Here is a 54,498-nt window from a genome sequence, read left to right on the forward strand (position 1 = left end):
GCCCCCGACCTCGGCCCCCGTCCCGACCCCTACTCCGACCCGGACCCCAAGCCCACCCCCACCCCCGCCCGTGGCTTCGACGCCGTGGCCGAGGCCGTGCTCGGGGACGCGCCGCTCACCGCGCCGGGCGATGCCACCACCCCGGCACTGCTCGCGGAGCCGACGGCCCGTATCAACGAGGCCGTCAAGGAGGGGCGTACGCAGGACGCGGCTCGGCTCGCGGAGCAGACGGCGGCGGAGGCCTCGGACACGCTGGGGCCGGAACACCCCGAGGTGCTCCGGCTCCGGGAACTCACCGCGTACATCGCCTACTTGTCGGGCGATCCGGACCGTGCCTTCCGGCTGTCCATGGACCTGGTCCGGATACACCGGCGTTCGGGCGACGCCGAGGCCGCGTACGGCAACGTGCAGAGCGCGGCGACCGCCTGGCGCGGTGTGCGCGACCCCGCACGGGGCCTGGAACTGGGACACGACCTGGTCGGCCTGTGGGGCGAACTCGCCGCCGACGGCGGCCCGGCCGCGGAGGAGGCCGAGGAGCTGGAGTCCGTCCGCGCCCGCATGGGCCGCCTCACCGCACGCGCCCGCGTCGAGGCGGGCTGACCCGCGCCCCGGGCGGTCCGCCGCCGGTTCCTACTTCGACAGTTCCCAGACCGCGTAGGCGATCGCGTCGCTGTTGCGGTCCAGGGCCGTGTCGTTGATGTTGGCGGTCGTGTCGCAGGACGAGTGGTAGCAGCGGTCGAACGGCTGGCCCACGGTGCCGCCCCACTTGGCCGCCTGTGCGGACGTCTTGCGGTAGTCCGCGCCGCTGAAGAGGCCGCCCACGGGGACGCCCGCGCTCTTGAAGGGCGCGTGGTCGGAGCGGCCGTCGCCCTCGGTCTCGATCTCCGTGGCGATGCCGAGGCCGGCGAAGTAGTCCTTGAACGTCTTCTCGATCGTGGGATCGTCGTCGTAGACGAAGTAGCCGGGGTTCGGGGACCCGATCATGTCGAAGTTCAGGTAGCCGCTGATCTTCGCGCGTTCGGCCGAGCCGAGGCTGTTGACGTAGGCACGGGAGCCGACGAGCCCCAGTTCCTCCGCGCCCCACCAGGCGAAGCGCAGGTGCTTGGCGGGCTGGTAGCCGGACCGGGCGACGGCGAGCGCGGTCTCCAGGACGGCGGAGGAGCCGGAGCCGTTGTCGTTGATACCGGGCCCGGAGGTGACGCTGTCCAGATGTGACCCGGCCATGACAACCTGATTGGCGTCGCCGCCGGGCCAGTCGGCTATCAGGTTGTACCCGGTGCGGCCGGAGGCGGAGAACTGCTGGAGCCGGGTGGTGAACCCGGCCGCGTCCAGCTTGGCCTTCACGTAGTCGAGCGAGGCCTGGTAGCCGGCGCGGCCGTGGGCGCGGTTGCCGCCGTTCGCCGTGGCGATCGACTGCAACTGCGCCAGGTGGGCCTTGACGTTGGCTATGGGTATGTCGGGCGCGGCGGCGGCCGCCGGGTGCGCGGGGGCGGGGGCCGCGCCGGCGACGGAACCGGCGGTCACCAGTGCGGCGACGGCGACGGCGGCGGCCGTCAGTGCGCGTCCGGAAGGCAGGAGCTTCATGTGGGGGGCTCCGAATTCCAAGGGGGCCCCGGTGAAGGGACCCCGCAGTGAATGGGGTGCCTGGATGGTGCGGGCGGGGCTGACCGCCCGTCAAGACCGTTATTCGGCCACCGCGTCGCACATACCGGAAGCCTCCGCTCCCGGCCTCGGGCCGGTCAGTCCCCTAGTGGACGCAGAACTCGTTCCCCTCCGGGTCCGTCATCACCACCCACTCCCCGCCCGGTTCCTTCACCTGGCGCTGCACGCTCGCCCCCAGCGACTGGAGCCGGGCGACCTCCTCCTCGCGCCGTCCCTCCGTCGCGTGCACGTCGAGGTGGAGCCGGTTCTTGCCGGTCTTGGCCTCCGGGACGCGCTGGAACAGCAGCCGGCGCCCGAGCCCGGTGCCGCTCTCCTCCTGGAACGGGTCGTCGGGGTGCCGTACGGCGGCCAGGTCGCGCCAGGCGCGGCGCCCGTGCGCCTCGACGGTCAACTCCGCGGGTACCGCCCCGAAGCCCAGCAGTTTCTCGATGAGGGCGCTGTTGTCCTCCACCTCGTAGTGGAGGGCCGCGGCCCAGAACTCCGCCTGAGCGTGCGGTGCGGTCGCGTCGATGACGACTTTGAAGTGCAGCGGGGCCGGCTGTGAGGTCGAGGTCGATGTCATGTAACCACTTATACTGGTTTCATGAGCGAACGGGCAGGGGAATCGCGGAAAAGGCGGGCGGAGGGGCGGGAGGCGGCGCAGCGGTCGTCCCCGGGGCGGCCCCCCGGACTGACGCTGGTGTCCCGCGAGGGGAGGCCCTACCGCTTCGACCCGGGTGCGCTCTGCCTCGAACTGCTGCCGACCGGGGGCCCCGGCGCCTTCGCGCGCTGGGAGGTGCTGCACGAGCCCGCCGACCTGGTGACCTGGGCGGAGCGCAGCCGTCTGCCGGACGGCCTAGACCTGACCGTGGACCGTGCGGACGTGGCGCGGGCCAGGACCCTGCGCGACGCCCTCTTCCTCCTGACCGCCGACCGGGCCCACGGACGTGCGCTCCACCCCGGCCATCTGGACGCCGTCAACGCCGCGGCGGCCGAACCCCCGCTGGTCACCCGCCTCGAACCGGACGGCAGCCGTGGCTGGGCCCCCGGGGCCACGGGCGCCGGCCTGCTGTCCACGGTGGCGCGCGACGCGATCGACCTGTTCACCGGCCCGTACGCGGACCGCATCCGTGAGTGCGGCGCCCACAACTGCCGTCTGCTGTTCGTCGACACCTCACGCCCCGGCCGCCGCCGCTGGTGCGCGATGGAGCACTGCGGCAACCGGGAGAAGGTGCGGGCACACCGCGCACGGCAGACACCGGACAAGCGCTGACCCGGCGCCCCGCGCGGGGCTACGGCTTGGCCGCCCCGACGTCACGCTGCCCGGGCGTACCAGGCGTGCCGGGCGTACCGGGTGTGTCGGCTGCGTCGGGCGCGCCGGGCGCATCGAGCGACGAGGTGGAGGCGGCGGAGGCGGCGGAGGAGACGGAAGGGGCAGCGGCCGGCCTGCCGGAGGCCACGATCCCCTGCTCCCGGGCGGCAGCGTCCCCCTTGACCGGCGGTACGCCCGCGCCCGCCCGGTCCAGTTGCTCCCGCAGGGCCCGCGCCGTCCGGCGGGCCGTGCGCAGCGCGTCCCAGGTGAGCAGCGTCAGCGCCAGCCAGACCAGCGCGAAGCCGGCCCAGCGCTCGGGCGGCATGGCCTCCCCGAAGTACAGGACGCCGAGCACGAACTGGAAGACCGGCGCCAGGTACTGCAACAGCCCCAGCGTGGACAGCGGCACCCGGATCGCCGCCGCGCCGAAGCAGACCAGCGGGATCGCGGTGACGACGCCGGTCGCGGCGAGCAGGGTCGAGTGGCCGGGGCCCTCCGTGGTGAAGGTGGACTCGCCCTGCGCGCCGAGCCACAGCAGGTAGCCGAGGGCCGGCAGGAACTGGATGGCCGTCTCGGCGGCGAGCGACTCGACGCCGCCGAGGTTGACCTTCTTCTTCACCAGGCCGTACGTGGCGAAGGAGAAGGCGAGGCAGAGGGAGATCCACGGCGGCTGCCCGTAGCCGACGGTGAGGACGAGCACGGCGGCGAAGCCGGTGCCGACCGCCGCCCACTGTGCGGGCCGCAGCCGCTCCTTGAGCAGCAGCACGCCCATCGCGATGGTGACCAGCGGGTTGATGAAGTAGCCGAGCGAGGCCTCGACGACGTGGCCGCTGTTCACGGCCCAGATGTAGACGCCCCAGTTCACGGTGATGACGGCGGTGGCCACCGCCACCAGGACGAGCCTGCGCGGCTGCCGCAGCAACTCGCCGGCCCAGGCCCAGCGCCGTACGAAGAGCAGGGCGACGGCGACGAAGACGAGGGACCAGACCATCCGGTGGGCGAGGATCTCACCGGCCCCGGCGGGCTTGAGCAGCGGCCAGAAGAGGGGGACGAGCCCCCACATCCCGTACGCCGCGATGCCGTTCAGCAGACCTATGCGCTGCTCACTCCTGGACGACCCGGCCACGGGCACCTCCTTGTCGCACACGGCATGCCGGGGACGGGGGAGGCATGCCAGGACGAAGGTAGCGCCGCACCCGGCCGCCTGTCATGCCCGTATCGCAATACGGTCATGACAGGCGAGGCGGGCGGGAAAGGCGGAGGTCAGCCCTTGAGCGCGGCGGCGACGGCCTCCGAGAGCGGTGTCGTCGGGCGGCCGGCCAGCCGGGACAGGTCGCCGGTGGAGACGACCAGCTCGCCCTTGGCGATGGAGGCGTCCACGCCCGCGAAGACGTCCGCGAGCGGTCCGGGCACCCCGGCGCCGGTCAGGATGCCGGTGTAGGCCTCGACGGAGACGGGGTTGTAGACGATCTCCCGGCCCGTCTGCCGGCTCAGCTCGGCGGCGTACTCGGCGAAGCTCCACGCCTCGTCGCCGCCCAGCTCGTACGCCTTGTTCTCGTGACCCTCGCCGGTCAGGACGGCGACGGCGGCGGCCGCGTAGTCGGCGCGGGAGGCGGAGGAGATCCGGCCCTCGCCGGCCGCCTGGACGACGGCACCGTGCTCCAGGACCGGGGCGAGCTGCTCGGTGTAGTTCTCGTGGTACCAGCCGTTGCGCAGCAGCACGTACGGCACGCCCGAGCCGGTCAGCACCGCCTCGGTGGCGCGGTGGTCGTCGGCGAGCGTCGCCTTGAGGGTCTCGGGTGCGCTGGTGTAGGCGAGCAGCGCGACACCGGCCTTCTTCGCCGCGTCGATCACGACCGTGTGCTGCCGGACGCGGCCCTTGTCGAACTCGTTGCCGGAGACCAGCAGGACCCGGTCGCCGGCGGTGAACAGGCCGTCGAAGGTCTCGGGGGCGTTGTAGTCGGCGACCGCGATCCGTACTCCGAGGGCGGCGAGGTCGGCGGCCCGGTCGCGGTCCCGGACGACCGCGGTGACCTGGTCGGCCGGCACCTTCTCCAACAGTTGCCGCACGACGTGGCGGCCGAGGTGTCCGGTGGCTCCGGTGACGACGATGCTCATGGTTTCAGTGCTCCTGGTGGGGGTTCGTTGTCACTAACCCTACGGGCCGCGCTAACTAACGGAAAGTGCCCACTTTCAAGTAAGGTACTTACCCGGACGTAAGCCGGGAGCAGGAAGTCGGTAGCCAGGAGTCAGGACCTGTGCCGGAGGGGCCCGGACGGAAGTCGTCCGGGCCCCTCCGGCACAGCGGTGGACGGCGCTCTCGTCAGCCGACGACCGTCCAGGTGTCGTTGCCGGCGAGCAGCGCCGCGAGGTCCCCCTTGCCGTTCTGCTCGACGGCGGTGTCGAGCTGCTCGGACATGAGCGTGTCGTAGACCGGCCGCTCGACCGACCGCAGGACGCCGATCGGCGTGTGGTGCAGGGTGTCCGGGTCGGCGAGCCGGGAGAGCGCGAAGGCCGTGGTCGGGGACGCGGCATGCGCGTCGTGGACCAGGACGTCCGACTCGTTGTCCGCGGTCACGGTGACGACTTCCAGGTCCCCGCTGCGCGGATCCCGTACGACACCCTTGGCGCCGTCGGCGCCGAAACGGATCGGCTGCCCGTGCTCCAGGCGGATCACCGCCTCCTCGGCGCGCTGGTTGTCCTTGAGGGCGTCGAAGGCGCCGTCGTTGAAGATGTTGCAGTTCTGGTGGATCTCGATCAGGGCGGTGCCCGGGTGCTCGGCGGCCTGCCGCAGCACCTCCGTGAGGTGCTTGCGGTCCGAGTCGACGGTCCGGGCGACGAAGGACGCCTCCGCGCCGAGGGCCAGCGAGACCGGGTTGAACGGCGCGTCCAGCGAGCCCATCGGGGTCGACTTGGTGATCTTGCCGACTTCTGAGGTCGGCGAGTACTGGCCCTTCGTCAGGCCGTAGATCCGGTTGTTGAACAGCAGGATCTTGAGGTTGACGTTGCGGCGCAGGGCGTGGACGAGGTGGTTGCCGCCGATGGAGAGGGCGTCGCCGTCGCCGGTGACGACCCACACGCTCAGGTCCCGGCGCGAGGCGGCGAGCCCGGTGGCGATGGCGGGGGCGCGGCCGTGGATGGAGTGCATCCCGTAGGTGTTCATGTAGTACGGGAAGCGGGAGGAGCAGCCGATGCCGGAGACGAAGACGATGTTCTCCTTCGCCAGCCCGAGCTGGGGCATGAAGCCCTGCACGGCGGCGAGGATCGCGTAGTCGCCGCAGCCGGGGCACCAGCGCACTTCCTGGTCGGACTTGAAGTCCTTCATGGACTGCTTGCCCTCGGCCTTCGGCACGAGCTGGAGCAGTGCGTTGGTGTCAGCCATCGATGGCCTCCTTCAGGACCGTGGCGAGCTGTTCCGCCTTGAACGGCATGCCGTTGACCTGGTTGTACGACTGGGCGTCGACCAGGTACCTCGCCCGGATCAGGGTGGCGAGCTGGCCCAGGTTCATCTCCGGGACCACGACCCTGTCGAACCGCGCGAGCACCGCGCCGAGGTTGGCCGGGAAGGGGTTGAGGTGCCGCAGGTGGGCCTGGGCGATCTCCTCGCCGGCGGTGCGCAGCCGGCGCACGGCCGCGGTGATCGGGCCGTACGTCGAGCCCCAGCCCAGCACCAGCGTCCGCGCGCCGTCCGGGTCGTCGACCTCCAGGTCGGGGACGTCGATGCCGTCGACCTTCGCCTGCCGGGTGCGGACCATGAAGTCGTGGTTGGCCGGGTCGTAGGAGATGTTCCCGGTGCCGTCCTGCTTCTCGATGCCGCCGATCCGGTGTTCGAGCCCCGGCGTGCCCGGCACCGCCCAGGGCCGCGCGAGGGTCTGCGGGTCGCGCTTGTACGGCCAGAACACCTCGGTGCCGTCGTCCAGGGTGTGGTTCGGCCCCTGCGCGAACCGCACCGTCAGATCCGGCAGCTCGTCCGGCTCGGGGATCCGCCACGGCTCGGAGCCGTTGGCGAGGTAGCCGTCGGAGAGCAGGAAGACCGGCGTGCGGTACGTCAGCGCGATCCGCGCGGCCTCCAGTGCGGCGTCGAAGCAGTCGGCCGGGGTGCGGGGGGCGACGACCGGGACCGGCGCCTCGCCGTTGCGCCCGTACATCGCCTGCAGCAGGTCGGCCTGCTCGGTCTTGGTCGGCAGGCCGGTGGAGGGGCCGCCGCGCTGGATGTCCACCACCAGCAGGGGCAGTTCCAGACTCACCGCCAGCCCGATCGTCTCGCTCTTGAGCGCCACGCCGGGGCCGCTCGTCGTCGTCACGGCCAGCGAACCGCCGAAGGCCGCGCCGAGCGCCGCGCCGATCCCGGCGATCTCGTCCTCGGCCTGGAAGGTGCGCACGCCGAAGTTCTTGTGCCGGCTCAGCTCGTGCAGGATGTCGGACGCCGGGGTGATCGGGTACGAGCCCAGGAACAGCGGCAGGTCCGCCTGCCGGGACGCGGCGATCAGACCGTAGGCCAGGGAGAGGTTCCCGGAGATGTTGCGGTAGGTGCCGGGCGGGAACGCCGTCGCCGCCGGCGCCACCTCGTAGGAGACCGCGAAGTCCTCCGTGGTCTCGCCGAAGTTCCAGCCCGCCCGGTAGGCCGCGATGTTGGCGGCGGCGATGTCGGGCTTCTTGGCGAACTTCGACTTCAGGAACTTCTCCGTGCCCTCGGTGGGCCGGTGGTACATCCAGCTCAGCAGCCCGAGCGCGAACATGTTCTTGGAGCGCTCGGCCTCCTTGCGGCTGAGGTCGAACTCCGTGAGCGCCTCGACGGTCAGCGTCGTCAGCGGCACCGGATGCAGCCGGTAGCCGTCGAGGGAGCCGTCCTCCAGCGGGGAGGTGTCGTAGCCGACCTTCTGCATCGCCCGCTTGGTGAACTCGTCCGTGTTGACGATGATCTCCGCGCCCCGCGGCAGGTCGCCGACGTTCGCCTTCAGCGCGGCCGGGTTCATCGCCACCAGCACGTTGGGCGCGTCGCCCGGGGTCAGGATGTCGTGGTCGGCGAAGTGGAGCTGGAAGGACGAGACGCCGGGCAGGGTGCCGGCGGGCGCCCGGATCTCGGCCGGGAAGTTCGGGAGCGTCGACAGGTCGTTGCCGAAGGACGCCGTCTCCGACGTGAATCGGTCGCCGGTGAGCTGCATCCCGTCGCCCGAGTCACCCGCGAACCTGATGATCACCCGGTCGAGCCGGCGGACGTCCTTCGCCCCGACCGGTTTGCGCTGCGCTCCCACGACGGTCTCGTCGGTACCGTCGGCCTGCTCCGCTGGGCTGCTGACCTGGCTGGTCACTTACTGGACCTCCCTCGGGACGGCTGTCCGGGGACTGGTCTCCCACCGACCGGTCCCGGGATCAACACTACGTCCGCACACCATGACTTCAGGTGGACATTCGGATGATGGACACGACGTCGAGACGGAGCGCGGCCCCGGAATTCCGGGGCCGCGAGGCGTGGGCCGCCCGTGTCAGGAATTGAGATAGGTGAGCACGGCGAGCACCCTTCGGTGGTCACCGTCGCTCGGGGACAGGCCCAGCTTCATGAAGATGTTGCTCACGTGCTTCTCGACGGCGCCGTCGCTGACGACGAGCTGCCGGGCGATCGCCGAGTTGGTCCGGCCCTCGGCCATGAGGCCCAGCACCTCCCGCTCCCGGGGGGTGAGCCCCGCCAGCACGTCCTGCTTGCGGCTGCGCCCGAGCAACTGCGCGACCACCTCCGGGTCCAGCGCCGTACCGCCCTGTGCCACGCGCACCACCGCGTCCACGAACTCCCGCACCTCGGCCACGCGGTCCTTGAGCAGATAGCCGACGCCCCGGCTGGAACCGGCCAGCAGTTCCGTCGCGTACCGCTCCTCCACGTACTGCGACAGCACCAGCACGCCGAGCCCGGGATGCGCCTTGCGCAGCCGCACCGAGGCCCGCACCCCCTCGTCGGTGTGCGTCGGCGGCATCCGTACGTCCGCCACCACGACGTCGGGCAGCTCGCCCTGCGCGTCCAGCTCGGTGATGGTCTTGATCAGTGCCTCGGCGTCGCCGACACCGGCCACGACGTCGTGCCCGCGGTCGGTCAGCAACCGGGTCAGCCCCTCTCGGAGCAGCACTGAATCCTCGGCGATGACCACCCGCACCCTGTCCTCCACGATCTCGGCCCCCCACAGCCCGTGCACCTCACGGTCCGCGCGGCCCGCGCCGCGTCCACGAACCGTCCGTGCGACGGGTCCAGCATCCCAGCATCCGGGGCCGGACGCCCTCAGGGCGCGGGAACTCCGGGAGACCGGCCCCGATCAGGCCGCCCGATGGCCGGTTTCCCGACGGGTTCCCGAGCACTTCCCGACCACGCCGTTCCGACCCCCACGGCCGGGGGAAGGGGCCGGGGGCGCAGGCCGGCGCCTGGGCCCTGGAATGAGCCCCGTGCTGAGGCGGGCGCCGGAGTCGGGGCCGCCGCCGGGCCGGGTGCGCCCGGGCGCCAGGGCCGACGCCGGGGCTCAGGGCTCAGGCCGGGGGCGGCGCCGGGGCGATGAGGCGCCGGGCGGGCAGGACACGGGGGGCGACACGACACGGGCCCAGGGATGGTGTCCGCCCCGGTACCGGCTTCAGCCGCAGCGGCGGCGTCCGTGCCGGTCACGCGGCCCGGCCCCCGCGCCGGTCACGCGTCCCGGCCCCGTGACGGAGCCGAGCCGCGCGGCGACGCCGGATGCCGAGCAGGGCAGACGGTGACCGGGGTGGGCGGAGGGACGGTGACCGGGGCGGTCGGAGCATGACTGAGGTCGGTCAGAGCATGACCGAGGGCGGTCAGATGTTGGCCGGGTCGGTCCGCCACGGCAGTTCCGCCGTGATCCGCGTCGGCCCCCCGGCCGGCGAGTCCACCACGAGGATCCCGTCGACCGCGTCGAGCCGCTCCGCCAGACCGGCCAGCCCCGAACCGGCCGACGCGTCCGCACCGCCCACGCCGTTGTCCACGACCTGGAGCATCAGCCGGCTCTCCGCCCGCCACACCTCCACCGCGGCCCACGTGGCCCGCGCGTGCTTGCTGATGTTCTGGAGCAGCTCCGAGACCGTGAAGTAGGCGATGCCCTCGATCGCCGACGCCGGTCGCTCCGCCAGGTCGACCTCCACCCGCACCGGTACCGTGCAGCGCGAGGCGACCGCCGACAGCGCCGCGTCCAGACCCCGGTCGGTGAGGACCGCGGGGTGGATGCCGCGGGCCAGGTCCCGCAGCTCCTGGAGCGCCGTCTTCACCTCGCCGTGCGCCTCGTCCACCATGACGGCCGCGGCCCGGGGGTCCTCCTTCAGCTTCTCCTTGGCCAGCCCCAGATCCATGGCGAGGTTGACGAGGCGGGCCTGCGCCCCGTCGTGCAGGTCGCGCTCGATGCGCCGCAGGTCGGCCGCGGCCGTGTCCACCACGACCCCCCGGTCCGACTCCAGCTCCACGACCCGCGTCGCCAGCCTCGACGGCCCCAGCAGCCCGTGCACCATGACCCGGTCCACCGTCGTCAGCGCCCGCACCAGCCACGGCGTGACCAGCGTGAACAGCAGCCCGATCACCGCCGTCACGGCGATCTCGAACGGGTTGTCGAGGTAGATCCGGTGCGTCTCGTCGCCGTAGAGCTGGAGCCCGTCCTGACCGGCGTACATCGGGAACACCCAGAACCACAGCGGGTACGTCAGCATCGCCCACCCGGTCGCCCAGAAGGTCACGGACACGGCGAAGGAGAACACCGACCAGGGGAACTGCACCACCGCGTACAGCAGGCTCCGCCAGGAGGCGCCACTCTTGAGCACCGCCCCCATCCAGCCCATCGCCCCCTGCTTCTTCATCCGCAGCGGCTCGGGGTCGGGCATCCGCAGCCCCAGCAGGGCCCGCGCCCGCACCCGCTCCATGGCCCCGAAGCCCCGGCACCCGGCGAGCGCGGCGGCCAGTACCGGCACCCCCAGGAAGGTGACGAGCAGGCCCGCTCCCAGCGACACCATCGTCACCGCGTACGTGAAGAGCAGGATGCCGACCGGCAGCCCCAGCAGCACGTAGCCGAACTCCCGCAGGCTCCGCGCCTCGAACGGTGCCCGCAGCCCCGCCGGCAGCCGGTGGCGCCGCGTGCCGGTCTCCCCGGGGAAGCCGGACCCGCTCCCGAGCCCGTAACTCTGTCCGTATTCCGTGGCCATCGGTGCCGTCCCTCTCCTCGTCGCCCTGCGGCTGCGCCGTCGTACCTCAACCCTCCTGGACCGCGCCGCTCCGGCCAATGGAGCCCGTCGGCGTCCGCGAAGGGGGGTTTTCCCTACCTTCCGGGCGCGGAGCCGGCCGCGTCGGCCCGCGTGCGGTCGCGCCACGGCAGCTCGGCCGTGACCGTCGTCGGGCCGCCCTCCGGCGAGTCGACGACGAAGAGGCCGTCGACGGCGGACAGCCGGTCGGCGAGGCCCTTCATCCCCGTACCGCCGTCGAGGCGCGCGCCGCCCCGGCCGTCGTCCTCCACCTGTATGAGCAGCCGGTCGGACGACCGCCACACCTCCACCGCGGCCGACCTCGCCCCGCTGTGCTTGCTGACGTTCTGGAGCAGCTCCGAGACCGTGAAGTAGGCGATGCCCTCGATGGCGGGCGCCGGGCGCTCCGCCAGGTCGACGGTCACCTCGACCGGCACGGTGCAGCGGGAGGCGACCGAGGAGAGCGCCGCGTCCAGGCCCCGGTCGGTGAGGACGGCGGGATGGATGCCGCGGGCCAGGTCCCGCAGCTCCTGCAGGGCCAGCTTCACCTCGCCGTGCGCCTCGTCCACCATGGCCGCCGCCGCGTCCGGGTCCTCCAGGAGCTTCTCCTTCGCCAGGCCGAGACCCATGGCGAGGTTGACGAGGCGGGCCTGCGCCCCGTCGTGCAGGTCGCGCTCGATGCGCCGCAGGTCGGCCGCGGCCGTGTCCACCACGATCCCGCGGTCCGACTCCAGCTCGGCGATCCGCCGCTCCAGCTCGTCGGACGGCGACAGCAGCCCGCGCACCATCGCCCGGTCGACGTTGGCCATGCCCCGCGCGATGAACGGCAGCACCGGCCACAGCACGAACAGCGACGTCAGCGTGACGACGAAGGTGGCGACGCCCCAGGGGAACCGGACGACGTCGTACAGCACCGTGCGCCAGCCCACCGGGTCCTTCAGGGACATCCACATCTGTGCGAAGAAGCCGCGCCCGCCCAGCCGCGGCAGCGGACTCGGCTCGTCCACCCGCACCCCGAGCAGCGCCCGGGCCCGGGCCCGCTCCAGCTTCCCCAACTGCCGCGCGCCCAGCAGACCGGCCGCCAGCAGTGGGAGCCCGACCACCGTGACCGTCAGGCCGATGCCGACGGACAGCATCGTCACGACGTAGACGAAGCCGAGCAGCGCCGCCGGGAAGTTCGCCAGCAGATGGGCGATCTCCTTCCAGGTGTGCCGGTCGTAGGCGAGACGGGCCGGCGGCGGGCGGTCGTCGGCCGCCGCACCGGTGGTCCGGGCGCGGCTCGGGGTGGAGAGACGTTCGGTCATACCCGTCAGCGTGCCGTGCGGCGCGGCACCACGCCATGAGGTGGGCCGCCCGGCACGCACTGAGGAAAACCCCACCCCGCGTCTCAACCCGCGACGGGCTGCTTACCGTCTCTTTATCAGGCTCTAGACTCCCGTGCGTACGGATCGTCGGGCGGCTGCGTCCCCGACGGTCACGACGTTCACGACAGGGAGCGAGGGGCGCACGTGCCGGAACCGACCGTCGGCGACGCGACCGTCGGCGCCGTGACCACCGCCGATGCGACCGTCGGGCTCGCCGCGGACTACTTCCGGTCCTACTCGGTCGTCGGCCTGCTCGCCGTCGTCGGGGTGCTCTTCGTCGCCGTGGCCTTCGGCGCCGGACGCCTGCTGCGGCCGGTGGTCCCGACCCCCGAGAAGCTGCTCACCTACGAGTGCGGCGTCGACCCCGTCGGAGAGGGCTGGGCGCACACCCAGGTCCGCTACTACGTCTACGCCTTCCTCTACGTCGTCTTCGCGGTCGACTCGATCTTCCTCTTCCCCTGGGCGACGGTCTTCGCCGACCCTGGTTACGGGGCCACGACCCTCGTGGAGATGTTCGTCTTCCTCGGGTTCCTCGCCGTGGGCCTGTTGTACGCATACAAGAAGGGCGTCCTGTCATGGACGTGAACCCCTCCGGTCCCGCACCCGCACCCGCACCCGCGTCCACACCCGGACCCGGACCCGGGCCCGTGCCGCTGCCCGAGCCCAAGCGCCTGGGCACGCTCGCCCGCCTCGCCCCGGAGCCGATGAAGGTCGTCCTGAACTGGGGCCGCCGCTACTCGCTCTGGGTCTTCAACTTCGGCCTCGCCTGCTGCGCGATCGAGTTCATCGCCGCGTCGATGGCCCGCCACGACTTCATCCGGCTCGGCGTCATCCCCTTCGCGCCGGGCCCGCGCCAGGCGGACCTGATGGTCGTCTCCGGCACGGTGACCGACAAGATGGCGCCGGCCGTCAAGCGCCTGTACGAGCAGATGCCCGAGCCGAAGTACGTCATCTCCTTCGGCGCCTGCTCCAACTGCGGCGGCCCCTACTGGGACTCCTACTCCGTGACGAAGGGCGTCGACCAGATCATTCCCGTCGACGTCTACGTCCCCGGCTGCCCGCCGCGCCCGGAGGCGCTGCTCCAGGGGATCCTCAAGCTCCAGGAGAAGATCGCGCGCGAGTCCCTGGGGGAGCGGTACGGCGCCTCGCCCGGGCCGTCGACGGCCGCGCTGCGCAGCGGACTGGTGCGCCCGCCCGCCCCGTCCTCCGACGCGGGGGAGGGGCGATGACCGCGGCCGGCTGGCTGCCCGCCGGGGCCGAGGAACTCTTCGGCCCGGACGCCACGGCGGAGGAGGCGTACGACCTCCTGACCGTCGACGTGCCGCCCGCTTCCTGGACCACCGCCCTGGAGACGGCGCGCGACCGGCTGGGCTGCACCTACTTCGACTGGCTGAGCGCGGTCGACGAACCGGGCACCGGGTTCCGCGTCGCGGCGCACGTCGCCGCGCTGGGGCCCGGTTCCGTACGCCGGCTGCTGCTGCGCACGACCGTCCCGCACGAGGCACCGGTCCTGCCCACCGCCGTGGGGGTGTACGCCGGCGCCGCCTGGCACGAACGCGAGACCCACGAGATGTTCGGCGTGGCCTTCGAGGACCACCCCGCCCTCGACCACCTGCTGCTGCCGGAGGGCTTCGAAGGCCACCCGCTGCGCAAGGACTTCGTCCTCGCCGCCCGCGTCGCCAAGGCCTGGCCCGGGGCCAAGGAGCCCGGCGAGTCCGACCACGGCGGTCCACGCCGCCGCCAGATGCTGCCGCCGGGCGTCCCCGATCCCAACGAGTGGGGCCCCTTGAAGGGCCAGCTCCCTCCCGCCCCGGCCCGCGCCGCACGGGGCGCGGGACGGACGGCGGGGGAGCGCCCGGCCCGGCGCACCCGTACGGCGGCCGAGGCGTCGGCGGCGGTGTCGGCGCCGGGCGGCGAGGCCCCGGCCGCGCCGCGCCGCTCCCGTACGGCCGCCGAGGGCTCGGCCGGCCAGGCCGCCCCGGAGCCGCGCCCGCCCCGGCGCTCGCGCAGCGCGAGCCAGGGCTCCGCGTCCCAGCGGAGCGCCGGGCCGACGGACACCTCGTCCACCACCCCGACCGACACCTCGTCCACCACCCCGCCCATCTCCCCGACGGACGGGCCCGCTCCCGATGCCGCCGCCGACTCCGCCGCCGGGCGGCGCAACGTCGCCGGTACCGCCCGCCCCCGGCGCAACCGGAGCGCGTCCCAGGGCTCGGCGAGCCAACGGGAGGCAGCGGAGGCCCGGCAGCAGGACGACGCGGATTCCGGCGGCACCGCCCCGAGCGGCGACGGGACCGCCACCCCGCCCCCGCCCACCGAGGCACCGGCGCCGAAGCCCTCGGCACCGCGCAGCCCGGAGGCCCCGTGGCACCACGCCCGCCCGGCGTTCGACGAGCCGGGGGCCGCTCCCGAGGAGCCGGACGCCACCGGGGCGCCCGAGGCCACCGGGGCACCCGAGGCCCAGCCGGACCCCGACTCCGCCGACACCGGGGACGACACCGACGTTCCCCGCGACCCCCCGAACGCCCCGAACGCCCCGAACGCCCCGAACCCCCCAGGAGGCCCGCAGTGAACGACGTGCTCGACGTCACCCTGCGCCTCCTGATCGTCTTCGTCGTCTTCCTCACCTTCCCCCTGATAGTCGGTCAGGCGGAGCACAAGGTGATGGCGCACATGCAGGGCCGCCTCGGCCCGATGTACGCGGGCGGCTTCCACGGCTGGGCCCAGCTCGTCGCGGACGGCGTGAAGTTCGCGCAGAAGGAGGACGTGGTCCCCGCCGACGCGGACCGCCGCATCTTCCAGCTCGCCCCGGCCGTGGCCCTGCTGCCGTACCTCCTCGTCCTGCTGGCCGTCCCCGTCGGTCCCGGGGAGGGCGCCGTCGGCCAGGTCGTCGACGCGGGCGTCTTCTTCGTCCTGGCCGTCATGGGCGTGGGCGTCCTCGGCTCGCTCATGGCCGGCTGGTCCTCGGCCAACAAGTTCTCCCTCCTCGGCGGCCTGCGCACCGCCGCCCAACTCCTCGCCTACGAACTCCCGATGCTGCTGACCGCCGCCTCCGTGGCGATGGCGGCCGGCACCGTCTCGCTCGTCGGCATCCTCGACGCCTTCGAGTGGTGGTGGCTGCCCTGGCAGATCGTCGGCGCGGTCGTCTTCTTCGTCGCCGGTCTGGCCGAGCTGCAGCGGCCCCCGTTCGACATGCCGGTCGCCGACTCGGAGATCATCTTCGGCGCCTACACCGAGTACACCGGCCTGCGCTTCGCCCTGTTCCTCCTCGCCGAGTACGCCGGGATCGTCGTCCTGTGCGGTCTGACCACCGTGCTCTTCCTGGGCGGCTGGCACGGCCCCTGGGGCGCCGACGGCCTGGGCTGGGTGTGGACCCTGCTCAAGGCGGCCGTCCTCGCCTTCGTCGTGATCTGGCTGCGCGTGACCTACCCCCGGCTGCGCGAGGACCAGCTCCAGAAACTGTCCTGGACGCTCCTCGTGCCCCTCTCCCTCGCCCAGATCGCCCTCACCGGCGTCGTCAAGGTGGTGATCCGGTAGCCATGTCCCCCGTCCCCGGCTCCGGCCTGGCCAAGGGCCTGGCCGTCACCCTGCGCACGATGACGAGGAAGACCGTCACCGAGCAGTACCCGGACGTCCAGCCGGAACTGCCGCCCCGCACCCGCGGCGTGATCGGCCTGTTCGAGGAGAACTGCACGGTCTGCATGCTGTGCGCCCGCGAGTGTCCCGACTGGTGCATCTACATCGACTCCCACAAGGAGACGGTCCCGGCGGCCGCCCCCGGCGGACGCGAGCGCAGCCGCAACGTCCTCGACCGCTTCGCCATCGACTTCGCCCTGTGCATGTACTGCGGCATCTGCATCGAGGTCTGTCCTTTCGACGCCCTGTTCTGGTCCCCGGAGTTCGAGTACGCCGAGACCGACATCCGCGACCTCACCCACGAGCGCGACAAGCTGCGCGAGTGGATGTGGACCGTGCCGGCCCCGCCCGCCCTCGACCCCGGTGCGGAGGAGCCCAAGGAACTCGCCGCCGCCCGCAAGGCCGCCGACAGACTCGCCGCGCAGCAGCAGGCCGCACCGGAGACGGACGAACGGACCGGGCAGGAGGACGGGTCATGACCCTCGCCGCCGCGTCCCACGGGTTCCTGTCCCCGACCGGCGTGGAGATCGCCTTCCTCCTCGTCGGCCTCGTCACCTTCGGAGCCGCCGTGCTCACCGTCACCACCCGCCAACTCGTCCACGCGGCGCTGTGGCTGGTGGTGGCCCTCGGCGGCCTGGCCGTCGAATACCTGCTGCTCACCGCCGAGTTCATCGCCTGGGTCCAGGTCCTCATCTACGTCGGTGCCGTCGTCGTCCTCCTCCTGTTCGGCCTGATGCTCACCAGGGCGCCCGTCGGCCGGTCCCCGGACGCCGACTCCGGCAACCGCTGGGCCGCCCTCACCGTGGCCGGGGCCTCCGCGGCGGCCCTGGTGTGGGTGGTCGTCGACGCCTTCCGTGCCACCTGGATCGACCTCGACGGCCCGGCCGCCGGCTCCACCGCCGTCACCGGGGCGAGCCTCTTCCAGAACTGGGTCCTCCCCTTCGAGGCCCTCTCCGTCCTCCTCCTCGCCGCCCTGGTCGGTGCCATCGTCCTGTCCCGCAAGGCCAAGGTCGAGCGCACCGCCGACACACACGCCACGCCCGAAACGCCCGCCACTCCCGCGGCGGCCGGTGCCGCCACGACCGCCGCCGACGGTGCCGACGAGGGCGGTGTCCGCTGATGCACCTCGCCTATCCAGCCGTCCTGTCCGCCCTCCTCTTCTGCACCGGCCTCTACGGCGTCCTCGCCCGCCGCAACGCGATCCTCGTCCTGATGTCCGTCGAGCTGATGCTCAACGCCGTCAACCTCAACCTGGTCGCCTTCGACGTCTGGCTCAGCAAGGCCGCCGAGGAGACCCTGCACTCCGGCCAGGCCCTCACGCTGTTCACCATCGCCGTCGCGGCCGCCGAGATCGGCATCGGCCTGGCGATCGTCCTCGCTGTCCACCGCAACCGAGGCACCTCGGACATCGACCGGCTCCGCGACACCGCCGAGGGCCACGAACCGGACGGTTCCGACACCGACACCCTCGCGACCGGGACGGCCGCCGAGAAGGCTGAGGCCACCGCGTGACCACGACCACCCTCGCCGTACTCGTCCCCCTCCTTCCCTTCCTCGGGGCAGCCGCCGGCCTCCTGCTGGGCCGGTCGGCACCCGGGTTCGTCCGGCCCCTGGCGGTCCTGCCGACGCTGGCGGCCCTCGTCCTCGCCGCCCTCGTCGCGGTCCGGCAGGGCGGCGGCCAGGCCGTCGACGCCGTCACGGAACTGACGCCCACCGGCTCGGTCCCCGTCGAACTCGCCCTGCACATCGACGGTTTCGCCGCCCTCGTCGCCGTACTGGTCGGCACCGTCGCCACCTGCGTGCAGATCTACTCGACGGGCTACCTGCGCGACGACCCGCGCTACGCCTCGTACGCCGCACTCGTCTCCCTGTTCACCTCCGCCATGTTTCTCGTCGTCTACTCCGGCGACCTGATGGTGCTGCTGGTCGGCTGGGAAGTCATGGGCATCTGCTCGTACTTCCTGGTCGGCCACTACTGGGAGACCCCGGAGGCGCGCGCCGCCTCCCTCAAGGCCTTCCTGGTCACCAAGCTCGGCGACGTCCCCTTCCTGATCGGTCTGCTGGCGCTGGCCACCGAGGCGGGCTCCTTCCGCATCACCGAGATCCTCGACGCGGTGGCCGGCGGATCGATCGACCACCCGACGGCGATCGCGCTGCTGCTCCTGGCCGGGGTGGCGGGCAAGTCCGCGCAGTTCCCGCTGCACACCTGGCTCCCCGACGCGATGGCGGGCCCGACGCCCGTCTCCGCGCTGATCCACGCCGCGACGATGGTCGCCGCGGGCGTGTACTTCGTCGCCCGGCTCCTTCCGCTGTTCGAGGCCTCGCGGGCCGCGATGGTCGTCCTCGCCGTCATGGCCGCCGTCACCATGGTCGGCTCCGCCCTCGCCGCCCTCGCCCAGGACGACATCAAACGCGTCCTGGCCTACTCGACGATCGGACAGCTCGGGTACATGACCGGCGCCCTCGCCACGGGCGACCGCGGCGCCGCCGTCTTCCACCTCCTGTCCCACGGCGCGTTCAAGGCGCTCCTGTTCCTCGCCGCCGGCGTGATCATCCACGCCGCCGGCACCAACTCGCTGGCCGCCATGTCCCGCATGCGGGGCCTGCGCGACCGTGTCCCGGACGCCTACTGGACGATGACCGTGGCCCTGCTCGCGCTCGCCGCGATCCCGCCCTTCAGCGGCTTCTTCTCCAAGGAGTCCGTCCTCGGCGCCGCGGAGCACGCGGCCACCGGCCACACCGGGCACGCACCCGCCGCCGCGGGCTGGACCGTCCTCGTCGCCGCCCTGATCACGGCCCTGCTCACCGCCGCGTACGCGACCCGGCTGTGGCTGCTGGCCTTCCGCGGCAAGGGCGCCGAGGCCCCCGACCACGGCCGGCAGCCGGTGGCCATGAACGCCGTGCTCTGGGTGCTCGCCGTCCCCTCACTCGCACTGGGCGGACTCACCTTCCGGCTGCTGCCCGACTGGTTCGACGACAACGACCTCACCCCGGCCCTGACCACGTCCGTGCTGGGCACGGGAGTGGCCCTGGTGGGCGGCATCGTCACCTACGCCGCCTGGCGGCACACCACGGCGCTCGCGGACCGCACCCCGCTCGGTGCGGTCGCGGCCCACCCCGAGGGCGACGCGGCCCTGGTGGAGGCCGAGGTCATCGCCAGCCACCGGCCCGCCTACGGAGACCTCGCCTCCGCCCCCGACCCGTCCGATCCGGGACGGCTCCTGCTGGGCCCGGTGCACCGGCACGCGGCCGCCGGCTTCCACCTGGACGCGGTCTACTCGGCCCTCTTCGTCCGCCCGGTCCTGGCCGGAGCCAGCCTCGTCCGGTTCCTCGACCGGGAGGTCGTCGACACCTACGTACGCGCGGCGGGCGCCCTGCCGAAACTGCTCGGGGCCGCCGTACGACGTGCCCAGACCGGCAATGTGCAGACCTATGTGAGCGCGCTGCTCGCCGGCACCGTCGTCCTCGCGGTCGCCGCCGTCCTCGTCGCCACGGGAGCGTGAGCAGGCGTGATCGATATCAACGAGTCCGTGATGCAGGTCCTCCTCGCGTTTCTCGTCGTCGGCCCGCTCCTCGGGGCCGTCGCCGCCCTGCTGCCGGCCCCGCCCGGACTGAAGGGGAAGTCGCCCGAGCAGGCCGTGCTGCGGCACGGTGTCACCGTCACCGGCGCGGTCCTCGCCGCCGCGGTCGTCCTCGTCCTCGGCTTCGACCACGACCGTCCGTCGAGGATGCAGGCGAGCACGGACATCAGTTGGATCCCCGCGCTCGACGTCCGCATCCACCTCGGCGTCGACGGCATCTCGCTCCCCCTCCTGGTCCTGACCGCGCTGCTGACCTTCCTCTGCGCGCTCCACTCGTACTTCAAGCAGCGGCACGAGCCGGTACCGCGGCCTTCCGGCCCGAGCCCGAAGGCGTTCGTCGCGCTGCTGCTCGTCCTCGAGTCCGGCACCCTCGCGACCTTCGCCGTCCTCGACCTGATCCTGTTCTTCCTCGCCTTCGAGACGGTCCTCGTCCCGATGTACTTCCTCATCGCCCGCTGGGGCGGCGCGGGACGGGCCGGGGCCGCCTGGAAGTTCATCCTCTTCACGCTCCTCGGCTCCGTCGTCATGCTGCTCGGCCTGCTCCTGATCGGAATCAAGGCGGGCACGTTCGACATGGTGGCACTCGCCACTGACAACGGCCGGTCGCTGACCGCGTCCGTGCAGGTCACCGCCGTTCTGGCGATCGGGATCGGGCTCGCGGTGAAGACCCCGATGTGGCCGCTGCACAGCTGGCTGCCCGACGCCCACACCGCCGCGCCGACCGTCGGCTCGGTCCTGCTGGCCGGCGTCCTGCTCAAGATGGGCACGTACGGGTTCGTCCGCATCCTGCTGCCGGCGGCCCCGGACGGCTTCCGCACCTTCGCGCCCTACCTCGCCGCCTTCGCCGTCGTCGGCATCGTCTACGGCTCCCTGGCCTGCCTCGCCCTCGCCAGAAGAGGAGCCAAGGGCGACCTCAAGCGCCTCATCGCCTACTCCTCCGTCGGCCACATGGGCTTCGTCCTGCTCGGCATCGCGACCATGACACCGACCGGCGTGAACGGCGCCCTCTTCGCCAACATCGCCCACGGCCTGATCACCGGCCTGCTCTTCTTCGTGGTCGGCGCGCTCAAGGACCGCACCGGCACCACCGACCTCGACACGCTCGCCGAGGAGTCGGGCCACGCCCTGTACGGCAAGGCGCCCCGGCTCGGCGGACTGCTCGCCTTCGCCGCGGTCGCCTCGCTGGGCCTGCCGGGGCTGGCCGGGTTCTGGGGCGAGATGCTCGCCCTGTTCGGCGCCTTCGACCCGCACCACGGCCTCAGCCGCCCCGCCTTCCTCACCTTCATGGCGATCGCCGCCTTCGGCACCCTGCTGACGGCCGCGTACATGCTGATCGTGGTCCGCCGCGTCTGCATGGGTGCCGTGCCGCAGGACGTCCCGCAGCCGCGGCTCGCCGACGTGCGCACGTACGAGTTCGCCGCCTGGACCCCGCTCGTCGCCCTCACCGTCGTCGCGGGGCTGTGGCCCAGAACGCTGCTCGGGCTGACCGACCCGGCCGTGCAGCAGCTCCTCTCAGGAGGCACCCGATGAGCTTCCCGGCCCAGACCCTCGCCCAGCCCCTCGCCCAAAGTGTCGTCCAGTCCGTCGACTGGCTCGCCATCGCGCCGCCCACCATCACGGCGGTCGTGGCGCTCGTCGTCCTCGTCGCCGACCTGTTCGTCGAGGACGCCCGCAAGGGCCTGCTCGGCTGGATCTCGGTCGCCGGACTCGCGGCCGCCGCCCTCATGCTGCTGCCTCTGGTGAACGACGACCGCTCGACGTTCTGCCAGCGGGGTGAGCCGGGCGTCTGCAGCTACACCGCGGACACCTTCGCCCTGGCCGTCCAGTTCCTGGTCCTCGGCGGCGCCCTGCTCACCGCGCTCCTGTCGGTCACGGCGGTGAAGGACGCCGACCGACGGCTGCCCGAGGGCGAGTTCTGGTTCCTGCTGCTCTCCTCCGCGGCCGGCGCCGCCCTCCTGCCCGCCTCCCGCGACCTCGCGACGCTGATCGTCGCCCTGGAGGTCGCCTCCCTGCCCGCCTTCGCCCTCGTCGGTCTCCGGCAGGGCGACCGCAGGTCCTCCGAAGCGGCCCTGAAGTTCTTCCTGTCGTCGGTCACCGCGACCGCGGTCAGCCTCATGGGCATCAGCTTCGTCTACGCCACCACCGGCACCCTCTACCTCACCCAGGTGGCCGAGCGCGTCCAGCACGTCGACGGGCAGTTCACCACCCTGGCCCAGACCGGCGTCGTCCTCACCCTCGTCGGCTTCGCCTTCAAGACGGCCGCCGTGCCCTTCCACTTCTGGGTGCCCGACACCTACGTGGGCGCGCCCCTGCCGATCGCGGCCTACCTGTCCGTGATCGGCAAGGCGGTCGGCTTCTCCGGCCTCGTCCTCGTCACGGTCGTCGCCCTGCCGTCCTACGCCGACGTCTGGGGCCCCGCGCTCGCGGCACTGGCCGCCCTGACCATGACCGTCGGCAACGTCGGCGCGCTGCGGCAGCAGGCCACGCGCGCGTACAGCGCGGTACGCCTGCTCGCGTGGTCGTCCGTCGGCCAGGCCGGCTACCTCCTGGTGCCGATCGCGGCCGCCGCGTACTCCGACGACCCCGAACGCGCGGTCGGCTCCACCGTCGCCTACGCGCTCATGTACGCGGCGGTAAACCTCGGCGCCTTCGCGGTGGCCGCCCTCGTGGGCCGCACCCGGGCCGCGAACCGTGTCGCGGACTACCGCGGCCTGTACGCGACCAACCCCCTCACCGCCCTGGTCCTGGCCTTCTTCCTGCTCTGCCTCGCCGGACTGCCGCCCGGGGTCATCGGGCTCTTCGCCAAGGTCACGGTGTTCTCCGCGGCCGTCGACGCCGGACTCGGCTGGCTGGCCGTCGTCATGGCCGTCAACGTCGCGATCGCGCTCTTCTACTACCTCCAATGGACGGCACTGCTGTTCCGGGCGCCCGAGGAGGCGACCGCCGGCCACCGCGTCCCGGTCCCCCTCACCGCCGCGATCACCGTGACCGCGGTGGTGGCCGTCGCCCTCTCCGGAGCGCCCCAGCTCATCCTGCGGTTCGCCGGCACCGGACTCTTCTGACCCCGGCCGCCGGGCACGCGCGCGTACGGCGCCCCGCCACCACGCGCGCGTGGAGGCGGCCACGCCGGTCACCCGTACGGACCACACGCGCCGCGCCGGGCGCCGGGGAACTGGTGGCCCTCGCCTGGCGTTGACCAGTACGGAAGGGTCCACTGGACGTGTCACCACGGCACCGGTGGCATCCGGAGACCAGGAAGCAACCACAGCGAGCGATACCAGCAACCAAAGGGTTCCCCTGCTGCACGACTTGGAGGGCGTACCGTGCACCGCCGGCACAACGGGCTCAGGACCGCAGTACTCCTCGGGGGACTGTCCGCGCTCATCATCGTCATCGGCAGCTTCTTCGGCCGAGCGGGGCTCGTGGTCGCCGTCCTCGTCGCCCTGGGCACCAACGCGTACGCGTACTGGAACAGCGACAAGCTCGCCCTCCGCGCGATGCGCGCCCGGCCGGTGAGCGAGTTCGAGGCGCCCGCGCTGTACCGCATGGTCCGCGAGCTCTCCACCCAGGCCCGCCAGCCGATGCCCCGCCTGTACATCTCGCCCACGGAGGCGCCGAACGCCTTCGCGACCGGCCGCAACCCGCGCAACGCGGCCGTGTGCTGCACCGAGGGCATCATGCGCCTGCTCGACGAGCGGGAGCTGCGCGGCGTCATCGGGCACGAGCTCAGCCACGTCTACAACCGGGACATCCTGATCTCCTCGGTCGCCGGGGCCCTCGCCTCCGTGATCATGTTCCTGGTCAACTTCGCCTGGCTGATCCCCGTCGGCCGTTCCAACGACGACGACGGACCCGGTCTGCTGGGCATGCTCCTCATCATGCTGCTCGGACCGCTCGCCGCCACCGTCATCCAGTTGGCCATCAGCCGCTCCCGGGAGTACGAGGCCGACGCCTCCGGAGCCCAGCTGACCGGCGACCCGCTCGCCCTGGCCGGTGCGCTGCGCAAGCTGGAGATGGGCACCAAGCAGCTCCCGCTCCCCCCGGAGCCCCGCCTCGAGACCGCCAGCCACATGATGATCGCCAACCCCTTCCGTCCGGGGCAGGGACTGTCGAAGATGTTCTCCACCCACCCGCCGATGGCGGAGCGAATCGCCCGGCTCGAAAAGATGGCAGGTCGCCAGCAGTGAAGACCATCCTCAACGTCATTTGGCTCGTGCTCAGCGGATTCTGGCTGTTCCTCGGCTACCTGTTCGCGGGCGCGCTGCTCTGCATCACGATCATCGGCATCCCCTTCGGCATAGCGGCCTTCCGCATCGGCGTCTACGCCCTGTGGCCCTTCGGGTACACGACGGTCGAGCGGCGCGGCGCGGGAGCGCCCTCCTGCATCGGGAACGTGCTGTGGCTCGTCCTCGCCGGCTGGTGGCTGGCGCTCGGCCACATCGTCACCGGCATCGCCCTGTGCGTCACGATCATCGGCATCCCGCTCGGCATCGCCAACTTCAAGCTGATCCCCGTCTCCCTGCTCCCGTTGGGCCGCGAGATCGTGCGCACGGACCAGCCCTTCACGGCGGGACCGACGCAGGGCACCGGCTGGTGAGGAGGCGGTCGCCGGGGACGGGGAGCAGCCCCGCTCCCCGGGTGCCGTGTCTCCCGCCCCGCTGACCGGCGCAACCACCGGGCCCGTCCGGAACGTCCTCTCCGGCAAGAGGACTGAACATCACGGAGGAACTGGCCCGCAGCACTGGCACAGTGTGGGCACAGCGAGAAAGGGCAGGGTCACGGCATGACCGTCATCGGCTGGATCATCCTCGGACTGTTGGCCGGAGCCATCGCCAAGTTCCTGCTGCCGGGCCGCGACCCCGGCGGGCTCGTCGGCACCACCCTCATCGGCATCGCCGGTGCGTTCATCGGCGGCTGGATATCGGCCCGCTGGCTGGACCACCCGGTCAGCAAGGACTTCTACGACGGCGCGACCTGGGCCGCGGCGATCGGCGGTTCGCTGGTGCTGCTAATCGCCTACCGGCTCCTGTTCGGCAACTCGCGCAACTGAGCACGCGCGCACCGGACGAGGCGGAACGGGAGAGGGCGGGCACCCCGGTGCCCGCCCTCTCCCGTTCTCCTCCCCGTCGACGCGCAGCCCGCTCGCAGGCCCCGCGTTGACGGCTCAGCGCGTCACCGGCAGTGCCCTCACCGGTAGTTCACGAACTGCAGCGCGAAGTCGAAGTCCCGGCCCTTGAGCAGCGAGATGACGGTCTGCAGATCGTCCCGGCTCTTCGAGGAGACACGCAGCTCGTCGCCCTGCACCTGGGCCTTCACGCCCTTGGGCCCCTCATCGCGGATGATCTTGGCCACCTTCTTCGCGTTCTCCTGGGAGATGCCCTCCTCGATCGACGCGAAGATCTTGTACTCCTTGCCGGAGAGCTGCGGCTCACCCGCGTCCAGAGCCTTGAGCGAGATGCCGCGCTTGATCAGCTTGGACTGGAAGACGTCGAGGATGGCGTTCACCCGGTCCTCGGAGTTGGCCTCCATGAGGATCTTCTCCCCGGACCACGAGATCGAGGCGCCCACGCCCTTGAAGTCGTAGCGCTGCGAGATCTCCTTGGCGGCCTGGTTGAGGGCGTTGTCGACCTCCTGCCGCTCGACCTTCGAGACGATGTCGAAACTGGAGTCGGCCATGTCCTGTGGCTCCTTGTATCTGGGTGCGTGTCGGGCCGCGTATCGGCTCCGTACCGGCATACGTCGGCGGCCGCCGGGCCCGGCAGGGTCCTCGACCGCATCCGCCCAAGCCTAGCCACCCGCCGCCGTCCGGGCGGCGATCAATCAGGTGGCGAAGCACCCCTCCACATCAGGTATTGTTTACGTCGTTGCCACGGAGCACCGCCCCAAAGCGGTACGACGAGCAGCAACCCCCGGCGGTGTGCCCGAGCGGCCAAAGGGAGCAGACTGTAAATCTGCCGGCTCAGCCTTCCCAGGTTCGAATCCTGGCGCCGCCACACGACCGAAAGGGTCTGTGACCAGCAGCAATGCTGGTCACAGACCCTTTCGTCGTTGACGGGCCTGCCCTGATCGTTATGGGTGCTTTTTCCCAGTGTGTCTCACCCTGATTCGGGTGCTGACCAGTCCGTGTGGGGCAGGCGTGGGGCAGCTTCCACTCCTCCTAGCTGCCGTTCTTCAACGCCCGCTCGATCCGGGCATTGGCTGTAGCGGCGCCGCCGTCCAGGCACTTCGCGTAGACCCGGAACAACACGGCCACGCTGTGGCCGGCGCGCGCGGCTACTTCTTGCGGTTCCACCCCGGAACTGAGCCATGTGGATACGGCGGCGTGGCGAAGATCATAAGGACGCTTCGCCAGGAGCGACGCGCACTGAGCGGGCGTGAGGGCACGAGAACGGGCCTCTGCCCACACCTCGCCGTATCCGGTGTCCTGGATGAGTCCGCCACGCTGCGTCCGGAACAGCCGCCCGTCCGGGGCGACGCCGTACGCGGTGACGTGCCACCGAAGCAGATGCACAAGATCGGGCGGGATCGGAACAGTGCGCACTGCTTTCCGGGGCCGGTGCTTGAGCCCCCGCCGGTCGTGAGCCTCCCCGCTGTCAGTCCAGGCCGACCCCGAGCGCGGACGGGTTTCCCGGAGCCGCAGGGTGCCCCACCCCCGGCGGGGCAGTTCGCAGTCCTGGAGACGGAGGCCGATGACTTCCGCCGGCCGTGCCGCCGCGTAGTACATGCAGCCGAAGAACGCGACCAGGCGCCGCCCGCGTGGGCTCTGCATACGCACGGCATCGAGCAGTGCGAGAGCTTGGCGGGGGTCCGGGACGGAGGCGGGGTCCAGTTCCTCCGCTACCTGTTCCGGGGACTTCCACTGCACCTGTGGCAGGGGGTTGTCCGTCAGTCGTCCGGCGTCAACGGCGTAGCCGAGAGCGTTGTGAAAGATGGCCCGCTTCCGGCGGATGGTTGATGCCGCCGCTGTGGTGCCGTCCAGTTTCTTGGTCAAGGCGTCCAGGGCGGCCCGTACCTGCATACGGTCGGCCAGCGCGGACGTGGGCACGGACTTCCGCTCGAACCACGCCAGCACGGCGGCCACCTCGTCGGGCGGGTCCTGGTCGCGACGACTCACGTTGAATGCCCAGCTATAGAGGGCCGTCCGCACTGTCTGGGCATCAGCCATTCCCTTGGCGTCCCTCACGAGAGCGGGCGTAACGGTAGCCATGGCTTCCGCGAGCGTCCGACGGGTGGAGCCGGGGGAGTGCTGCCACTTCATCTCGATGTACTCGCGGGCGTGCTGGTACCAACTGACATCGTTGCGTTGGCGCAACTCGGAGAGCGGCGCCCCGGTGGACTCGTCGAACGGCTCGCCGGCGTGAGCGGCCCGCAGTAACTCGGCGCGCCGGCCCTCTGCCAACGTCTTGGTGCGGAACGTCTGCGAGTGCGGCGTCTCGCCCGTCTTCCAGCGCAGTTCCGCGGAGGTCTGTCCACGATCCTTCCGCTGCCGGACGGACCAAATTCGAACGTCGTACGTCTTCCCCATCGGGGGCCTTCCTGCGAGCGGGGCCCGGCTTGTGCCGGGCCCCGTGGGTGAGTTGGTCTGTCGGTGCGATCAATAGGCGGGGGAGTCCAGGTTGCTGAGCCAGTTGTCCAGGTCGGTGCGGCGGACTCGCAGGTGACCGTTGGGCAGCTTCACGAGTCGCGGCGCCTGCCCACGGGCGCGCATGCGGTAGAAGGCAGCGCGACTCATGCCGATTTCGGTGAGGACTTCGGGGAGCTTGAGCATCTTGGTGCCAGCCACGGTGATGACTCCTTCTTGGGGTGAGTCGTCCGGGGGACCCTCCAGGGGCCGCTACTTCCGCTACCGCGGCTACCGTGCAGGTCAGGGGCCTGGTCGAGGTAGCGGGAAGGGGTAGCGGTAGCGGATGGGTAGCGGGGCGGTAGCGGCAACCCGGGCCGGTTGCCGCTACCGCATCAGTGCTGGTCAGGCCGCGTTTTCGGCGCCGGGTAGCGGAGGTAGCGGACTTTCCGGAGGTGGGGGGCAGTAGCGGGCCCACGCGTCCCAGAGATCGGCGGCGTAGTAGCCCTTGAGGACGCTCCCGGCGGTCTTGATGTTGCGGGAGGCGATCGGCTCGTTGTCCGCCGTCATGTACTCCGCGAGCATCTTGGACAGGCGCCGGTTGTCGAGCGGCTTGCCGTGCAGGTCCGCCCACGGCGCATCGTCCAGGGCGTTGAGCCGGTCCAGGATCGCGACCGTGGGAAGCCGGTCGATGCCCGCCATGACGTGGTCGCGCAGGTCGGTCAGCAGCCGCACGCCGAGACTGCCTTTGTCGTTCGCCTTGGACGCGGCGACCAGGGTGACGCAGGCTTGGCGGGCCCGGTCGGGCCAGTGGCCGCCGGCGGCGTCGGCGATGGCAAGCAGCGGTTCCCACACGTCTGCGGGCCGGTCGGTGACCCCTTCCGGCATCTCGGGCCACGCGTCCACGACGGACGCGCGGGCCTGCTCTGCCCAGGTGGCGAGCCGGTCACGGAGCTGGTGGCCCTCGGTCTCGTGGACGCGGGCCCGGAAGGGTTCCACCTTCTCGTTGCGGGCCCGGCGGCGCATGCGGATGACGACGGCCCGGCTCATGATCGTGTCGGGCAGGGAGCCGAGACCGGCGACCGCGACCGCGCAGTACGAGGGGAACGCCTGCACGGTCTGCTGCCCACCGTCTCCGATGCACCGGTAGGTGACCCCGGTGCGGCGGTGGCCGGCGTTGAGGAAGCCGCGCAGTTCCTCGTTGTCCCCCGCCTTCGGCCCGAAAACCGTGTCAATCTCATCGAACAGGATGGTGGGCTTGCCGTTGCCCGACGACACGGAGCGGAACAGGGCGGCGGCGGACGCGTTCACGGCGGTCATGGGCTGCGGCACGAGCGTTTCCACGATCTCCAGGGCCCGCGTCTTCCCGGACCCCGGCTCGGGGGACAGGAACGCGATACGAGGGGTGGAGTCGAAGCAGTCGAGCAGGTGCGCGTGCGCGTCCCACAGCGTCACCGCGACGAACGCGGCCTCGTGCGGGAAGACGTTGAAGCGGCGGTGGAAGGCTTCAACCTCGTTGAGCAGAGCGGCGCCGTCGATGGCGGTCATGCGGCGTGCCTCCCTTCACACGACGGGACGGGCGTCCCGGTGCAGGCGGAGCGGTGGGCCTCGTACTCGTTGACCAGCGCCGCTACGGCGGCCGGACCGGTGGCTGTGCCGGTCAGCCCGCAGCCGCACGCGTAGGCGGCACTGGGCAAGGCGCCGGGGCGCATCGACCAGCGGGCGCCGTCGTAGTGGTGCCGGTAGACCGGCGGGGCAAAGATCCGGATACCCGGCGCGTCCGGCGTCGGGTCGACCCCGGGCCGGACCGTGGACCGGTTCGGGAGAAGGGCAGTTACGACGCCCTTGCGGGCGGCGCCTTTCGGCTCGCTCACGCCCGTCGTGCTCACAGGCTGTGGAGCGGCTTTCGGGCCGGTCGGGGACGGGGTGGGGCAATCCAGGGCGGGGGGAGCGGGGGCCGTCACGTTGCCTCCCTAGGGGTGGCGTGGGCGATGACCCAATCCATCGCACTGCGGATGGTCGTGCGGCACTCGGCCGGCGGCAGACCGGTAGCCTCCCCCGCCCCCTGGATTGCCTGCTCTGCCACGTCCCGCGGCAGGTCGCCCCACGCAACGAACCGGGCCACCTTGCAGGCGCTCCGGTGCACGGTGTTGTTGCGTCCGCCGTCGGTGGCGGCGGCGATGACGGCGCACTCGCGTTCCAGCGCCACCCTCGCGGTACGCGTGCCGTCATGCACCCGGACAGGCACCGGGGCGGGCCGGTCCTGCTCGGTGAGCAGCGCGGCGAGCCAGCCGGGCAGGTCCGCGACGGGCGCGTCGTGGGCAACCTCGTAGGCACCGTCGGGGGTGGTGCTGCCGGGGGCGACGACGTAGCCGCCCCATGCGCGGGTGTCGATGTGCGGTCCGAGACGGTCAACGCTGCACTTCAACCGCACCCCGGCGGGGGCGGTGAAGTAGAGGTGTTCACCGCGCGCGGTCCGCACCCGGTAGGTGTCGGGGAGCGCCTGGGCGGCGCGCTCGCAGAGCGCTTGCAACGAAGTGGCGCCGTCAGGCGCTCCTTTCGGCTCTTCCGCCTTGACCGGGTCCAGGTCGATGACGAGCAGCCCCGCCGGACCGGTCGCGATCCCCACGTTGTATGGGCGGTGGGCCCACGCCGCGTGGATCAGGTCCGGGTCGGTGGTGGCGCGCTCTTCCGGGGTGCGGTGGCCGTCGGCGCACCGGCCGGTGCGGAGGCAGGCGCGTTCGGCGTGTCCGGCCGGTCGCTTGCTGCCAGGGTGCAGCGGGATGACGGGCCAGCCGCGTTCAGCCGCCGTGAGCGCCGCGGCGAGCAGCGGCAGACACTCCAGGCCCACGGCCGGAAGCGTCGGCGGCGAGCCGGGGGCTCGCCGGATCTGCACGGGTTGCGTCATGCTGGGAGACCTCCACAGGTCTGATTGGGGCAGGTGGAGAGGAGCGGCCCGGTTTCATTGGCGTGAGCGGGTCGCTCCTGCTCGCCCGCGGAGCAGCGGGCAAGATCGGGGGATTGTCAGTGGTGGCCGCTAGATTTCGCGGCATGTCGAGTCTTGACCTTGCTCAGGGAACTCTCACCACGCGCGCGGAACTCGCTGCGGCCTACGGCGGTTCGCAGTACGGCGGCGGCATTGTGCCGGCCAACCGGACGAAGAACATCTTCGTCTTCTCCGACCCGGCGGCCGGCAAGGAACACGACTACACCTTCGATGGCCGCACGGACGACGACGAGTTCGGCGTCCTGTACCTGTACACCGGTGCCGGCCAGCCCCCGGCGGACCAGGAGTTGACCGACCGCAATCGGTCGTTGCTGAACCACGTGCAGGCCGAGCGGGATGTGCACCTGTTCGTCGCCGACGGCACCGTGGGCGACACGGAAACGGTGCGGCAGCGGTATATCGGGCAGGTCGTTGTTGACCCGGTCCAGCCCTACGAGGAGCGGTGGACGCAGACCAACGGCCAGCCCGGCCGCCGGTTGTACGTCTTCCGACTGCGGCCGGCACCGGGCGTCACCCTCGCACTGACCGATCAGGACACGATGCAGACCGCGTCCACGACGCAGGCCCTGCCGGTGCCGCCTGCTGCGGAGGGCGCCGCCGGCACGTCCGCGACGGCGGTTCCCACCGAGCAGCACGGCACGGACTCCACCACGGCGAACATCACGGGTGGGGCGCGGAAGGTGCTGCGGCGGGAAGGCAGGCTCGTGACCGCGTTCGAGAAGCATGCGGCCGCACACGGGCACGTCGTGCACCGCTTCCAGATCCGTGTGACGGGCGAGCGCGGTGCCTTCCTCACGGACCCGTACGACGCGACCGATAACGTGCTGTACGAGGCCAAGGGTAAGGCCACGCGGGAGTACGTGCGGATGGCGATTGGCCAGTTGCTCGACTACCGGCGCCACATCGACGTGCCGGACGGGCTGCGTCTGGCGGTGTTGCTGCCGGAGGAGCCCACCGCGGACCTGCGGTCGCTGCTGGAGGCAGGGGGCATCGCCCTGGTGACGAAGACCGCAGACGGCTTTGCGGGCTTCCCGCTTCCGCCGGCCACGGCCTGAACCACCAGGGGCGGCACGGCCGGCTCTGTCAGTGCTTGCCGCGGGCGAGTCGCAGGCTGATGCCGCCCACTCCGATGGGTCCGGCGGCGGCGCCGATGGCGACGGCGGTGTGGACGGCGAAGTCGAGCAGCGCGAGGAACGCGGCCACGAGTCCGAACACGCCGATGACGCCGGCACCGGCGACGGCGATAGGGAACAGGTAGTGCCGCAGCGGCCGGCCGCTGTGGTCGGTGTGGTGGACGACGATCACGACGGGTGCGCCGGTGGTCTCAGCGCGGCGGTAGGCGTCGGCGGGGATGTGCGGGGCGATGATCCCCGGCGGGTCGCGGTGGGTCATCAGAACTCCCTCGGGTGTGCGCCGGGCCCGCACCACGACAGTGGTGCGGGCCCGTGCAGGTGGAGTGTCAGACGGGTGTCACGGCCGGGTGTCAGGGGCGCGTGACGGCGCGTCTGCCTAGGGGTTTGACTGTCAGACGGCCGTGACGGTGTCAGGCGTCAGGCGGCGGCCATGGCGGGGACGATGCGCCACCGGCCGGTCGTGTTCGTCGCCTGCAACCGGCCCTCCTGCGCGGCTTCCTTGAGCCGGGCGGACACCCACGGGCGGGACAGGTTGTGCCGGTCGCACCAGTCGGTGAAGTCCTTCGGGCCCACGATCATCTGCCTGTTCTCCTCGAACTCGGCCAGGGCCGCGGCGAAGAGCTCCCGGGCCTCTTCCGGGGAGGGCTTGCGGCCTGTCTCCTGCCCGAAGATCGGGGCGTCGTCCCCGTCCTCGGCCCCGGGCAGGTCCGCCTCGGGGTCGATGTCGGCGTCGTCGGGGTCGATGAGCAGTCCGCTGTGGTTCATGTCGTCCTCCTCGGGGACGGCCCGCAGGGCGGCCGGCTGTGCGCCGTCGGGGGTGCGGCCGGTGTAGGCGGTGCCGGCGACGCCCACGGCCGCGCCGGCGGTGACGGGGTCGGCGGTGGCGCCGTTGCGCTGGGCCCAGGTGGCCAGCAGCTCCATCACCGGGACGGCCCGGTGGGTGAAGCGGCGGGTGCGGCCCGGGGAGGGGTAGCGGTCCTCCGGGATGCCCGGGGAGACGACGTAGCAGTAACCGGGCCGGCGGTTGCCCCACGCTCCGGGGTGGGCGCCCGCGGCCAGTACCTCATCCGGCAGGCAGAACCCCTCATCCCGCGGGTCACAGCCCAGCGCCACCACCGACGGCAGCGACGCCCGCGTGCTGGTGGACATCTGGTCGTACGACGGCCGTTGCAGGGACACGATCAGCGAGATTCCCGCGGAGCGTGCTTCCTGGGCGATGCCGGTGAACGCGTCGTCGCCCAGCGCGCGGAGGGTGTTGGCGGCTTCCTCGAACCAGGTGACCAGGAACGGCATCCCCGGGCAGTTGCACGCCCGCCCGTCGCTGCGGCAGGAGCGTTCCGGGTTGTTCTGCGGTTCGGCGGCGGCGGGCACCCACTGCCGGTAGCCGTGCGCACCCAACCACCGCGTACGCGCCGGAATGGCCTCCTGCACGGCGGCCACCATGACTTCGGTGTCCGTGCCGCCCTCGGCGGCCCAGTCCAGGCCCGGCCGCAGCGGCGCGAAGTCCTGGAACGCTTTCGGGTCGGAGAACCACACGACCACGTCACGGCGGGACAGAACCTCCGTCAGCAGGTTCAAGGCAGTGTCGCCCTTGCCCGAGCCGGTGCCGCCGGCGACGAGCACGTGCGTGGAGTTGCGGCCCGCGTCCGGGGCGCCCGGCAGCCACAGGACCAGCGGGGCGCCGTCGTCGTAGCGGCCGATGACCAGCGGCTCCGCGATCGACCCGCCCAGGTTCGAGGGGCCCTCCCACTCGACGGTTTCGGCGAGCATGTCTTCCGGGACAATGACCAAATCCCCGCGCCGGTTCGAGTCCGGGTCCGGGGTGTAGCGCACGGCCGAAGTCGGCAGGTCCAGCGCGGAGGCGAGGTTGCCCAGCGCCTTGGACATGTCGTCGTTGGTCTGCTCCCCGGGAGCGAGGGCGACCGGGGCGGTGACCCGATTGGGCTCCACCTTCGCCGCACCGATCTGCGCCCGCGCCAGCCCAACCTTCTCCAACAGCCCCTTGTCACCGCTTTCGCCGGTGGCGTCGTTGCGGCGCATGACCATCCGCACGTTCCACGACAACGCCACCGCCGGACCGCCCATCAGGTACAGGTCATCGACCGGCCCGGCCGTGGGGCCGGCCAGGCACGCGGCGGTGACCCACGCGGAGCCGGCGGCCACCGTGATGGCGGAGTGAAGGCGGCGCTGGGAGCTGGTGGCCTTGCCCGCCCACCAGGTGACGCCGGTCAGGGCGACGGAGGCGAGGGTGAGGCCGACGCCGGCCGCGGAACTGTCGGACCACCGCCAGTTGCCCAGCGCACCGGCCAGGCCGACGCCGCCGACGGCGAGCCACGGCGGCAGGTGCGGCTTGGCCCGGTTCAGCAGATACCCGCGGACAGTGCCGGTCGTGTCGTCGGGCAGGGCGAGCGGGTACGCCCGGCCGCCCTGATGGGTCCTGTTGCGTGCCATGGTCGTACCCCCTTCTACTGCTGAGCCCAGTTCATGACGGGCTGCTGCGGCTTGCGGGCACGGTGGCGTACCCGCTGGATCTCCTCCTCGTACTCCTGCTGGAACACCGCGTAGCAGGCGGCGGCGTTCTTCGCCGCGTCCCGCAGCGCGTCCGCGGAGCGCTGCATCTTCCGCGCGACCTTCGCGGCCCGCACCCGCGAGCCGAACGCCCGCCCGTCCGGGTCCGGGACCGCGGCGAGAACGCCCTTGAGGATTTCGGCGCCCATCGCCACCTCGATCGAGAGGGTGACGGCGGCGGCCCGCAGGGTGTTGCAGTAGTTCCGCACCTGCGCCGGCGAGGTGAACTCCGGGGCCGGGAGCAGGGACTCGGCGTGCGAGCGGCCACCACCGCTGCGGGCGGCGGTGTTCTTGTGGTTGTTCACGGTGACGTTGACCGGGGGGACGAACGAGCCGCCCAGGGCGCCGACGAAACCGCCCGCGGCGGCGCCGGCGTTGGCGAATTTGTTGCCCTTGTTGGCGGCGCCGTTCGTGCCGCTGTTACGCGTCGAGGGTGCCATCAGACCGGATCTCCTCGGGTCAGTGGGTGCGGCGGACGATGAGCCAGGCAGACTGCGCCGTGATCAGGGTGAGCAGCCACCACAGCTCCAGCGCCCCGGCCAGCGGCCCGAACCCTGCGGCGGTGGCGAGCCAGGCGAGCGCGGACGATGTGAGCGCGGCCAGGCCGGCACGCCAGGCCAGGACCGAGCCGTCGGCCGGGCGGCGGCGCTGCATCAGCAGCAGCCAGACCAGCGGGCCGGCCGCGGTGGGGGCGAGCAGCAGACCGGACCACCACGCGATGACGTGCAGCAGACCAGCCACCACCAGCGCCAGCACAGCGAGGGCGGTCGGGGCGAGGGCGCGGCGCGAGCGCCACAGCCACCCCCCGACCACTGCCAGCGCCTCACGCGTCAGGGACGGACGCTCGGGCACGACCACGACGAACGGGTCGGCGCCACGGCGGCCACGCTGGCGGGGGATACGAACGGTGTGCACACCGGCGGCCGTCTTCACGCCGCGCGCACGGGTACGACTGGACACAGGAACTCTCCTGTCAGAGCGTCGGAAATGGGGTTCAGGCGGCGCGCTGTTCGTCGGGGAAGGCGCAGGTCGCGCAGGTGCCGAGCGTGGGCGGGATGACGTAGCCGACATCCCGGCGGCAGGCGGGGCAGGTGCGGCGGGCGGCGTTGGCTTTGGCCAGGGCCGCCCACTTCGCCGGCGTCATCGGACGCACCGGCTTGGCCTGCTCGATCGAGTAGAGGTAGGCGACCAGCGGGCCGCGGCGGCGCCGCGGCCGCTCGACCTGCGCGGCCACGTCCTGCCCGCCGGGCCGCAGCCCACGGGCACGGAGCTGCCGGCGAGTGGCCAGGCCATCAGGCGCCAGACGCCACCGGTAGACCGGAACGGCGGCCATCACTGGCTCGCAATGGCCAGCTCAGCACCGTGCACGCCCGGCTCGCGGTGTTCGGCGTAGCGGGCGGACACCCACCCGACCGACCAGCCGCACAGCTCCGCAGCCGACCGCACCGACATGTCCGAGGCGAACGCGGCGGCCACGATCTGGCGCGCCTCATCCTCCGGAAGCTTGCCGACGGCGGGCCCGCGGTTCAGCAGCGCGGCGCGTTCACGGGCCGCACGCTCCTCGCGCTCACGGCGTTCACGCTCCGCTTGCTCGGCACGCTCGCGCCGCTCGGCCTCGGCCCGCTCCCGGGCCTGCCGTTCACGCTGCACGCGTTCTTGTTCACGCTGTTCACGCTCGCGTTCACGGCGTTCACGCTCGGCCCGCTCCGCCTGCTCGGCCCGCTCCCGCGCGGCCCGCTCCTCACGGGCCAGCGCGGCCTCATGCTCACGCTGTTCACGGGCGAGCATGGCGGCGTGCTCGCGCTCCTCCCGGGCCTCGGCACGGGCCCGTGCGGCGCGCTCGCGGGCCACCTGCTCGCGCCGCTCCCGCTCGGCCCGCTGCTCGGCTTCCAGCGCGGCCACCGCGCGGGCGATGGCCCGCCGGTAGGCGAGGCTGGTCTCTGCGGTGACGATGAGCAGGAGCGGGGCCACGGAGTGGACGGCCACGCCGACCAGGTCTTTCTTCAGTGCGGAGTCGGCGGTGTTCAGGGCGAGCGTCATCAGCCCGGTCATCCACCGCAGCACGACCGGCCAGCGCCCGCCCTGCCCTCCGAGACGGGCCAGCACGTCATCGAGCTTGACCACGATGACCACGGCGGCGTCCACCACGAGCGGCAGGATCGGCGCCGTCCAGTCCCACGCCTCGGCCGTATGCGCCGCCATCAGCGGCGTCACGGTCAGGATGGAATAGAGCATCGCCCCGCACACGATCAGCCACGTGCCACCGGACAGAGCGCGCTCCGCTGAACGCGTCTGAACACTGTTCATGCCGCACCGTCCAGCACCCTCGGAACGGCCGTGTGCGCGCGGTGGAATCCGTTGGACGCGGGGCTGTAGGTGAACGCCTCGCAGCGCCACGTGAACGCGGCGGCCGGGCGTTCATCGCACGGCGTCCACACGTGATCCGCCGGGTAGCCGTGGGTGGCGGTGTCGGCGTGCGCGGCCTCGCGGGAGGCGTAGACGGCGTGCGGCTCACCGTGGTGCATGAGCACCGTCACCGTCTCGCCCTCACGCGGCCCGCAGCTCAGTTCCTCGCGTAGCCGACGGATCTCGATGTCCTTCCGCAACAGCTCCTGCTGCGCCTCGGACAGCTCCGCCAGCGCCCCGGACAGGAGAACGCCCACCTCGTTCGTGGTCGCCTCGGCCCGCTCCGCGCGGTCGGTGACGTTCCACAGCTCCCGCACGTGCCGGCCGAACGCCTCGTTCGCGGCCCCGCTGGTCTGCCGGGCCTGCTCGCTCGCGGTGCGGGCGGCGTCCTCCAGCCGGGCGAGGCGGGCCCGGGTCACGATGCGGATCACGCGGCACCACCAGTCTGCCCATTCGGGACACCCTCGGCGGCGGGAACGTCAGCGAACGCGGTCAGGACGACGACCGCACCCGCAAACAGGCCGTCGGCCGCGAGCACGCGAGTGGACCCGTCGCTCTGCGTGCGGGCGACGACCGCCGTCGGGGCAATGCGCAGCGCGGTGCGCCACTGCTCGAACGCGGCAAAGCTCTCGCACGAGGTGTCGTGGAACGACAGCCGCAACCGCTCCGGGTAGAGCGGCGACACGTCCACGTCCGGCGCGGGCAGGTGCGGAAAGTCGACAGCCAGCAGGCGCAACGCCCGCAACGGGATCAACAGGTTGTCAAGAGCGGTGCTGCTCACGCGGCACCCCCGGGCAGGCTCACGTCGGCCGTGCGGTTGGCCAGCTCCCGGCGGGCGGCCAGCACCCGGTTCCGGGCCCGGCGGATACGCCGGTTGTCCAGCTCGTTCGGCGTGCGGTCGAGCGCGGTGATCTGCGCGTCCACGAGGTCGACACCCGCGAGGATCACGGGCATCTCCCGCTCGATCGCGTCAAGCTCCGCGTCCGTCGGCTCCATGAAGTCGGCGAACGCGGTAACAGGGTCCTGAACAGTGACGATGGGGTTCATGGGTCGTGGTTCCTTCCAGAGAGGAACGGCCCGAACAGCGGCCCCGGGTCTAGCCACCCGGGGCCGCGCGCCGTTGAAGTCGGTAGATCCGGCTCCCCTCAGCGCTGCACGTACAAGACGTGCAGCGGAGGCAACCGGCCCGCAGCAGACGAGCTGCGGGAGAGGTCGAACGCGGCGTTGCCGCGCGGTCCGTCTTTTCGACTCGGGGAGACGGGGCCCACCTATGCAGTTGTCAAAGAGCCGGCGCTTCCTTCGAGCCCGTTTCACGGAGCCCTCCAGGCGTTCGTCTCGCGCATCGCGAATCCAGGACCAGCCCGTAATCTGGTGCGCACCAGTAGACTGCATCTGGTGCGCACCAGTGTCAAGGTGGTTCGCTGTTTCGGGTGATGACCACCCCGTCGCGGTGCATCTCCAGAAGACCTCTTGCGGCAGGGGCCGCGGTAGCCAACAGGGCTTAACATCCGGCCTGTTAAGGGCTGTTGACCTGCGGAGACGTGCGCCATGCTGACAAGGTGCGAGCGGAACCAACGCCGGGAGGTCGCCCGTGAGTACGGGACTTCGCAACGCGCGGACGGCGCGCGGATGGTCGCAGGAACGACTGATTCGCGAGATCGAGCAGTACGCCCGACGGAACCTCACGGACGTTGCGTCGACCGCGAGTCTGCGGGTGTATGTCTCTGAGTGGGAGAACGGCAAGCGCACCATTTCAGACCGGTACGCACGCGTCCTGCGGCAGCTCCTCGGCGTCACGGACGGGGAACTGCGGGACGCCGACCCGGTACCGGCGGCGCCAACCGCGGACGGTTACGACGACCTGCTGAGCCGGATCGACTCGGCGAGCAGTGTCGGTGAGTCCATGGTGAGAGCGTTCAATGATCAGACCGAACTACTGCGCACCATGGATCGCCAGAGGGGCGCCGCGGCCCTGGTCGACCAGATGACCGGCCATCTCTCCGCCCTCGAAGACGCGCTCAACTTTGCGGTACTGCCCAGCGCGCGCCGGCCCGTGGCGCTCGCGCTCGCCGGTGCGTCGACTCTCGCAGCGTGGCAAGCGATCGACTCGGGAGCGGTTGAGCGAGCATGGCGGCACTACGAACTTGCCAAGCGGGCGGCCCGCGACGCTGAAGAACCGATGTACCTGGCTCACGCCATGGGCGAGCAGGCGTACGTGCTCTGCGAGGCGGGGCGGCCGGCGCTCGCCGTCGATCTGGTGCGCGACGCACAGCGCACTGTCGGTTCCTCCGGTTCCGCTCGACTGCGGGCGTGGCTGTACGCCGCGGAAGCCGAGCTGTGCGCGCATGCCGAGATGCCCGACGACAGTCGGCGTGCGCTGGAAGCAGCCATGGCCGTCATTCCGCCGGGCCCCGAGGACCGGGACCCGGACATGTTGAGCATTTTCCTTAACGGCGCCCATCTCGCCCGGTGGCAAGGCAACGTGCTTGCTCTTCTCGGGGAGGAGTCGGCAGTCACCAGCCTTTACGGCGCGCTTGAGGTCATGGACCCAACGTTCGTGCGCGCACGCGCCGGGCTTCATGCCGACCTGGCGCAAGCCCATCTCACGCGAGCCGAGTACGACGACGCTGGCACGCACCTGCGGCAGGCTCGCTTGTTGGCGGGCCGCACCGGCTCGGTCCGGCAGCGTCGTCGCGTAGACCTGCTCAGTGCGCGGTTGTGAGTCCCTGAGTGCGCCGTGCCGCGAGGATGTGCAGCAGGGCAACGAGGGTGCCAGAGCCCAGCAGCTCACCGCGGGCCATGAGCCCGGGAATGTCCGCCAGCGGTACCCACTCGATATGGCCGGCCTCTTCCAGGTCGGTTGGCTCACCAACCTTCTCAGCGCCGTGTCCCACGAAGATCTCGTGCGGGGAGTCGACCATGCCGACCATGGGTTGATAGCTCACGACGTGTTCCAGCGACTTGGGCCGCCACCCTGTCTCTTCGATGGTCTCCCGCAGCGCCGTGTCCGCAGGGTCCTCCCCCTCGTCGACGATGCCGCCGGGCAGCTCCCAGCCAAATTGCTTTGGCACGAAGCGGTACCGCCACATCATCAGAACGCGGTCCTGATCATCAGTAACGGCCGTAATGGCCACGTGGTGAAGCCTCACGACGTGATGCTCGAACCGCTTCACCCCGGGCGGCTCCACGTCCCAGAGTTGGAGTCTGACCCACCGGTTGTCGTACACGTCGCGCTCGCCGTGGATACGCCAGGGTTCCAGCCCCTGCGGACGCTGAACGCTCACCACGCCCGGCACCCGGTACGAACTCCGCCCCCGAACCTCCAGCAGTCCCTCGGAGACGAGGCGCGCGAGCACCTGCCGTAGAGCTGTCCGGCCAATGCTGAGTTCTTCCACGAGTGTGCGTTCTGAGGGGAACTTGTCGCCTGGGGCGTACTCGCCTGCCGCGAGTCGTGCGCGAAGCGTCTCGTAGACCTTGGTCGTCTTCGGTCCCATCCGCGGAGCACTCTCCGTTCTGACGTGGTGCGTACCAGCGTAGCCGGCTCACATGACGACTGCGTCTGGCCGACAAAAGTGCTTTCCCGACATTAGCGACGAATCTGTGCAAGCAAGGTATAACGGCAAAGGGATCGCGACTCAACTCAGGTTCTGACAAGGTGTGATCACCGGGGGCTACAGCCGAACCTACTTACGGTAAGCAGGGAATGGAAGTTATGGCGAGCACTGACGAGCTTGAGTGGGACGACGTCGATGGCGAGGCCGATGACACGACGGAGCCTGTGAGTTCTGAGGACGTTACGCGCGCGGTTGTAACCGACACTGACTGGACTGCTGAGACAATCCTCAGTCAGCTTCGACGCGGTAATATTCAGCTCAATCCCCGCTTCCAGCGTCGGGATGCGTGGACTAAGCCTAGGAAGAGCCGCTTCATCGAGTCCCTCATTTTGGGCCTTCCGATCCCTCAAATTGTTCTTGCTGAGGACAAGAATAAGAGAGGAAAGTTCATCGTTCTCGACGGCAAGCAGCGGCTGCTTGCCCTTCGTCAGTTTGCTGCAGGTTCGTCATTCGCGGTATCCAACGGGGATGAGGACTTTAAAGGCTTCTCTTTGACTGGCTTGGAGGTTCGAGAAGACCTCCGTCTCTTGACTCTGAAGAAGATGGAGAAGAGCGACGACCATCTCGACGATCTGAATGCGTTCCTGAATGAAACCATTCGTACCGTTGTGGTTCGTCGTTGGCCGAATGAGGACTTCCTGAATCTCGTCTTCTTGAGGTTGAACACGGGAAGCGTCAAGTTGTCGCCGCAAGAGTTGCGTCAGGCGCTTCACCCTGGTTCGTTCACGGATTACCTCGATGACGCGGCGTCAAATAGCACATGGCTCCGGAAGGCGCTGCGAAACGATAAGCCTGACTTCCGAATGCGTGATGTCGAGATCCTTTTGCGATATTTCGGCTTCCAGTACATGCTGGAGGAGTACACGGGCAATCTGAAAAAGTTCCTGGATGACACCTTGAACTATCTCAATGACGTGTGGGATCGGGAAGAGGGTGAAATCATCGAGGCGGGAGCGTCTTGCGACCGTGCGATTGAGGCCACCTTCGCAGTCTTCGGGCAAAATGCCTTCTATCGCTGGTCAGATACTCGGTATGAAGGACGCTTCAACCGCGCTGTGTTCGACATCATGACCTACTACTTCTCCGATGAAGAAGTTGCGCAGCGGGCAGTGGAGAGGAAGGATGCCGTGGAGGCGACATTCCAAGCCCTCTGTGACGGGGATCCGCGATTCGTGGAGTCCATCCAGACCACCACTAAGACCCCCTCCGCGACGCACCGAAGGCTGTCACTCTGGGGGAATGAACTCGCGGAAGCTCTTGAGATGGACATCGACGTACCTGCCCTGCAGGAAAACAGGATCGTACTGTAGGGAGAGTCGGTATGACGTCCTCCCGTTTCCAGGAGCTGGAACAGCGTATTTCGGAGTTGGAGAAACACTTAATTCCCTCTCCCTTCGATCCAACGGGAAGCTATGACGATGCGGTGTACGAGCAAACGCGAGCATTTCGTGTTCTTGTCCATGCTGAGTTCGAAGCGTTCATTGAGGATCGAGTAGTAGAGGTTCTCAACACGGCGTTCTCGCGCTGGGAGTACTCCGGTGTAATCTCCACGAGCTTGCTCTCGGTCCTGGCGTACAAAGAAACATCTCACTCGATGCCAGAGTCTCTATCGAACGCGGCCCAGAAGAAGAAGTATCCAGACTTGAAGGCTCGCGTTGAAGCTGCCAAGAATGAGTTCAATCGCTACGTCAGGACTCAGAATCATGGCATCAAGGAGAAGAATATTCTGCGCTTGCTCATGCCTATCGGATTCACTGACAAAGAGATAGATCCAGTCTGGCTTAGTCTCACGGAGACCTGGGCAACGGCCCGTGGGGAGGTCGCACACAAGTCCGCCAAAATGCAGGTGCGAGCCGACCCTCAGAAAGAGGTTAAAACGGTCAAGCAAATCCTGGCGGGCTTTCGAGAAGTGGATATTGTTATGGCCGCCAAGTAAGTCTGACCTTCGCTGAGGGGGGACTGGCTGCCGTGAGGTAAGGGCTTGGTCCCTAGCCATCATTGCTGCGTCGCGCGCCGTCACGACGCATGAGTCGCACCCTCAACCCAGGAATCGGGTGTCTCGGGTCCCGTGGGGTACTCGTGGGGTTGCGTAGGGAAGATCACAGAAATCTGCAGGTCAGAGGCCGTAGTCTGCGCAGACTGTAAATCTGCCGGCTCAGCCTTCCCAGGTTCGAATCCTGGCGCCGCCACACGGGAACGAAAGGGCCCCGTGACCTGCACGAACAGCAGGTCACGGGGCCCTTCGTCATGAGGTGGTCCCGTGGGCCGGGGGCGGCGGGGCAGACTGGGGGCATGGCCTCGTCCTCCCGCCGCAGAACCTGCCCCGAGTGCCGCCGCGAGATCGCCGTGGTCGCGGGGCGGTACGCGCGCCACGACCCGCCCGGCGCGCGGGGGAGCGGCGAACTGGTGTCCTGTCCCGGTTCGCGTCGGCCGGCGCAACTGGGTGCGGCGCAGCCGTCCTTGGACGGTTACGTCGTCCCCGACTTCCCCGGGCAGCTCCCCCTCTTCTGACCGTCCGCCGCCGCCCTCAGTTGCCGGCCACCGCCTTCACCGCCACCGAAACGGGTGCCGAACCGCTGATCAGCTCCAGGGTCAGGCCGTTGGTGGCCGGGGTGTCGATCAGTTCCGCCAGGACGGCGGCGACGTCGTCGCGCGGGACGGGGCCCCGGCCGGTGCGGGCCTCCAGGCGTACGAGGCCCGTGCCCGCGTCGTCCGTCAGGGCGCCGGGGCGCAGGACCGTCCAGTCCAGGGCGTCCAGCGAGCTGACGTACGCGTCGGCCTCGCCCTTGGCGCGCAGGTAGACGTCGAAGATCTCGTCCCCCTGGTGGCGGGGATCGGCGCCCATGGACGACACGATCAGGAAGCGCCGTACGCCCGCCCGGACCGCCGCGTTCGCGAAGAGGACCGCGGCCGCCTTGTCCACGGTGTCCTTGCGGGCCGCCCCGCTGCCGGGGCCCGCCCCCGCCGCGAAGACCGCCGCGTCGGCGCCCCGCAGCCGTTCCGCCACCTCCTCGACGGAGGCCGACTCCAGGTCCAGCACGACCGGTTCGGCGCCCGCCGCACGCAGGTCGTCGGCCTGCTCCGCCTTGCGGATGATGCCCGCCACCTCGTCACCGCGCGCGGCGAGCAACCGCTCCAGCCGCAGCGCGATCTGACCATGACCACCAGCGATGACAATGCGCATGTCTTCGACCGTACGCCCCGACGGCCGCCCCCGCCCCACGACTTCGTGGCCCCGGCCGGTCCTCAGGTCGTGTCGCCGGCCCCGCCCCGTCCGCCGGGCCCGTCGGGCCGTCCGCGCCCGCTGCGCCCCTGCCGGGGCAGCCCCAGGTCGGGCGCGGTGCTGGAGTCGCCGTACTCCCGTACCGCGCTGGTCCGCGCCACCACGCGCCCCTGGTGCACGACGATCCGGCTGTACGCCAGCGACAGCGCGCCCGCCAGCCGGTCCCCGCGTACGGCCACGAGTTCGGCCGGGAATCCCGCCTCCACCCGTACCTCGGGCAGGCCGAGGGCCGACCGTGCCGCCGTGCTCACCGCGTCGTACGCCTCCCCGGCGTCCAGCCCGTGCCGCGAGGCCAGCAGATAGGCGGCCTCCAGGGGGTCGCCCCGCCCGACCGGGTTGGACACGTCCCGCAGCGCCCCGCTTCCCGCGGTGACCCGCACCCCGGCCGCCCGCAGCAGCCGGACCGGAGCCGTGCCGTCGGGACGGTCCGAGGCCCCGCAGGCGCCCTGCGGCAGGCAGACCACCGTCACCCCGGCCGCCGCGAGCTGGTCCGCGGCCCGGGAGACCACCTCGGCGGGGAGCCGGCCCAGGCCGTCGCAGGGGCCGACGGCCACCCCGGGCCGCAGCCCGCCCGCCATCGCCGCGAGGCGGGCCAGCCGCGCCGGGTCGGCGGCGTCCGTGTGCAGGTCGACCGGGCAGCCGTGCTCGGCGGCGACCTCCAGGACGGCCTCCACGTACCCCGTCGGATCGGGATCGAGGTCCGGGCACCCGCCCACCACGTCCGCGCCCATCTTGACGGCGTCACGCAGCATCGCCAGGCCGTCGGCCCCGGCCACCCCGGTGAGCACCCGCGGCATCGCCACCGCGGTCAGTCCGGTGAGCCCGCGCAACGAGCGCCGGGTCCGCAGTACCGCGGTCAGCGCGCCGAGCCCGGCGACGTCACCCACCCGCACGTGCGCCCGCAGCGCGGTGGCGCCGTGTCCGAGCTGGAGCAGGGCCGCATCGGTGACCCGGCGCTGGACGTCCTCGGGGTCGTAGGAGACAGGGCCCGGGACGTCGGCCGTGAGCGCCGTGTCGGCGTGGACGTGCGGATCGGCGGGGGCGGGGAGGAGCAGGTAGCCCCCCAGGTCCAGGTGACCGCCCGGCTGCGGACCGCCGGAGCCGGGCACGCGGCGCGGGGCCAGGCTGCCGGCCGTGCCCACCGCCTCGATGCGCCCTCCGTGGAGCCGTACGTCCACGGTCCGCCCGTCGGCGAGGCGGGCCCCCGTGAGCAGGAGCGAGCCGCGGCCGGCGGACTCCGAGGAGGAGGGCGAGTGGAAGGGCTGCGGCTGGCTGTCGGGCATCGCGCTCTCCTCCGGGCTCGGGGCTGCGCAGTGGGGGACGCAAGATCACGCAGAGTGAGTCGAAGCCTAGGACGGTGATCAGCCCGCGGCGCGGAGGAGCGTAATAGTCGTACCGGCGCCGTCCGCCCCCTCCCGTCCCGTCCCGAAGCGGCCGGGACGGGACGGGGCAGGGTCGGCGAAACGGATTTGGGCGAACGGCGGGCGACCGTGTAATGTCTTCATCGCTCGCCCCAATAGCTCAGTCGGCAGAGCGTCTCCATGGTAAGGAGAAGGTCAACGGTTCGATTCCGTTTTGGGGCTCTGGTGTGAGAGGTTCCCGCCGCAAGGCGGGGCCCGATCGCATCACAGCGGTGTAGCTCAGTCGGTAGAGCAAGCGGCTCATAATCGCTGTGTCACCGGTTCAAGTCCGGTCACCGCTACTCTCAGTAGCCGATTGCGGGGTCGGTCCTTCAATCGGCTACTCTTTCCTGCGTTAATACCATCAATCCGTTCGTCAAGGAGCACTCACGTGGCTGCCACCGACGTCCGCCCGAAGATCACGCTGGCCTGCGTGGAGTGCAAGGAGCGGAACTACATCACCAAGAAGAACCGGCGTAACAACCCGGACCGACTGGAGATGAAGAAGCACTGCCCGCGTTGCAACGCGCACACCGCGCACCGCGAGACGCGATAAATCAGGCTCGTACACGAGGCCGCCCCCGAAACCTGGGGGCGGCCTCGTGTCGTTGTCACACGCACGAAGAGCAGCAGCAACAGGAGGTTGCGAGGCCCATGGCGCTCGACCAGTCGTTCGTGGGGCGGAGTTACCCGCCCACCGCGCCCTACGAGGTGGGCCGGGAGAAGATCCGTGAGTTCGCGGAGGCCGTGGGGGACGCCAATCCCGCGTACACCGACCCGGAGGCCGCGAAGGCGCTGGGTCACCCGGACGTGATCGCCCCGCCGACCTTCGTGTTCTCCATCACGTTCAAGGCGGCAGGTCAGGTCATCGCGGACCCGCAGCTCGGGCTGGACTACAGCCGGGTGGTGCACGGCGACCAGAAGTTCGCCTACGTCCGCCCGGTGCGGGCCGGTGACCGGCTCACCGTCACCTCGACCATCGAGGCGGTCAAGTCGATGGCCGGCAACGACATCGTGGACGTCCGCGGTGAGGTCCACGACGAGGCCGGAGAGCGCGTCGTGACCGCCTGGACCAAGCTCGTGGCCCGCGCGGCCGGGGAGGCCTGAGGACCCATGACGGAATCCGTGACGCCGAAGGTCGCGTACAGCGACGTCGAGGTCGGCACCGAACTGCCGGCGCAGAGCTTCCCCGTGGACCGCGCCACGCTCGTGCGGTACGCGGGTGCCTCCGGCGACTTCAACCCGATCCACTGGAACGAGAAGTTCGCCAAGGAGGTGGGCCTGCCGGACGTCATCGCGCACGGCATGTTCACCATGGCCGAGGCGATTCGCGTGGTCACCGACTGGACCGGCGACCCGGGCTCGGTCGTGGAGTACGGCGTCCGCTTCACCAGGCCCGTCGTCGTCCCGAACGACGACCGGGGTGCCGTGATCGAGGTCAGCGGCAAGGTGGCGGCCAAGCTCGACGACAACACCGTCCGCGTCGACCTCCTGGCCACCAGCACGGGCCAGAAGGTCCTCGGCATGTCCCGGGCGGTCGTACGACTGGCCTGACGGGTGCCGTCCGTTCCTGCCTCGCGCCGGTCCCCGCACGCGGTGCGGCCGGCTCGGGCGGGCGGAGCCGCGTCAGTCGGCGCCGGTGCGTACCGCCGTGGTCGCCAGCGTCGTGTAGCGCATCGTGAAGCGGCCGCCCAGGGCGTCGACGGCGTGGCCGACCGCGCCCAGTATCGCGGCCAGCCGCTCGGGACGCAGCCGGGTGAGACCGCCGGTGGTGGGAAGCAGCTCCAGCCACTCGTCGCGCGTGTAGGACCGCTGCCAGTCGAATCGCCACTGCTCCGGGTCCTCGAACCGCCCGCTCTCGCGGATCCGGTCGGCGATCTTCGCGTACCCCGCCTGGTACGTCTCCAGCGGACGACGCGCCGGCTGACCGCTGAACGGCGAGTCGGGGGCCGCCCGGCGGTAGGCGGCCGCGAACGGCTCGGCCACCTCGGCCGGCGGCTCGAAGACGTGCCCGAAGACGGTCAGGCGCCCGTGCGGGCGCAGTACCCGGGCCGCCTTCTCGACGCCTGCGACCGGGTCCACCCAGTGCCACGACTGAGCGGCGATCACCGCGTCGAAGGTTCGGCCGGCGGACTCCCAGGCCTCGAAGGTCGCCACCTCCACCGGGAGGCCGCGGGTCCGCGCGAACTCGGCCATCCGCGCGTCCGGCTCTACACCGAGCACGGTGCAACCGGCGGCTGTGAACTGACGGGCCGCGATTCCCGTGCCGCAGCCGACGTCGAGGACGTCGGGGCCCGGGCTCCCGGCGACGACCCGCGCCACCAGGTCGTCGGGGTAGCGCGGCCGGGCCCGGTCGTAGCGTTGCGCGTCCGTGCCGAAGGACTCGGCCGTGTGCCGGGCCCGATGCAGTGGCATGGGCTGCGGTTGCGAGGCCGGTCGGGACTGCTGCGCCATGGGCTCGCGCTGCTCCGGAAACTCGGGTGGCTCGGGCGTCGGTAGAGTGGGCATGTGCCCACTCTAATGGGCAAGCGCCCATCTGCCCATGGGCGGTGCGTGGGCAAGTGGCGAGAGTGCCAGGGGTGCCTGGCGTAGGGAGGTTCTCCGAGTGCCGACCGGTGTGCATCTTCGCGACGCGCGGCAGCGGCTGTTCGACGCCGCCGAACGCGTACTCCTGCGAGACGGCCCGAACGGGCTGACCAGCCGGGCCGTCACGGACGAGGCGGGCTGCGCCAAGGGTGTCCTGCACCGGCACTTCGCCGACTTCGACGCATTCCTCGCCGAGCTGGTGCTCGACCGGGCCGCGCGGCTCGAAACCCAGGCGCTGGCGCTGCGCGAGGCCGCGGGGACCGGCACCGTGGCCGCCAACCTCGCCGAAGCGCTGACCACTCTGTTCGGGCCGGTCCCGGTGGCGATCATCCCGCTCATCACCTTCCGGGACGAGCTGCGCGTACGGCTGCGGCAGGCCATGCCCGGAGGCGGCATCGCGATCCTCTCCCAGGTCACGGCCGCCGTCTCCGCCTACCTGGCCGACGAGCGCGCGAGGGGGCGCATCTCGGCCGACGCCGACATCGACTCGCTCACCCTCTCCCTGGTCGGAGGGGGGCATCTCCTGTTCGCGGACCGCGATCCCGGCCCGCCGGCCGCGGCGACCGTCGCCGGCATGGTGAACGCGGTGCTCGCCGACGTGGTGCAACGGCGTCCGCGCTGACTCGCCGCCGCCTCCCGCGCCGCCCGGCGCACGCCCCTTGACCGAGTTAGTGATTGAGTACTAACTTAGCTGCATGGTCAGGATGAGCGCAGAGGAACGGCGTGAGAGCGTCATTCGCGCGGCGACGAGCGAGTTCGCCCGGGGCGGCTACCACGGCACGTCCACGGAGGTCATCGCCAAGCGCGTGGGCGTCTCCCAGCCGTACCTCTTCCGTCTCTTTCCGGGCAAGAAGGCGATCTTCCTCGCGGTGGCGGAGCGCTGCCTGCGGGACACGCGGGAGGTCTTCGAGAAGGCGTCCGAGGGTCTGCACGGTGAAGAGGCCCTGCATGCCATGGCCGAGGCCTACTCGCAGCTGATCGCGGACGAGCCCGAGAAGCTCCAGATGCAGTTGCAGGTGTACGTCACCGTCGCCGCCGCCGAGGCGGCCGGGGATCACGAGTTCGGCGAGATGGTGCGCAAGGGCTGGCTCGAGATCTGGGACACCGTGCACCTGCCCCTGGGGGCGGACGTCGAGCGGACGACGTCCTTCCTGGCCTACGGCATGCTGATCAACACCCTGGTCGGCATGGGGTTCCCGCCGGGGCACCGCGTCTACAGCGGTATCCACGAATCCGGGCAGGCCGAGCCCGGCCGGGAAGACGCGTAGGGGGCGCGCGGACGGTACCGGGAAACGCTCGCTCGGCGCTCACGCACGCCCCGCAAAGTTAGTCATCAATTACTAATCAGTCCACGCCACGGCAAGTGCACACCCTCTGGGGGAGAGATGTCACAGCACGGAGCACGTGAGAACACGCATCACACACGTCGCGGGGGAGTCGTCTGGGCCCTCGTCATCACCAGCGTCGCCGGCTTCATGGCGGCCCTGGACAACCTCGTCGTCACCACCGCCCTGCCCTCCATCCGCGAGGACCTGGGCGGCGCGCTGCACGACCTGGAGTGGACCGTGAGCGCCTACACGCTCACCTTCGCCGTCCTCCTGATGTTCGGGGCGGCGCTCGGCGACCGCTTCGGCCGCCGCAGGCTCTTCCTCGTCGGCCTCACCGTCTTCACCGGGGCCTCCGCCGCCGCGGCCGTGGCACCCGGCATCGACTCGCTCATCGCCGCCCGAGCGGTGCAGGGCGTCGGCGCGGCGATCATGATGCCGCTGACGTTGACCCTGCTCACGGCCGCGGTACCCGCCGAGCGCCGCGGAATGGCGTACGGCATCTGGGGCGCGGTCAACGGGCTGGCGGTGGCCTCCGGGCCGCTCGTCGGCGGCAGCCTCACCGAGCACATCTCGTGGCAGTGGATCTTCTGGCTGAACGTTCCGCTGGGCCTGGCCCTGCTGCCGCTCGCCCGCCTTCGCCTCGCCGAGTCGCACGGCACCGGCGCCCCGCTCGACGTACCCGGCACCCTGCTCGCCAGCGGCGGACTCTTCGGCATCGTCTACGGCCTGGTCCGCGGACCCGTCGACGGCTGGACCGGCGCCGTGGTGCTCACCGCCCTCTTCGCCGGGGTCGCACTGCTGGTCGGCTTCGTCCTCTACAGCACCCGTGCCAAGAACCCGATGCTCCCCATGCGGCTGTTCCGCTCCCGCGCCTTCTCCGGCGTCAACGCGGCGAGCCTGCTGATGTTCCTGGGGATGTTCGGCTCGATCTTCCTGCTCAGCCAGTACATGCAGCTCGTGCTCGGCTACTCGCCCACCGAGGCGGGCCTGCGCATGCTGCCCTGGACCGGCATGCCGATGCTGGTCGCGCCGATCGCCGGCATCCTGTCAGACCGGATCGGAGGCCGTCCGGTGGTCGCCGTCGGACTCTTCCTCCAGGCGGTCGGGCTCGGCTGTCTGGCCTCCGTGATCACGGCCGACGCCTCCTACGCGATCCAGTTGCCCGGCCTGATCGTCAGCGGCATCGGCATGGCCCTCTACTTCGCCCCCGCCTCCGCGCTGGTGATGTCCAGCGTCGCCGCGAAGGAGCAGGGCATCGCCTCAGGCGCCAACAACGCACTGCGCGAGGTCGGCGGCGCGCTCGGTATCGCCGTCATGTCCTCGATCTTCGCGGCGCAGGGCGGCTACGGGTCGGCGCAGACCTTCGTGGACGGACTGCGGCCCGCGGTCGCCGTGGGTGCCGTGGTGGTGGCCCTCGGCGGTCTCGCGGCCCTGGTGATCCCGGCGCGCCAGCGGACCGGCGACGGGGGACGGGGCGCCTCGGCCGGACCGGCGACGGAGCCGGCCCTCGCCACGTCGAGCGCGACGACCCCCCACTGACCGCGCGACGCCCGAAGCCCGAGCACAACGGGACACGAAGGAGTACGACATGCCCGTCCTTCCCTGGACCGTGCCGAACCACCCTCCCCGGGCCGCCGAGGTCCACGTCTTCGCCTCCCGCTTCGAGACCCGCACCCTGTGGGGAGCGCTGAAGTTCCTGGCGCGCACGCCGGGCGTGTGGCGGCAGGTCCGGAGCGCGCCCGGGGCGTACGGCGCTTCCCTGAAGGCGGAGCCGTTCAAGCGGACCTTCTGGACGCTCTCCGCCTGGGAGTCGCCCGAGGCCCTCAAGGCCTTCGCCCACTCCGGCACCCACGCGCCGACCTCCCGCCGGCTGTCGGCGCAGATGCGGGACTCGCAGTTCGCCTCCTGGCCGGCGTCGAGCGACGAACTCCCGGTGAGCTGGGCGGAGGTGCGCAGGCGCCTGACGTGAGAACGGACTCGGGCACCCGCCCGGCGACGCCCCGGCCGGCCCGGCCGGGGCGTCCCCGCGTTCCCCACCGCTCGGTGGCGTGGGTGCTGCCGGTGGCGTCTCGTAGTCTTGAGCGCGTGCAGGAACTCCACGACGCCCCCCTCGCCCCGCTGACCACCTTCCGCCTGGGCGGGCCCGCGACCCGGCTGGTCACGGCCACGACCGACGCCGAGGTGATCGCCGCCGTCCGCGAGGCCGACGACACCGGGACCCCGCTGCTGCTCATCGGCGGCGGATCCAACCTGGTCATCGGCGACAAGGGCTTCGACGGCACCGCCCTGCACATCGCCACGCGCGGCTTCCGCCTCGACGGCACGACGCTCGAACTGGCCGCCGGCGAGATCTGGACCGACGCGGTCGCCCGCACCGTCGAGGCGGGCCTGGCGGGCGTCGAGTGCCTGGCCGGCATCCCCGGCTCGGCCGGCGCGACCCCGATCCAGAACGTCGGCGCGTACGGCCAGGAGGTGTCCGCCACGATCACCGAGGTCACGGCGTACGACCGCCGCAGCCGTGAGACCGTCGCCCTCTCCAACGCCGACTGCGCCTTCTCCTACCGCCACAGCCGCTTCAAGGCCGAGCCCGAGCGGTACGTCGTCCTGCGTGTCCGTTTCGAGCTGGAGGACGCCGACGGCCTCTCCGCGCCGCTGCGCTACGCCGAGACGGCCCGCGCCCTCGGCGTCGAGGCCGGCGACCGGGTACCGCTGGCGACCGCCCGGGAGACGGTGCTGAAGCTGCGTGCGGGGAAGGGGATGGTGCTGGACCCCTCGGACCACGACACCTGGTCGGCCGGGTCCTTCTTCACCAACCCGATCCTCACGGACGAGGAGTTCGCGGCCTTCCGTTCCCGCGTCGCCGAGCGACTCGGGGACGCCGCCGAGCCGCCCGCCTTCCCGGCCGGTGAGGGACGCGTCAAGACCTCCGCGGCGTGGCTGATCGACAAGGCGGGCTTCACCAAGGGCTACGGTGCGGGTCCCGCGCGCATCTCCACCAAGCACACCCTCGCGCTGACCAACCGCGGTGAGGCGACCACGGAGGATCTGCTCGCGCTGGCCCGGGAGGTCGTCGCCGGGGTCCACGAGGCGTTCGGGGTGACGCTGGTCAACGAGCCGGTCACGGTGGGCGTCGCCCTCTAGACCGTGGGGTGCGTGGTCCGGCGTTGCGGGGTTGCCCGGCGCTGGTGCGGGCGCGGGGAGAGCGCAGCCCGGCGCCGCCGGGGTGCCGCTGCGCCCACCCGTGCCGCCCCAGCGGCACGACTGCCCGCAGCTACGGGGCCGGCAGTCGCGTACGGCGTGAAGGGGTCGTGTCGGGGGGTGTCCGCCCGCAGCGGTTGGCGCGTCAACGGAGTTCACTTCTGTGGCCGACCGATTCCGCGCCGTTCCGAGGACGGACACCCCCCGGCGCGGCCCCGACCCACAACGCACCCCACCGCGCTACGCGCACCCCCACCAAACCCGCACAGGCGCCGCAGGCATTCCGCACCCCCACCGAACCGCACAGGCGCCGCAGGCACCCGCAGGGCTACCCCGCCAGCCAGTCGTCCACCCCCGCCAGCAGCTCCGCCTTGGTCTTCTCCGGTGCCGCCGACCCCCGCACCGACTGCCGGGCCAGTTCCGCCAGTTCCGCGTCCGTGAACCCGTGGTGCTCGCGCGCGATCTCGTACTGCGCCGCCAGCCGCGCCCCGAACAGCAGCGGATCGTCCGCGCCCAGCGCCATCGGCACCCCCGCCTCGAACAGCTTCCGCAGCGGCACGTCCTCCGGCTTCTCGTACACGCCCAGCGCGACGTTCGACGCCGGGCACACCTCGCACGTCACCTGCCGGTCCGCCAGCCGCTTCAGCAGCCGCGGATCCTCCGCCGCCCGCACCCCGTGCCCGATCCGGTCCGCCCCCAGGTCGTCCAGGCAGTCCCGCACCGACGACGGCCCGGTCAGCTCACCCCCGTGCGGCGCGCTCAGCAGCCCCCCGTCCCGCGCGATCGCGAACGCCCGGTCGAAGTCCCGCGCCATACCGCGCCGTTCGTCGTTCGACAGCCCGAAGCCGACCACGCCCCGCTCCGCGTACCGCACCGCCAGCCGGGCCAGCGTCCGCGCGTCCAGGGGGTGCTTCATCCGGTTCGCGGCGACCAGCACCCGCATCCCGATCCCGGTGTCCCGCACGGTCGTCTCCACCGCGTCCAGGATGATCTCCAACGCCGGGATCAGCCCGCCCAGCCGCGGCGCGTACGACGTCGGATCGACCTGGATCTCCAGCCACCCCGACCCGTCCCGCAGGTCCTCCTCCGCGGCCTCCCGCACCAGCCGCTGGATGTCCTCCGGCGTCTGCAGGCACGACCGCGCCGCGTCGTACAGCCGCTGGAAGCGGAACCAGCCCCGCTCGTCCGTCGCCCGCAGTTTCGGCGACTCTCCGCGGCCCAGCGCCTCGGTCAGCGTCTCGGGCAGCCGCACGCCGTGCCTGTCGGCCAGTTCCAGCAGGGTGGTGGGCCGCATCGACCCGGTGAAGTGCAGGTGGAGATGGGCCTTGGGCAGTTCAGAGACATCACGTACACGCTCCATTCCGTGATCCTGCCGTACGACACGCCCGGCCGGACAGCACTTTCCCCGTACGTGGTCTTGCTCGCACAAACAAACAGGGCCACCTCTCGACGTCGAGAGGTGGCCCCGCGGGACAACGGGACGGGTCAGTCCCGCGCCTCCGCCAGCAGCTTCTGGATCCGGCTCACGCCCTCGACGAGGTCCTCGTCACCGAGCGCGTACGACAGCCGCAGGTACCCCGGCGTGCCGAACGCCTCACCCGGCACCACCGCGACCTCGGCCTCCTCCAGGATCAGCGCGGCCAGCTCGACCGAGTCCTGCGGACGCTTGCCGCGGATCTCCTTGCCGAGCAGCGCCTTCACCGACGGGTAGGCGTAGAACGCGCCCTCCGGCTCCGGGCAGAGCACGCCGTCGATCTCGTTGAGCATCCGCACGATGGTCTGGCGGCGCCGGTCGAAGGCCTCCCGCATCTTCGCCACGGCGTCCAGGTCACCGGAGACCGCGGCCAGCGCCGCCGCCTGGGACACGTTGGACACGTTGGACGTGGCGTGCGACTGGAGGTTGGTGGCCGCCTTCACGACGTCCTTCGGGCCGATGACCCACCCGACCCGCCAGCCGGTCATCGCGTACGTCTTCGCCACGCCGTTGACCACGATGCACTTGTCGCGCAGCTCGGGCAGGAGCGCCGGCAGGGACACCGAGACGGCGTCGCCGTAGACGAGGTGCTCGTAGATCTCGTCGGTCAGCACCCACAGGCCGTGCTCGACGGCCCACTTGCCGATCGCCTCGGTCTCGGCCTCGCCGTACACGGCGCCCGTCGGGTTCGACGGCGACACGAAGAGGACGACCTTGGTCTTCTCGGTGCGCGCGGCCTCCAACTGCTCCACCGTCACCCGGTAGCCGGTCGTCTCGTCGGCCACGACCTCGACCGGGACACCGCCGGCCAGCCGGATCGACTCCGGGTACGTCGTCCAGTACGGCGCCGGGACGATGACCTCGTCGCCCGGGTCGAGGATCGCGGCGAAGGCCTCGTAGATGGCCTGCTTGCCGCCGTTGGTGACGAGGATCTGCGACGGGTCGACCTCGTACCCGGAGTCGCGCAGCGTCTTCGCGGCGATGGCGGCCTTCAGCTCGGGCAGCCCGCCCGCCGGCGTGTAGCGGTGGAACTTCGGGTTCCTGCACGCATCGACGGCGGCCTCGACGATGTAGTCCGGCGTCGGGAAGTCGGGCTCACCCGCGCCGAAGCCGATCACGGGACGCCCGGCGGCCTTGAGGGCCTTGGCCTTGGCGTCCACGGCGAGGGTCGCGGACTCGGAGATCGCGCCGA

The 54,498-nt window shown here is 71.2% G+C and carries 58 protein-coding genes and 4 tRNA genes (1 of these 62 only partly in view); 32 read left to right on the forward strand and 30 right to left on the reverse strand.

All coding sequences use genetic code 11. The features are described 5' to 3' along the window. On the forward strand, positions 1–600 hold a 600-nt coding region (locus tag IG88_RS0102825), incomplete at its 5' end, for a hypothetical protein (RefSeq protein ID WP_031034578.1). A gap of 30 nt (positions 601–630) precedes the next feature. On the opposite strand, the gene IG88_RS0102830 is transcribed toward IG88_RS0102825, so the two are convergent. Beyond that, entirely contained in the window at positions 631–1,584 is a 954-nt protein-coding gene (locus IG88_RS0102830; protein WP_031034580.1) for a M28 family metallopeptidase, read from the reverse strand. A gap of 163 nt (positions 1,585–1,747) precedes the next feature. Next, the gene (locus tag IG88_RS0102835; RefSeq protein WP_031034582.1) at positions 1,748–2,224 is read right to left on the reverse strand and encodes a VOC family protein; all 477 of its coding nucleotides are present in this window, start codon (positions 2,222–2,224) and stop codon (positions 1,748–1,750) included. A gap of 117 nt (positions 2,225–2,341) precedes the next feature. Here IG88_RS0102835 and IG88_RS0102840 point away from each other — a divergent pair, with 117 nt between their 5' ends. Then, entirely contained in the window at positions 2,342–2,914 is a 573-nt protein-coding gene (locus IG88_RS0102840; protein WP_031034585.1) for an ABATE domain-containing protein, read from the forward strand. Between the two features lie 19 nt (positions 2,915–2,933). On the opposite strand, the gene rarD is transcribed toward IG88_RS0102840, so the two are convergent. The 7 genes from rarD to IG88_RS0102875 all read right to left on the reverse strand — a co-directional run bounded on the left by rarD (position 2,934) and on the right by IG88_RS0102875 (position 12,471). Continuing rightward, a complete protein-coding gene (rarD, locus tag IG88_RS0102845; RefSeq protein WP_234331983.1) occupies positions 2,934–4,079 on the reverse strand; it encodes an EamA family transporter RarD in 1,146 nt (381 codons plus the stop codon). Between the two features lie 137 nt (positions 4,080–4,216). Beyond that, positions 4,217–5,071, reverse strand: coding sequence for an SDR family oxidoreductase (locus IG88_RS0102850; RefSeq protein WP_031034589.1), 855 nt, complete (start codon positions 5,069–5,071; stop codon positions 4,217–4,219). 205 nt (positions 5,072–5,276) lie between these two features. Then, positions 5,277–6,335: a 2-oxoacid:ferredoxin oxidoreductase subunit beta gene (locus IG88_RS0102855; RefSeq protein ID WP_031034592.1), complete on the reverse strand. Its 1,059-nt coding sequence runs from the start codon at positions 6,333–6,335 to the stop codon at positions 5,277–5,279. Next, entirely contained in the window at positions 6,328–8,265 is a 1,938-nt protein-coding gene (locus IG88_RS0102860; RefSeq protein ID WP_031034594.1) for a 2-oxoacid:acceptor oxidoreductase subunit alpha, read from the reverse strand. Before IG88_RS0102860 ends, IG88_RS0102855 begins: the two co-directional genes overlap by 8 nt. A gap of 174 nt (positions 8,266–8,439) precedes the next feature. Continuing rightward, entirely contained in the window at positions 8,440–9,099 is a 660-nt protein-coding gene (locus IG88_RS0102865; protein ID WP_324608992.1) for a response regulator transcription factor, read from the reverse strand. A 664-nt stretch (positions 9,100–9,763) separates the two neighbouring features. Continuing rightward, positions 9,764–11,131: a sensor histidine kinase gene (locus IG88_RS0102870; RefSeq protein ID WP_031034597.1), complete on the reverse strand. Its 1,368-nt coding sequence runs from the start codon at positions 11,129–11,131 to the stop codon at positions 9,764–9,766. Between the two features lie 113 nt (positions 11,132–11,244). Further along, entirely contained in the window at positions 11,245–12,471 is a 1,227-nt protein-coding gene (locus IG88_RS0102875; RefSeq protein ID WP_031034599.1) for a sensor histidine kinase, read from the reverse strand. 204 nt (positions 12,472–12,675) lie between these two features. Between IG88_RS0102875 and IG88_RS0102880 the strand changes: the two genes are divergently transcribed. From IG88_RS0102880 to IG88_RS0102940, 13 genes are all read left to right on the forward strand, one after another. Next, positions 12,676–13,116: an NADH-quinone oxidoreductase subunit A gene (locus tag IG88_RS0102880; RefSeq protein ID WP_031034600.1), complete on the forward strand. Its 441-nt coding sequence runs from the start codon at positions 12,676–12,678 to the stop codon at positions 13,114–13,116. Beyond that, on the forward strand, positions 13,107–13,760 hold the full coding sequence (locus tag IG88_RS0102885) for an NADH-quinone oxidoreductase subunit B (protein ID WP_031034603.1): 654 nt from the start codon (positions 13,107–13,109) through the stop codon (positions 13,758–13,760). Before IG88_RS0102880 ends, IG88_RS0102885 begins: the two co-directional genes overlap by 10 nt. After that, positions 13,757–15,103, forward strand: a complete 1,347-nt coding sequence (locus IG88_RS0102890; protein WP_031034605.1) for an NADH-quinone oxidoreductase subunit C — start codon at positions 13,757–13,759, stop codon at positions 15,101–15,103. The genes IG88_RS0102885 and IG88_RS0102890 overlap by 4 nt, the downstream gene beginning before the upstream one ends. Continuing rightward, positions 15,100–16,068 (forward strand): complex I subunit 1/NuoH family protein, encoded by a 969-nt coding sequence (locus tag IG88_RS0102895; RefSeq protein ID WP_031034607.1) that lies wholly within the window; start codon positions 15,100–15,102, stop codon positions 16,066–16,068. Before IG88_RS0102890 ends, IG88_RS0102895 begins: the two co-directional genes overlap by 4 nt. Positions 16,069–16,070: 2 nt before the next feature. Beyond that, entirely contained in the window at positions 16,071–16,646 is a 576-nt protein-coding gene (locus IG88_RS0102900; RefSeq protein WP_031034610.1) for a NuoI/complex I 23 kDa subunit family protein, read from the forward strand. Further along, positions 16,643–17,287: an NADH-quinone oxidoreductase subunit J gene (locus IG88_RS0102905; RefSeq protein ID WP_031034611.1), complete on the forward strand. Its 645-nt coding sequence runs from the start codon at positions 16,643–16,645 to the stop codon at positions 17,285–17,287. Before IG88_RS0102900 ends, IG88_RS0102905 begins: the two co-directional genes overlap by 4 nt. Then, positions 17,287–17,679 carry an NADH-quinone oxidoreductase subunit NuoK gene (gene nuoK / locus IG88_RS0102910; RefSeq protein ID WP_031034613.1) on the forward strand — a complete coding sequence of 131 codons (393 nt, stop codon included), beginning with the start codon at positions 17,287–17,289 and terminating at the stop codon, positions 17,677–17,679. The genes IG88_RS0102905 and nuoK overlap by 1 nt, the downstream gene beginning before the upstream one ends. Next, the gene (locus IG88_RS0102915) at positions 17,676–19,670 is read left to right on the forward strand and encodes an NADH-quinone oxidoreductase subunit L (protein ID WP_031034616.1); all 1,995 of its coding nucleotides are present in this window, start codon (positions 17,676–17,678) and stop codon (positions 19,668–19,670) included. Before nuoK ends, IG88_RS0102915 begins: the two co-directional genes overlap by 4 nt. Before the next feature lie 6 nt (positions 19,671–19,676). Beyond that, on the forward strand, positions 19,677–21,278 hold the full coding sequence (locus IG88_RS0102920; RefSeq protein WP_031034618.1) for an NADH-quinone oxidoreductase subunit M: 1,602 nt from the start codon (positions 19,677–19,679) through the stop codon (positions 21,276–21,278). Then, positions 21,275–22,810 carry an NADH-quinone oxidoreductase subunit N gene (locus IG88_RS0102925; RefSeq protein ID WP_031034620.1) on the forward strand — a complete coding sequence of 512 codons (1,536 nt, stop codon included), beginning with the start codon at positions 21,275–21,277 and terminating at the stop codon, positions 22,808–22,810. Before IG88_RS0102920 ends, IG88_RS0102925 begins: the two co-directional genes overlap by 4 nt. A gap of 261 nt (positions 22,811–23,071) precedes the next feature. Beyond that, a complete protein-coding gene (htpX, locus tag IG88_RS0102930; RefSeq protein WP_031034623.1) occupies positions 23,072–23,935 on the forward strand; it encodes a zinc metalloprotease HtpX in 864 nt (287 codons plus the stop codon). Continuing rightward, positions 23,932–24,345, forward strand: a complete 414-nt coding sequence (locus tag IG88_RS0102935) for a YccF domain-containing protein (protein ID WP_031034626.1) — start codon at positions 23,932–23,934, stop codon at positions 24,343–24,345. Before htpX ends, IG88_RS0102935 begins: the two co-directional genes overlap by 4 nt. Before the next feature lie 186 nt (positions 24,346–24,531). After that, positions 24,532–24,798 (forward strand): GlsB/YeaQ/YmgE family stress response membrane protein, encoded by a 267-nt coding sequence (locus IG88_RS0102940; protein WP_031034628.1) that lies wholly within the window; start codon positions 24,532–24,534, stop codon positions 24,796–24,798. Positions 24,799–24,935: 137 nt separating this feature from the next. Here IG88_RS0102940 and IG88_RS0102945 read toward each other — a convergent pair whose 3' ends face one another. Next, on the reverse strand, positions 24,936–25,424 hold the full coding sequence (locus IG88_RS0102945) for a YajQ family cyclic di-GMP-binding protein (protein ID WP_031034630.1): 489 nt from the start codon (positions 25,422–25,424) through the stop codon (positions 24,936–24,938). Between the two features lie 235 nt (positions 25,425–25,659). Between IG88_RS0102945 and IG88_RS0102950 the strand changes: the two genes are divergently transcribed. Continuing rightward, positions 25,660–25,741: transfer RNA gene (locus IG88_RS0102950), tRNA-Tyr, on the forward strand. A gap of 164 nt (positions 25,742–25,905) precedes the next feature. Here IG88_RS0102950 and IG88_RS0102955 read toward each other — a convergent pair. The 5 genes from IG88_RS0102955 to IG88_RS0102970 all read right to left on the reverse strand — a co-directional run bounded on the left by IG88_RS0102955 (position 25,906) and on the right by IG88_RS0102970 (position 30,217). Then, a complete protein-coding gene (locus IG88_RS0102955) occupies positions 25,906–27,273 on the reverse strand; it encodes a tyrosine-type recombinase/integrase (RefSeq protein ID WP_031034632.1) in 1,368 nt (455 codons plus the stop codon). A gap of 69 nt (positions 27,274–27,342) precedes the next feature. Beyond that, positions 27,343–27,531 carry a helix-turn-helix transcriptional regulator gene (locus tag IG88_RS0102960; protein WP_031034634.1) on the reverse strand — a complete coding sequence of 63 codons (189 nt, stop codon included), beginning with the start codon at positions 27,529–27,531 and terminating at the stop codon, positions 27,343–27,345. 183 nt (positions 27,532–27,714) lie between these two features. Beyond that, positions 27,715–28,857: a DUF3631 domain-containing protein gene (locus tag IG88_RS0102965; protein ID WP_031034636.1), complete on the reverse strand. Its 1,143-nt coding sequence runs from the start codon at positions 28,855–28,857 to the stop codon at positions 27,715–27,717. Further along, positions 28,854–29,183, reverse strand: coding sequence for a hypothetical protein (locus IG88_RS40810; protein ID WP_078861397.1), 330 nt, complete (start codon positions 29,181–29,183; stop codon positions 28,854–28,856). The genes IG88_RS0102965 and IG88_RS40810 overlap by 4 nt, the downstream gene beginning before the upstream one ends. Before the next feature lie 86 nt (positions 29,184–29,269). Then, the gene (locus tag IG88_RS0102970; RefSeq protein ID WP_078861382.1) at positions 29,270–30,217 is read right to left on the reverse strand and encodes a bifunctional DNA primase/polymerase; all 948 of its coding nucleotides are present in this window, start codon (positions 30,215–30,217) and stop codon (positions 29,270–29,272) included. A gap of 143 nt (positions 30,218–30,360) precedes the next feature. On the opposite strand from IG88_RS0102970, the gene IG88_RS0102975 reads away from it, so the two are divergent. Beyond that, positions 30,361–31,371, forward strand: a complete 1,011-nt coding sequence (locus IG88_RS0102975; RefSeq protein ID WP_037835263.1) for a hypothetical protein — start codon at positions 30,361–30,363, stop codon at positions 31,369–31,371. Positions 31,372–31,399: 28 nt separating this feature from the next. Here the strand turns inward: IG88_RS0102975 and IG88_RS0102980 are convergent, their stop codons facing one another. The 9 genes from IG88_RS0102980 to IG88_RS0103020 all read right to left on the reverse strand — a co-directional run bounded on the left by IG88_RS0102980 (position 31,400) and on the right by IG88_RS0103020 (position 37,470). After that, entirely contained in the window at positions 31,400–31,708 is a 309-nt protein-coding gene (locus IG88_RS0102980; RefSeq protein ID WP_031034642.1) for a hypothetical protein, read from the reverse strand. Between the two features lie 158 nt (positions 31,709–31,866). Beyond that, complete coding sequence (traB, locus tag IG88_RS0102985; protein WP_031034645.1) at positions 31,867–33,900, reverse strand: plasmid transfer protein TraB; 2,034 nt, start codon at positions 33,898–33,900, stop codon at positions 31,867–31,869. Between the two features lie 14 nt (positions 33,901–33,914). Beyond that, a complete protein-coding gene (gene traA / locus IG88_RS0102990; protein WP_031034647.1) occupies positions 33,915–34,457 on the reverse strand; it encodes a plasmid transfer protein TraA in 543 nt (180 codons plus the stop codon). A 19-nt stretch (positions 34,458–34,476) separates the two neighbouring features. Beyond that, complete coding sequence (locus IG88_RS0102995) at positions 34,477–34,977, reverse strand: hypothetical protein (RefSeq protein ID WP_031034648.1); 501 nt, start codon at positions 34,975–34,977, stop codon at positions 34,477–34,479. Positions 34,978–35,011: 34 nt separating this feature from the next. Beyond that, on the reverse strand, positions 35,012–35,350 hold the full coding sequence (locus IG88_RS0103000; RefSeq protein ID WP_031034650.1) for an RRQRL motif-containing zinc-binding protein: 339 nt from the start codon (positions 35,348–35,350) through the stop codon (positions 35,012–35,014). Further along, a complete protein-coding gene (locus IG88_RS0103005; RefSeq protein ID WP_031034653.1) occupies positions 35,350–36,324 on the reverse strand; it encodes a hypothetical protein in 975 nt (324 codons plus the stop codon). The genes IG88_RS0103000 and IG88_RS0103005 overlap by 1 nt, the downstream gene beginning before the upstream one ends. After that, entirely contained in the window at positions 36,321–36,854 is a 534-nt protein-coding gene (locus tag IG88_RS0103010) for a hypothetical protein (protein WP_031034655.1), read from the reverse strand. Before IG88_RS0103010 ends, IG88_RS0103005 begins: the two co-directional genes overlap by 4 nt. After that, complete coding sequence (locus IG88_RS0103015; RefSeq protein WP_031034657.1) at positions 36,851–37,204, reverse strand: hypothetical protein; 354 nt, start codon at positions 37,202–37,204, stop codon at positions 36,851–36,853. Before IG88_RS0103015 ends, IG88_RS0103010 begins: the two co-directional genes overlap by 4 nt. Next, a complete protein-coding gene (locus IG88_RS0103020; protein ID WP_031034659.1) occupies positions 37,201–37,470 on the reverse strand; it encodes a DUF6284 family protein in 270 nt (89 codons plus the stop codon). Before IG88_RS0103020 ends, IG88_RS0103015 begins: the two co-directional genes overlap by 4 nt. Before the next feature lie 667 nt (positions 37,471–38,137). On the opposite strand from IG88_RS0103020, the gene IG88_RS0103025 reads away from it, so the two are divergent. Beyond that, positions 38,138–39,145, forward strand: a complete 1,008-nt coding sequence (locus tag IG88_RS0103025) for a hypothetical protein (protein WP_031034661.1) — start codon at positions 38,138–38,140, stop codon at positions 39,143–39,145. Here IG88_RS0103025 and IG88_RS0103030 read toward each other — a convergent pair. Further along, complete coding sequence (locus tag IG88_RS0103030; protein ID WP_078861383.1) at positions 39,129–39,917, reverse strand: NUDIX domain-containing protein; 789 nt, start codon at positions 39,915–39,917, stop codon at positions 39,129–39,131. The genes IG88_RS0103025 and IG88_RS0103030 overlap by 17 nt on opposite strands. A 218-nt stretch (positions 39,918–40,135) precedes the next feature. Here IG88_RS0103030 and IG88_RS0103040 point away from each other — a divergent pair, with 218 nt between their 5' ends. The 4 genes from IG88_RS0103040 (at position 40,136) to IG88_RS0103050 (ending at position 42,548) form a co-directional block, all read left to right on the forward strand. Next, positions 40,136–41,347, forward strand: a complete 1,212-nt coding sequence (locus tag IG88_RS0103040) for a GmrSD restriction endonuclease domain-containing protein (RefSeq protein WP_051851734.1) — start codon at positions 40,136–40,138, stop codon at positions 41,345–41,347. Between the two features lie 11 nt (positions 41,348–41,358). Continuing rightward, positions 41,359–41,973 (forward strand): HEPN domain-containing protein, encoded by a 615-nt coding sequence (locus IG88_RS0103045; RefSeq protein ID WP_031034669.1) that lies wholly within the window; start codon positions 41,359–41,361, stop codon positions 41,971–41,973. 147 nt (positions 41,974–42,120) lie between these two features. Next, positions 42,121–42,226 (forward strand) — tRNA-OTHER (locus IG88_RS43205). A gap of 103 nt (positions 42,227–42,329) precedes the next feature. Next, on the forward strand, positions 42,330–42,548 hold the full coding sequence (locus tag IG88_RS0103050) for a hypothetical protein (RefSeq protein WP_031034672.1): 219 nt from the start codon (positions 42,330–42,332) through the stop codon (positions 42,546–42,548). 16 nt (positions 42,549–42,564) lie between these two features. On the opposite strand, the gene IG88_RS0103055 is transcribed toward IG88_RS0103050, so the two are convergent. Beyond that, positions 42,565–43,221, reverse strand: coding sequence for an NAD(P)H-binding protein (locus IG88_RS0103055; RefSeq protein WP_031034673.1), 657 nt, complete (start codon positions 43,219–43,221; stop codon positions 42,565–42,567). Between the two features lie 62 nt (positions 43,222–43,283). Further along, positions 43,284–44,603, reverse strand: a complete 1,320-nt coding sequence (locus IG88_RS0103065; RefSeq protein WP_031034675.1) for an amidohydrolase family protein — start codon at positions 44,601–44,603, stop codon at positions 43,284–43,286. Positions 44,604–44,830: 227 nt separating this feature from the next. Between IG88_RS0103065 and IG88_RS0103070 the strand changes: the two genes are divergently transcribed. From IG88_RS0103070 to IG88_RS0103090, 5 genes are all read left to right on the forward strand, one after another. Then, positions 44,831–44,903 (forward strand) — tRNA-Thr (locus IG88_RS0103070). Positions 44,904–44,949: 46 nt separating this feature from the next. Next, positions 44,950–45,022 (forward strand) — tRNA-Met (locus tag IG88_RS0103075). Between the two features lie 89 nt (positions 45,023–45,111). Further along, positions 45,112–45,276: a 50S ribosomal protein L33 gene (gene rpmG / locus IG88_RS0103080; protein ID WP_003948671.1), complete on the forward strand. Its 165-nt coding sequence runs from the start codon at positions 45,112–45,114 to the stop codon at positions 45,274–45,276. Positions 45,277–45,374: 98 nt separating this feature from the next. Continuing rightward, positions 45,375–45,827: a MaoC family dehydratase N-terminal domain-containing protein gene (locus IG88_RS0103085; RefSeq protein ID WP_031034677.1), complete on the forward strand. Its 453-nt coding sequence runs from the start codon at positions 45,375–45,377 to the stop codon at positions 45,825–45,827. An 18-nt stretch (positions 45,828–45,845) separates the two neighbouring features. Beyond that, positions 45,846–46,274, forward strand: a complete 429-nt coding sequence (locus IG88_RS0103090; protein ID WP_031034679.1) for a MaoC family dehydratase — start codon at positions 45,846–45,848, stop codon at positions 46,272–46,274. Between the two features lie 72 nt (positions 46,275–46,346). On the opposite strand, the gene IG88_RS0103095 is transcribed toward IG88_RS0103090, so the two are convergent. After that, a complete protein-coding gene (locus IG88_RS0103095) occupies positions 46,347–47,228 on the reverse strand; it encodes a class I SAM-dependent methyltransferase (protein WP_078861384.1) in 882 nt (293 codons plus the stop codon). Between the two features lie 97 nt (positions 47,229–47,325). Here IG88_RS0103095 and IG88_RS0103100 point away from each other — a divergent pair, with 97 nt between their 5' ends. From IG88_RS0103100 to IG88_RS0103120, 5 genes are all read left to right on the forward strand, one after another. After that, positions 47,326–47,928 carry a TetR/AcrR family transcriptional regulator gene (locus tag IG88_RS0103100; protein WP_031034684.1) on the forward strand — a complete coding sequence of 201 codons (603 nt, stop codon included), beginning with the start codon at positions 47,326–47,328 and terminating at the stop codon, positions 47,926–47,928. 73 nt (positions 47,929–48,001) lie between these two features. After that, positions 48,002–48,574: a TetR/AcrR family transcriptional regulator gene (locus tag IG88_RS0103105; protein ID WP_031034686.1), complete on the forward strand. Its 573-nt coding sequence runs from the start codon at positions 48,002–48,004 to the stop codon at positions 48,572–48,574. A 117-nt stretch (positions 48,575–48,691) separates the two neighbouring features. Further along, positions 48,692–50,173: an MFS transporter gene (locus tag IG88_RS0103110; RefSeq protein ID WP_031034687.1), complete on the forward strand. Its 1,482-nt coding sequence runs from the start codon at positions 48,692–48,694 to the stop codon at positions 50,171–50,173. Positions 50,174–50,222: 49 nt separating this feature from the next. After that, positions 50,223–50,603, forward strand: a complete 381-nt coding sequence (locus tag IG88_RS0103115) for a DUF3291 domain-containing protein (protein ID WP_031034689.1) — start codon at positions 50,223–50,225, stop codon at positions 50,601–50,603. A gap of 116 nt (positions 50,604–50,719) precedes the next feature. Continuing rightward, positions 50,720–51,775: a UDP-N-acetylmuramate dehydrogenase gene (locus IG88_RS0103120; protein WP_031034690.1), complete on the forward strand. Its 1,056-nt coding sequence runs from the start codon at positions 50,720–50,722 to the stop codon at positions 51,773–51,775. Between the two features lie 385 nt (positions 51,776–52,160). On the opposite strand, the gene IG88_RS0103125 is transcribed toward IG88_RS0103120, so the two are convergent. Both IG88_RS0103125 and IG88_RS0103130 read right to left on the reverse strand, forming a co-directional pair. After that, the gene (locus tag IG88_RS0103125) at positions 52,161–53,192 is read right to left on the reverse strand and encodes an adenosine deaminase (RefSeq protein WP_031034693.1); all 1,032 of its coding nucleotides are present in this window, start codon (positions 53,190–53,192) and stop codon (positions 52,161–52,163) included. A gap of 125 nt (positions 53,193–53,317) precedes the next feature. Next, positions 53,318–54,498, reverse strand: the 3' portion of a protein-coding gene (locus tag IG88_RS0103130) for a pyridoxal phosphate-dependent aminotransferase (RefSeq protein WP_031034695.1). It continues 46 nt past the right edge of the window; only the last 1,181 of its 1,227 coding nucleotides appear in the window; the start codon falls outside the window, past its right edge; its stop codon occupies positions 53,318–53,320.

The organism is Streptomyces sp. NRRL F-5650 (assembly GCF_000721365.1).
Lineage (GTDB): Bacteria > Actinomycetota > Actinomycetes > Streptomycetales > Streptomycetaceae > Streptomyces > Streptomyces ardesiacus.

What these genes read in the sequence shown, in the direction of transcription:
- IG88_RS0103040 (WP_051851734.1), top strand. Translation starts at nt 40,136, where the DNA reads ATGGCGAGCACTGACGAGCTTGAGTGGGACGACGTCGATGGCGAGGCC.
- IG88_RS0103005 (WP_031034653.1), bottom strand. Translation starts at nt 36,324, where the DNA reads ATGAACAGTGTTCAGACGCGTTCAGCGGAGCGCGCTCTGTCCGGTGGC.
- IG88_RS0103085 (WP_031034677.1), top strand. Translation starts at nt 45,375, where the DNA reads ATGGCGCTCGACCAGTCGTTCGTGGGGCGGAGTTACCCGCCCACCGCG.
- IG88_RS0103050 (WP_031034672.1), top strand. Translation starts at nt 42,330, where the DNA reads ATGGCCTCGTCCTCCCGCCGCAGAACCTGCCCCGAGTGCCGCCGCGAG.
- IG88_RS0102855 (WP_031034592.1), bottom strand. Translation starts at nt 6,335, where the DNA reads ATGGCTGACACCAACGCACTGCTCCAGCTCGTGCCGAAGGCCGAGGGC.
- traA (WP_031034647.1), bottom strand. Translation starts at nt 34,457, where the DNA reads ATGGCACCCTCGACGCGTAACAGCGGCACGAACGGCGCCGCCAACAAG.
- IG88_RS0102980 (WP_031034642.1), bottom strand. Translation starts at nt 31,708, where the DNA reads ATGACCCACCGCGACCCGCCGGGGATCATCGCCCCGCACATCCCCGCC.
- IG88_RS0102965 (WP_031034636.1), bottom strand. Translation starts at nt 28,857, where the DNA reads ATGACCGCCATCGACGGCGCCGCTCTGCTCAACGAGGTTGAAGCCTTC.
- IG88_RS0102885 (WP_031034603.1), top strand. Translation starts at nt 13,107, where the DNA reads ATGGACGTGAACCCCTCCGGTCCCGCACCCGCACCCGCACCCGCGTCC.
- IG88_RS0102925 (WP_031034620.1), top strand. Translation starts at nt 21,275, where the DNA reads ATGAGCTTCCCGGCCCAGACCCTCGCCCAGCCCCTCGCCCAAAGTGTC.
- IG88_RS0102940 (WP_031034628.1), top strand. Translation starts at nt 24,532, where the DNA reads ATGACCGTCATCGGCTGGATCATCCTCGGACTGTTGGCCGGAGCCATC.
- IG88_RS0103055 (WP_031034673.1), bottom strand. Translation starts at nt 43,221, where the DNA reads ATGCGCATTGTCATCGCTGGTGGTCATGGTCAGATCGCGCTGCGGCTG.
- IG88_RS0103110 (WP_031034687.1), top strand. Translation starts at nt 48,692, where the DNA reads ATGTCACAGCACGGAGCACGTGAGAACACGCATCACACACGTCGCGGG.
- IG88_RS0102975 (WP_037835263.1), top strand. Translation starts at nt 30,361, where the DNA reads ATGTCGAGTCTTGACCTTGCTCAGGGAACTCTCACCACGCGCGCGGAA.
- IG88_RS0102870 (WP_031034597.1), bottom strand. Translation starts at nt 11,131, where the DNA reads ATGGCCACGGAATACGGACAGAGTTACGGGCTCGGGAGCGGGTCCGGC.
- IG88_RS0103125 (WP_031034693.1), bottom strand. Translation starts at nt 53,192, where the DNA reads ATGGAGCGTGTACGTGATGTCTCTGAACTGCCCAAGGCCCATCTCCAC.
- IG88_RS0102900 (WP_031034610.1), top strand. Translation starts at nt 16,071, where the DNA reads ATGTCCCCCGTCCCCGGCTCCGGCCTGGCCAAGGGCCTGGCCGTCACC.
- IG88_RS0103000 (WP_031034650.1), bottom strand. Translation starts at nt 35,350, where the DNA reads ATGGCCGCCGTTCCGGTCTACCGGTGGCGTCTGGCGCCTGATGGCCTG.
- traB (WP_031034645.1), bottom strand. Translation starts at nt 33,900, where the DNA reads ATGGCACGCAACAGGACCCATCAGGGCGGCCGGGCGTACCCGCTCGCC.
- IG88_RS0102955 (WP_031034632.1), bottom strand. Translation starts at nt 27,273, where the DNA reads ATGGGGAAGACGTACGACGTTCGAATTTGGTCCGTCCGGCAGCGGAAG.
- nuoK (WP_031034613.1), top strand. Translation starts at nt 17,287, where the DNA reads ATGCACCTCGCCTATCCAGCCGTCCTGTCCGCCCTCCTCTTCTGCACC.
- IG88_RS0102830 (WP_031034580.1), bottom strand. Translation starts at nt 1,584, where the DNA reads ATGAAGCTCCTGCCTTCCGGACGCGCACTGACGGCCGCCGCCGTCGCC.
- IG88_RS0103045 (WP_031034669.1), top strand. Translation starts at nt 41,359, where the DNA reads ATGACGTCCTCCCGTTTCCAGGAGCTGGAACAGCGTATTTCGGAGTTG.
- IG88_RS0103115 (WP_031034689.1), top strand. Translation starts at nt 50,223, where the DNA reads ATGCCCGTCCTTCCCTGGACCGTGCCGAACCACCCTCCCCGGGCCGCC.
- IG88_RS0103020 (WP_031034659.1), bottom strand. Translation starts at nt 37,470, where the DNA reads ATGAACCCCATCGTCACTGTTCAGGACCCTGTTACCGCGTTCGCCGAC.
- IG88_RS0103065 (WP_031034675.1), bottom strand. Translation starts at nt 44,603, where the DNA reads ATGCCCGACAGCCAGCCGCAGCCCTTCCACTCGCCCTCCTCCTCGGAG.
- IG88_RS0102850 (WP_031034589.1), bottom strand. Translation starts at nt 5,071, where the DNA reads ATGAGCATCGTCGTCACCGGAGCCACCGGACACCTCGGCCGCCACGTC.
- IG88_RS0102905 (WP_031034611.1), top strand. Translation starts at nt 16,643, where the DNA reads ATGACCCTCGCCGCCGCGTCCCACGGGTTCCTGTCCCCGACCGGCGTG.
- IG88_RS0102970 (WP_078861382.1), bottom strand. Translation starts at nt 30,217, where the DNA reads ATGACGCAACCCGTGCAGATCCGGCGAGCCCCCGGCTCGCCGCCGACG.
- IG88_RS0102890 (WP_031034605.1), top strand. Translation starts at nt 13,757, where the DNA reads ATGACCGCGGCCGGCTGGCTGCCCGCCGGGGCCGAGGAACTCTTCGGC.
- IG88_RS0103105 (WP_031034686.1), top strand. Translation starts at nt 48,002, where the DNA reads ATGGTCAGGATGAGCGCAGAGGAACGGCGTGAGAGCGTCATTCGCGCG.
- IG88_RS0103095 (WP_078861384.1), bottom strand. Translation starts at nt 47,228, where the DNA reads ATGCCCACTCTACCGACGCCCGAGCCACCCGAGTTTCCGGAGCAGCGC.
- IG88_RS0102875 (WP_031034599.1), bottom strand. Translation starts at nt 12,471, where the DNA reads ATGACCGAACGTCTCTCCACCCCGAGCCGCGCCCGGACCACCGGTGCG.
- IG88_RS0102945 (WP_031034630.1), bottom strand. Translation starts at nt 25,424, where the DNA reads ATGGCCGACTCCAGTTTCGACATCGTCTCGAAGGTCGAGCGGCAGGAG.
- IG88_RS0102835 (WP_031034582.1), bottom strand. Translation starts at nt 2,224, where the DNA reads ATGACATCGACCTCGACCTCACAGCCGGCCCCGCTGCACTTCAAAGTC.
- IG88_RS0103030 (WP_078861383.1), bottom strand. Translation starts at nt 39,917, where the DNA reads ATGGGACCGAAGACGACCAAGGTCTACGAGACGCTTCGCGCACGACTC.